At 72.6% G+C, this 41748-nt stretch carries 43 protein-coding genes; 23 read left to right on the top strand and 20 right to left on the bottom strand.

Annotated features, from left to right (window positions below; genetic code table 11):
• Positions 1 to 86: 86 nt before the first annotated feature.
• From E1300_RS22860 to egtD, 4 genes are read left to right on the top strand one after another with little or no spacing between them, the layout of a single operon-like run.
• On the top strand, positions 87 to 281 hold the full coding sequence (locus E1300_RS22860) for a hypothetical protein (RefSeq protein ID WP_306440670.1): 195 nt from the start codon (positions 87 to 89) through the stop codon (positions 279 to 281).
• Complete coding sequence (egtB, locus tag E1300_RS22855) at positions 278 to 1642, top strand: ergothioneine biosynthesis protein EgtB (RefSeq protein WP_131759091.1); 1365 nt, start codon at positions 278 to 280, stop codon at positions 1640 to 1642. Before E1300_RS22860 ends, egtB begins: the two co-directional genes overlap by 4 nt.
• Positions 1643 to 2398: an ergothioneine biosynthesis protein EgtC gene (gene egtC, locus E1300_RS22850; RefSeq protein ID WP_131759082.1), complete on the top strand. Its 756-nt coding sequence runs from the start codon at positions 1643 to 1645 to the stop codon at positions 2396 to 2398.
• 16 nt (positions 2399 to 2414) lie between these two features.
• Positions 2415 to 3380: an L-histidine N(alpha)-methyltransferase gene (gene egtD / locus E1300_RS22845; RefSeq protein ID WP_131759081.1), complete on the top strand. Its 966-nt coding sequence runs from the start codon at positions 2415 to 2417 to the stop codon at positions 3378 to 3380.
• A gap of 6 nt (positions 3381 to 3386) precedes the next feature.
• Here egtD and E1300_RS22840 read toward each other — a convergent pair whose 3' ends face one another.
• Positions 3387 to 4157: an SGNH/GDSL hydrolase family protein gene (locus tag E1300_RS22840; RefSeq protein ID WP_131759080.1), complete on the bottom strand. Its 771-nt coding sequence runs from the start codon at positions 4155 to 4157 to the stop codon at positions 3387 to 3389.
• A gap of 189 nt (positions 4158 to 4346) precedes the next feature.
• On the opposite strand from E1300_RS22840, the gene E1300_RS22835 reads away from it, so the two are divergent.
• Both E1300_RS22835 and E1300_RS22830 read left to right on the top strand, forming a co-directional pair.
• On the top strand, positions 4347 to 5534 hold the full coding sequence (locus E1300_RS22835; protein ID WP_207399905.1) for an acyltransferase family protein: 1188 nt from the start codon (positions 4347 to 4349) through the stop codon (positions 5532 to 5534).
• 101 nt (positions 5535 to 5635) lie between these two features.
• The gene (locus E1300_RS22830) at positions 5636 to 6574 is read left to right on the top strand and encodes a tetratricopeptide repeat protein (RefSeq protein ID WP_131759079.1); all 939 of its coding nucleotides are present in this window, start codon (positions 5636 to 5638) and stop codon (positions 6572 to 6574) included.
• 215 nt (positions 6575 to 6789) lie between these two features.
• Here the strand turns inward: E1300_RS22830 and E1300_RS22825 are convergent, their stop codons facing one another.
• On the bottom strand, positions 6790 to 7305 hold the full coding sequence (locus E1300_RS22825; protein ID WP_131759078.1) for a cysteine dioxygenase: 516 nt from the start codon (positions 7303 to 7305) through the stop codon (positions 6790 to 6792).
• Positions 7295 to 8374, bottom strand: a complete 1080-nt coding sequence (locus E1300_RS22820) for an amidohydrolase family protein (RefSeq protein WP_207399904.1) — start codon at positions 8372 to 8374, stop codon at positions 7295 to 7297. The genes E1300_RS22825 and E1300_RS22820 overlap by 11 nt, the downstream gene beginning before the upstream one ends.
• Positions 8375 to 8541: 167 nt before the next feature.
• On the opposite strand from E1300_RS22820, the gene E1300_RS22815 reads away from it, so the two are divergent.
• Positions 8542 to 9507 (top strand): LacI family DNA-binding transcriptional regulator, encoded by a 966-nt coding sequence (locus E1300_RS22815; protein WP_242619330.1) that lies wholly within the window; start codon positions 8542 to 8544, stop codon positions 9505 to 9507.
• Between the two features lie 47 nt (positions 9508 to 9554).
• Here the strand turns inward: E1300_RS22815 and E1300_RS22810 are convergent, their stop codons facing one another.
• The gene (locus E1300_RS22810) at positions 9555 to 11018 is read right to left on the bottom strand and encodes an aromatic amino acid ammonia-lyase (protein ID WP_131759075.1); all 1464 of its coding nucleotides are present in this window, start codon (positions 11016 to 11018) and stop codon (positions 9555 to 9557) included.
• A 156-nt stretch (positions 11019 to 11174) separates the two neighbouring features.
• Between E1300_RS22810 and E1300_RS22805 the strand changes: the two genes are divergently transcribed.
• The 4 genes from E1300_RS22805 to E1300_RS22790 are packed head-to-tail and all read left to right on the top strand — an operon-like array spanning position 11175 to position 14719.
• Positions 11175 to 12350, top strand: coding sequence for an ABC transporter ATP-binding protein (locus E1300_RS22805; RefSeq protein ID WP_131759074.1), 1176 nt, complete (start codon positions 11175 to 11177; stop codon positions 12348 to 12350).
• A complete protein-coding gene (locus E1300_RS22800; protein ID WP_131759073.1) occupies positions 12350 to 13090 on the top strand; it encodes an ABC transporter permease in 741 nt (246 codons plus the stop codon). Before E1300_RS22805 ends, E1300_RS22800 begins: the two co-directional genes overlap by 1 nt.
• Entirely contained in the window at positions 13087 to 13770 is a 684-nt protein-coding gene (locus tag E1300_RS22795) for an ABC transporter permease (protein WP_131759072.1), read from the top strand. The genes E1300_RS22800 and E1300_RS22795 overlap by 4 nt, the downstream gene beginning before the upstream one ends.
• Positions 13771 to 13792: 22 nt before the next feature.
• Positions 13793 to 14719, top strand: a complete 927-nt coding sequence (locus E1300_RS22790; RefSeq protein ID WP_207399903.1) for an ABC transporter substrate-binding protein — start codon at positions 13793 to 13795, stop codon at positions 14717 to 14719.
• Between the two features lie 55 nt (positions 14720 to 14774).
• Here the strand turns inward: E1300_RS22790 and E1300_RS22785 are convergent, their stop codons facing one another.
• Genes E1300_RS22785 through E1300_RS22765 form a run of 5 tightly spaced genes read right to left on the bottom strand, consistent with a single transcriptional unit; the run spans position 14775 to position 17085 of the window.
• Positions 14775 to 15554: a class I SAM-dependent methyltransferase gene (locus E1300_RS22785; protein ID WP_131759071.1), complete on the bottom strand. Its 780-nt coding sequence runs from the start codon at positions 15552 to 15554 to the stop codon at positions 14775 to 14777.
• A gap of 48 nt (positions 15555 to 15602) precedes the next feature.
• Positions 15603 to 15794, bottom strand: a complete 192-nt coding sequence (locus tag E1300_RS22780; RefSeq protein ID WP_165502945.1) for a DUF397 domain-containing protein — start codon at positions 15792 to 15794, stop codon at positions 15603 to 15605.
• A 10-nt stretch (positions 15795 to 15804) separates the two neighbouring features.
• A complete protein-coding gene (locus E1300_RS22775) occupies positions 15805 to 16002 on the bottom strand; it encodes a DUF397 domain-containing protein (RefSeq protein ID WP_131759070.1) in 198 nt (65 codons plus the stop codon).
• 10 nt (positions 16003 to 16012) lie between these two features.
• Positions 16013 to 16207, bottom strand: coding sequence for a DUF397 domain-containing protein (locus tag E1300_RS22770; RefSeq protein WP_131759069.1), 195 nt, complete (start codon positions 16205 to 16207; stop codon positions 16013 to 16015).
• A 2-nt stretch (positions 16208 to 16209) separates the two neighbouring features.
• Entirely contained in the window at positions 16210 to 17085 is an 876-nt protein-coding gene (locus E1300_RS22765; protein WP_131759068.1) for a helix-turn-helix domain-containing protein, read from the bottom strand.
• Between the two features lie 274 nt (positions 17086 to 17359).
• Here E1300_RS22765 and E1300_RS22760 point away from each other — a divergent pair, with 274 nt between their 5' ends.
• The 4 genes from E1300_RS22760 (at position 17360) to E1300_RS22745 (ending at position 20525) form a co-directional block, all read left to right on the top strand.
• On the top strand, positions 17360 to 17791 hold the full coding sequence (locus tag E1300_RS22760; RefSeq protein WP_131759067.1) for an ATP-binding protein: 432 nt from the start codon (positions 17360 to 17362) through the stop codon (positions 17789 to 17791).
• 281 nt (positions 17792 to 18072) lie between these two features.
• Positions 18073 to 19221: a methyltransferase domain-containing protein gene (locus E1300_RS22755; protein WP_242619329.1), complete on the top strand. Its 1149-nt coding sequence runs from the start codon at positions 18073 to 18075 to the stop codon at positions 19219 to 19221.
• 167 nt (positions 19222 to 19388) lie between these two features.
• Entirely contained in the window at positions 19389 to 19736 is a 348-nt protein-coding gene (locus tag E1300_RS22750) for a hypothetical protein (RefSeq protein ID WP_131759066.1), read from the top strand.
• A gap of 174 nt (positions 19737 to 19910) precedes the next feature.
• Positions 19911 to 20525, top strand: a complete 615-nt coding sequence (locus tag E1300_RS22745) for a hypothetical protein (protein ID WP_131759065.1) — start codon at positions 19911 to 19913, stop codon at positions 20523 to 20525.
• A 4-nt stretch (positions 20526 to 20529) separates the two neighbouring features.
• Here E1300_RS22745 and E1300_RS22740 read toward each other — a convergent pair whose 3' ends face one another.
• Positions 20530 to 21093, bottom strand: coding sequence for a hypothetical protein (locus tag E1300_RS22740; RefSeq protein WP_131759064.1), 564 nt, complete (start codon positions 21091 to 21093; stop codon positions 20530 to 20532).
• Between the two features lie 40 nt (positions 21094 to 21133).
• Positions 21134 to 21895, bottom strand: coding sequence for an IclR family transcriptional regulator (locus tag E1300_RS22735; RefSeq protein ID WP_207399902.1), 762 nt, complete (start codon positions 21893 to 21895; stop codon positions 21134 to 21136).
• A 92-nt stretch (positions 21896 to 21987) separates the two neighbouring features.
• Here E1300_RS22735 and hutH point away from each other — a divergent pair, with 92 nt between their 5' ends.
• Genes hutH through E1300_RS22705 form a run of 6 tightly spaced genes read left to right on the top strand, consistent with a single transcriptional unit; the run spans position 21988 to position 29629 of the window.
• The gene (gene hutH / locus E1300_RS22730; RefSeq protein WP_131759062.1) at positions 21988 to 23532 is read left to right on the top strand and encodes a histidine ammonia-lyase; all 1545 of its coding nucleotides are present in this window, start codon (positions 21988 to 21990) and stop codon (positions 23530 to 23532) included.
• Between the two features lie 21 nt (positions 23533 to 23553).
• Positions 23554 to 25215 carry a urocanate hydratase gene (gene hutU, locus E1300_RS22725; protein ID WP_131759061.1) on the top strand — a complete coding sequence of 554 codons (1662 nt, stop codon included), beginning with the start codon at positions 23554 to 23556 and terminating at the stop codon, positions 25213 to 25215.
• On the top strand, positions 25212 to 26456 hold the full coding sequence (locus E1300_RS22720) for an allantoate amidohydrolase (protein WP_242619328.1): 1245 nt from the start codon (positions 25212 to 25214) through the stop codon (positions 26454 to 26456). The genes hutU and E1300_RS22720 overlap by 4 nt, the downstream gene beginning before the upstream one ends.
• A gap of 10 nt (positions 26457 to 26466) precedes the next feature.
• Positions 26467 to 27822 (top strand): formimidoylglutamate deiminase, encoded by a 1356-nt coding sequence (locus E1300_RS22715; protein ID WP_131759060.1) that lies wholly within the window; start codon positions 26467 to 26469, stop codon positions 27820 to 27822.
• A gap of 47 nt (positions 27823 to 27869) precedes the next feature.
• Positions 27870 to 29081 (top strand): imidazolonepropionase, encoded by a 1212-nt coding sequence (gene hutI / locus E1300_RS22710; protein ID WP_131759059.1) that lies wholly within the window; start codon positions 27870 to 27872, stop codon positions 29079 to 29081.
• Entirely contained in the window at positions 29066 to 29629 is a 564-nt protein-coding gene (locus E1300_RS22705; protein ID WP_131759058.1) for a ferritin-like domain-containing protein, read from the top strand. The genes hutI and E1300_RS22705 overlap by 16 nt, the downstream gene beginning before the upstream one ends.
• Positions 29630 to 29651: 22 nt before the next feature.
• On the opposite strand, the gene E1300_RS22700 is transcribed toward E1300_RS22705, so the two are convergent.
• The 4 genes from E1300_RS22700 to E1300_RS22685 all read right to left on the bottom strand — a co-directional run bounded on the left by E1300_RS22700 (position 29652) and on the right by E1300_RS22685 (position 34136).
• A complete protein-coding gene (locus tag E1300_RS22700) occupies positions 29652 to 30170 on the bottom strand; it encodes a flavin reductase family protein (protein WP_131759057.1) in 519 nt (172 codons plus the stop codon).
• Between the two features lie 38 nt (positions 30171 to 30208).
• Positions 30209 to 31912, bottom strand: coding sequence for a signal peptide peptidase SppA (gene sppA, locus E1300_RS22695; RefSeq protein ID WP_131759056.1), 1704 nt, complete (start codon positions 31910 to 31912; stop codon positions 30209 to 30211).
• A 223-nt stretch (positions 31913 to 32135) separates the two neighbouring features.
• Complete coding sequence (locus E1300_RS22690; RefSeq protein WP_242619327.1) at positions 32136 to 32639, bottom strand: PaaI family thioesterase; 504 nt, start codon at positions 32637 to 32639, stop codon at positions 32136 to 32138.
• Positions 32640 to 32720: 81 nt separating this feature from the next.
• A complete protein-coding gene (locus E1300_RS22685) occupies positions 32721 to 34136 on the bottom strand; it encodes a serine/threonine-protein kinase (RefSeq protein ID WP_131759055.1) in 1416 nt (471 codons plus the stop codon).
• Between the two features lie 88 nt (positions 34137 to 34224).
• Between E1300_RS22685 and E1300_RS22680 the strand changes: the two genes are divergently transcribed.
• A complete protein-coding gene (locus E1300_RS22680) occupies positions 34225 to 35112 on the top strand; it encodes an NUDIX domain-containing protein (RefSeq protein WP_131759054.1) in 888 nt (295 codons plus the stop codon).
• Here E1300_RS22680 and E1300_RS22675 read toward each other — a convergent pair.
• The 3 genes from E1300_RS22675 to E1300_RS22665 form a co-directional block, all read right to left on the bottom strand.
• Positions 35048 to 35443 carry an ACT domain-containing protein gene (locus tag E1300_RS22675; RefSeq protein WP_131759053.1) on the bottom strand — a complete coding sequence of 132 codons (396 nt, stop codon included), beginning with the start codon at positions 35441 to 35443 and terminating at the stop codon, positions 35048 to 35050. The genes E1300_RS22680 and E1300_RS22675 overlap by 65 nt on opposite strands.
• A gap of 9 nt (positions 35444 to 35452) precedes the next feature.
• Positions 35453 to 37696, bottom strand: coding sequence for a 1,4-alpha-glucan branching protein GlgB (glgB, locus tag E1300_RS22670; protein ID WP_131759052.1), 2244 nt, complete (start codon positions 37694 to 37696; stop codon positions 35453 to 35455).
• 385 nt (positions 37697 to 38081) lie between these two features.
• A complete protein-coding gene (locus E1300_RS22665; RefSeq protein ID WP_131759051.1) occupies positions 38082 to 38285 on the bottom strand; it encodes a hypothetical protein in 204 nt (67 codons plus the stop codon).
• Positions 38286 to 38491: 206 nt separating this feature from the next.
• Between E1300_RS22665 and E1300_RS22660 the strand changes: the two genes are divergently transcribed.
• Positions 38492 to 39259: a GntR family transcriptional regulator gene (locus E1300_RS22660; RefSeq protein WP_242619326.1), complete on the top strand. Its 768-nt coding sequence runs from the start codon at positions 38492 to 38494 to the stop codon at positions 39257 to 39259.
• 233 nt (positions 39260 to 39492) lie between these two features.
• On the opposite strand, the gene E1300_RS22655 is transcribed toward E1300_RS22660, so the two are convergent.
• Positions 39493 to 40947: a maltokinase N-terminal cap-like domain-containing protein gene (locus E1300_RS22655; protein WP_306440669.1), complete on the bottom strand. Its 1455-nt coding sequence runs from the start codon at positions 40945 to 40947 to the stop codon at positions 39493 to 39495.
• Positions 40944 to 41748: alpha-glucosidase C-terminal domain-containing protein (locus tag E1300_RS22650; RefSeq protein WP_207399901.1), on the bottom strand; the 805-nt coding region annotated here is incomplete at its 5' end. The genes E1300_RS22650 and E1300_RS22655, both read right to left, overlap by 4 nt.

Genomic DNA, 41748 nt, shown 5'->3' with positions numbered 1-41748 from the left:
CCTTGAATCCGACACCCGTCTTGGTTTGACGTGTATCCCGACGACCGCGACGCTCGGAGGACCCCTTCTCCGGCGGGAGGGCACCGATGAGGAGTGCGGCCCTCGCCGCCGCCGCGCGCACCTGCGTCCGCGCGGCCCTGGACGCGCTGCCCCGGCTGGGCGCGTCCGCCCTCGTCCCGCTCGTGGACGAGTACGCCCGCCGGTACGTCGAGAGCGGCCGATCCCCGGCCGACGACGAATCCCGAACACCGTCCGAGGAGGATCTGGCATGGCAAGGATGAGCTCCCCGGGCTCGATCGACCCCGACGTCCGCGACGAGGAGGCGTTGAAGGAGCTGATCGCGGACGAGCTCGGCGCGGTCCGCGACCGGAGCCTCGGGCTGACCACCGGAGCGCTGGCGGACGACGACCTCGTCGCGCAGGTCTCGCCGCTGATGTCGCCGCTCGTCTGGGACCTGGCGCACGTCGGCAACTACGAGGAGCTGTGGCTGCTGCGCGGCGCCGCGGGCATCGAGCCGATGCGCCCGGAGATCGACACGCTGTACGACGCGTTCGAGCATCCGCGCGCCGAGCGCCCGTCGCTGCCGCTCCTGCCGCCGGACGAGGCGCGGTCCTACATCGGGACCGTCCGCGCCAAGGTCCTCGACTCGCTGCCGTCGGTGCGGTTCGACACCGCCGACCCGCTCACCGCGGGCGGGTTCGTGTACCTGATGGTCGTGCAGCACGAGCACATGCACGACGAGACGATGCTGGCCACCCACCAGCTCCGCAAGGGCGCCCCGGCGCTCCTCGACCCGCCCTCGGAGATCGTCGAGCGGACGCCCGCCCCCGCGGAGGAGGTGCTCATCGAGGCGGGACCGTTCCAGATGGGCACCTCGGACGACCCGTGGGCGTACGACAACGAGCGTCCGGTGCACATCGTGGACCTGCCCGCCTACTACATCGACGCCGAACCCGTCACCAACGCCGCCTACCTCGCCTTCATGGAGGCGGGCGGGTACGACGACCCCCGCTGGTGGGACCCGGCGGGCTGGGAGTGGCGCACCAAGGGCGGCAGGGACGGCAGGGGCAAGCAGGCCCCCGCCTTCTGGACGCGCGAGGGCGGCCAGTGGCTGCGGCGCCGGTTCGGCCGGACGGAGCCCATCCCGCCCGGCGAGCCCGTCCAGCACGTGTGCTGGTACGAGGCGGACGCCTACGCCCGGTGGGCGGGCAAGCGCCTGCCGACGGAGGCCGAGTGGGAGAAGGCCGCCCGCTGGGATCCCGCGGCAGAACGGTCCCGCCGCTACCCGTGGGGCGACGTGTACGAGGAGGGCCGCGCCAACCTGGGCCAGCGGCTGCTCCGTCCGGCCGAAGCGGGCTCGTACGCGTCGGGTGCGTCGGCGTACGGGGTGAGGCGGCTCCTCGGTGACGTGTGGGAGTGGACGTCGTCTGACTTCCACGGCTACCCGGGATTCCGTTCTTTCCCGTACAGGGAGTACTCGGAGGTGTTCTTCGGACCCGAATACAAGGTGCTGCGAGGGGGTTCCTGGGCGACGCATCCGCTCGCCGTGCGCGGCTCCTTCCGGAACTGGGACTACCCCATCAGGCGGCAGATCTTCTCCGGGTTCCGCTGCGCCCGCTCCGCTTCAAGGGAGGGAGCCTAGATGTGCCGCCATCTCGGATACCTCGGGCCTGAGCGGACGCTGCACTCCCTCATCTACGACGGCGACCACTCCCTGGAGCACCAGACGTACGCGCCCCGCATGACGCAGGGCAACCTCCTGAACGCCGACGGGTTCGGTGTCGGCTGGTACCCCGAGGGGCCGGGACCGGGCGGGGCGCCGGAGGCCGTGCGGTTCCGGCGCGCCCAGCCGCTGTGGACGGACCAGTCGTTCCGCGAGATCGCGGGCGCCGTCCGGGCGTCGTGCGCGGTCGCGGCGATCCGGTCGGCGACCGCGGGGTTCCCCGTGGACGAGTCGTGCGCCCAGCCGTTCCGCGCCGGGACCTGGCTGTTCAGCCACAACGGCAAGATCGAGGGCTACGCGGGCGTCGAGGGCAAGCTGCGCGAGCTGGCCGGGGACCTCGCGGGAGTCCCGGACGCGCGCGCCCCGCTCGACTCGGCGCCGCTGTTCGCCCTCGCCGTCCGGCTGTGGCGCGAGGGCCGCCCGCTCGGCGAGGGCCTCGCCGCGGTCGTCGCCGCCGTGACCGGCCTGGCCTCCGGCCGCTACAACCTGCTGGCCTCGGACGGGACGGCCCTCGCCGCCACCACCTGGGGCGACTCCCTCTTCGTCCGCACGGACGAAGGCGAGATCCGGATCGCTTCCGAGCCGCTCGACGGCGAGTCCGGGTGGCGTCCCGTCCCGGACCGCTCGCTCGTCACCGCCGACCTGGCGTCCGGTGTCCGGATCGACCCGCTTTGACCCGAACGCGCTACGCATGGAGGACCACGTGGACCGGTTCCTGACCGCCGACGACCTCGCCAAGACGCTCCGCCAGGACGTCAGGGAGGGGCTCGCCGGCACGCCGAAGACGCTCCCGCCCAAGTGGTTCTACGACGAGCGCGGCAGCGCGCTCTTCGAGGAGATCACGCGGCTGGACGAGTACTACCCGACCCGCAGGGAGCGCGAGATCCTCACCGCGCGGGCGTCCGAGATCGCCGCGCTCACGGGCGCCCGGACGCTGCTGGAGCTCGGCGCCGGGTCGGGGGAGAAGACGCGCCTGCTGCTCGGCGCGCTTAAGGGCACGCTCCGCTCGTACGTCCCGGTGGACGTGAGCGGCGACTTCCTGGAGGAGGCGGCCGCGGCCATCGCCGCCGACTTCCCGGACCTCGCCGTCCGGACCGTCGTCGCCGACTACGAGCAGCACCTGCACCTGCTGCCGGGCGGCGAGCGGCGGCTGATCGCCTTCCTCGGCGGGACGATCGGCAACATGCCGCCCGCCGCCCGCGTCGGCTTCCTCGGCGGCCTGCGCGCGACCATGGGCGAGGGCGACTTCCTGCTGCTCGGCGCCGATCTCGTCAAGGATCCCGGGCGGCTCGTCCGCGCCTACGACGACGCGGCGGGCGTGACCGCGGAGTTCAACCGCAACGTCCTGCACGTGATCAACCGGGAGCTGGACGCCGACTTCGACGTGACCGCGTTCGAGCACGTCGCCGTCTGGGACGAGGCGGAGGAGTGGATCGAGATGCGGCTGCGCTCCACCCGCGCGCAGGACGTCCGCGTCGGGGGGCTCGACCTGGAGGTGTCGTTCGCGGAGGGGGAGGAGATGCGCACCGAGATCTCCGCCAAGTTCCGCAGGGAGCGGATGGAGGCGGAGCTGGGCGCGTCCGGGCTGGAGCTCGCCGAGTTCTGGACGGACGCGGTCGGCGACTTCTCCCTCACCCTCGCCCGCCCCAGAACTTGAGGCGCCTCAGGGCTTTCGGGTCGGGCGGGCGAGGCCGAGGCGCCTGATGTCGTCGGCCAGGCGGGTCGCCAGATAGCGGTGGCCCGCCTGGTTCGGGTGCGTGCCGTCCTTGCGGATGTAGACGGGCGCGTTGCCCTGGCCGGTCAGCCGGTTCCCGGTGATCCACTGCTCGCCGATCGGGTCGACGAACGGGATGCCGAGCTGCTTCGCCAGCGCCCCCAGCGCGTCCCGGACGGCGAGCGCCCGCTGCGGCGGCGTGCCGCTGCCCCACAGCGGACCCATCAGCACGATCCCGGTGCCGGGCCAGCGCTGCCGGACGCGCTCCAGCAGCGTGTGCGCGGCCGCGGCGACCTCCGGGCCCGGGACGCGCCAGTCGTTGTGCCCGCCGGACACGATCAGCAGGTCGGGCGCGGGCCGCCAGCCGAGCTGGCTCTCGAACAGCTTCAGGTACGGCTCGCGCCCGGCGCCGCCGTTCACGAAGCCCGTGCCCGCGCGCCCGCCGACGACGACCTGCCAGCCGAGCAGCCGCGCGGTCGCGGGGGCGTAGGTGGTCTCGGGAAGCGCGCCCCGCTCCCCGACGGTGTAGCTGTCGCCGAGGAACATGACCACGGGCGCGGGCCGCGCGGTCCCGGCGGGCCTGCCCGCGGGCCCGTCCGCCGCCGCCGACCGGTGGACGGAGCCGCCGAGGTCGGTGCAGCCCGTGGCCGCGAGCACGGCCGCCAGGCTCAGGCACAGCAGCAGGAGCGCCGCGCCGCGACGGGCACGGCGAGATGTCATGGAGGACCACCAATTGTTCCGGGGATGCCCCCCGCATCCTACTGAAGCCCGCCGCCCGGCCGGTGCGGTCTCGGACGACCCGGACGGCACGGTTCGGCGTCCGTTGCGTCTCGCTTCCTACACCCCGCGTTCACCGGGGGCTCACGTCCTGGCTCAGATGGGGCAACCCGGCGCCGAGAGGGTGCCGCGGTGACCCGACGCCCCCGCCTCCGCGAACTCGACCTGCTGCGCTTCCTCGCGGCCCTCGCGGTCATGCTGTACCACTTCACCGGCTTCGGCGGCCCCGGTGCGTGGCCCGACCCGTCCAGGGAGGTCTTCCCTGAACTCGCCGGGGTGACGAGGTACGGCTACCTCGGCGTCGACCTCTTCTTCATGATCAGCGGTTTCGTGATCCTGATGAGCGCGTGGGGGCGCGGTCCCGGCGAGTTCGCGATCTCCCGGGTGGTCCGGCTGATGCCCGCCTACTGGGCGAGCGTGCTGCTCGGAGCGGTCGTGTACGCGGCGTTCCGGCAGGGGAACGGCGTCCCCGGCCTGGTGGTGCCGAACCTGACCATGATGCAGGGCGGGCTCGGGATCCGGAACGTCGACGCCGTCTACTGGACGCTCTGGGTCGAGATGCACTTCTACGTGCTGGCCGCCGTCCTCGCGGGCATCGGGATCACCTACCGGTCCTGCCTGATCTTCATGGCGGCGTGGCTGTTCGGCGGCGTCTTCGCGGACGAGGCGGGCAGCAAGATCCTCCAGGTCATGCTGGTGCCCACCTGGAGCCCCTACTTCATCGCCGGCATGGCGCTCTTCATGATCCACCGGTTCGGGCCGACGCTGCTGCTCTGGGGATACGTGGCCATCTCGTACCTGCTCGCGCTGCACTGGGGCGCCTGGCGCGCGGACACCGCCTTCAAGGGCTCGGACGAGCTCGTCGTCTCGGCGGCCGTCACGGTGATCTTCGCCGTGATGATCCTCGTCGCGACCGGCCGGCTCAGCCGGATCCGCTGGAGCGGGCTGACCGTCCTCGGAGCGCTCACCTACCCGCTCTACCTCGTCCACTCGCAGCTCGCGCTGCCCGTGCTGGACGCGGTGTACCCGGGCCTGAACCGGTGGGCCGCGCTCGCGGTCGTGACCGCGGCGTCGCTGCTCGGCGCCTACGCCCTGCACCGCCTCATCGAGCGTCCGGCCGCGAAACGGCTGAAGGCGGGGCTCGTGGCCTCGCTGGAGCCGATGCGGGCGGCGATGCGCACGTCCGGAACGCCGAGCACGTCCTCTGCGCCCGACACGCCCGGTTCTGAGCGGGACAGGGATGTCGCGGACGGCCCCGGCGCGGCCGTCACGACCGTGCCCGTCCCGCGCCCGCCGGACGCGGAGCTGATCCGCAACTGAGCCGTCCGGCCGGAGACGGTAACGCTTTCGATCGCCGGTTCGCTGACCTGTGTACCCGGGGCGGTGCCCGAGCCCCCGGAGAGGCGTCCACGGAGTGGCAGATGCGGTCGTTCAACCGGCACGGATCCGATCTGATCCTGCCGTCGTCACCCGACGCGGACCCGTGCATGGGCGACCCGGTGGCGGAAGCCCTGTGGCAGGCCATGCGACGCCACGACTGGACGAGGATCCGGGAGCTCTTCGACCCGGTGGCCGACCCCGACGACCGGAGCTTCTACCTCGGCGTCTGCGCGGCGGCACCCGGGGTCGGGGACTGGATCGCCGAATGGTGCAGGGCCGAGCCCGGCGCGCCGCTGCCGCTGGTCATCCGCGCCGCCCACCTGCTGCTGCCCGAGCGCGTCCCGGCCGAGGGCCTCCCTCCGGAGAACGTCGGCCTGGCCGAGGAGTGCCTCACCGACGTGCTCTCGCGCGACCCGGACAACGCGGACGCGTGGGCGCTGCTCGTCACCGCGGCCCGCGCGGGGCGGGTCGACCGGAAAGAGGCCCTCTGGCGGTTCGAGCGGGTCGTCGACCTGCATCCCACCCACCTGGACGCCCACACGGAGATGCTCGCCTGGCTCGGCCTGCACGACGGCCCGGACGAGGCTTACGGGTTCGCGCGCGACGTCGTCACGAAGGCCCCGGCCGGGAGCCCGCTGGGGAAGCTCATCCCGCTCGCCCACATCGACCGGTGGCGGTCGCTGCCGCACGCCGAGCGCGGCCCCTTCATGGCCCAGGACTGGGTGCGCGGCGGCCTCCGCGCCGCCGCCGACCACTCGATCCGGCATCCGTCCTACCGGCCGCGGCCCGGATGGCCCGCGACCCACAACGCGTTCGCGTTCGCCCTCGTGATGGCGGGCGAGGTCGCCGCCGCGGCCGAACAGTTCCGGTTCATCGGGGACCAGGTGACCCGGCGGCCCTGGGACGCCTACCACGCCGACCCCGTCCGCGCGTTCACCGAACTCCGCGGCTGGGCGCGGGAATGGGCGGACTTCCGGTGATGCCGGTCGCCGCGCCGCCGGTGTGACGTTCCCGTTCCCGACCGCGCTGAGGGAAATGTGGGCGGTCGTCCGGTGTGAGCGGGCATCGGAGGGCCGCCCACCTCTGACGGGTCCGCCTCCCCCGGACGGGCCCGTCAGAGGCCGCCCGGCCGCGGGGGCCCGCCGGGGCACGCCAGGTCGTCCGGCCGCCGATGCCGCCCAGCCGCCGGCGTGGGTCAGGCGGGCGGACGGAGCTCGTCCGCGTAGCTGACCGAGAGGCGCCGCATCAGGCCGGTCTCGTCGATCGAGTACTGGCCGAGCCGCCACAGCGGCGGCGAGTACGCGTGGATGGAGACGCTCGTCGCGGCGGCCCCCACGAGCCGGTGGATGTGGTCGGGACCGAAGCAGAACGACGCCCCCTCCTCCACCACCGTCCGCACGTGCGCGCCACCGATGCGCGGGTTGCACTCCTCCAGCGCCCCGGCGACGACCCGGACCGCCCCGGACGACACGTCGTGGTCGTGCCAGCCGGTGTCGTTCTCCGGCGTCCAGCAGAGCAGCCACACGTCCACGTACTCGTCGCGGTGCAGCGAGGCGTAGTGGCGGCGGCCCTCAGGGAAGGCGACGTGCGGCCGCCACAGTTCCGGCCGTTCGGCCAGCGCGTCGACCAGCGCGCGCAACTCGCGCTGGTCGAGCGGACGGGCGGGCAGGTCCGCGAGGACGGGGGCGGGGATCAGGACCTCAGGCGACACGGGTCGGCTCCTTTCCGAACAGCAGGAGATGGGGGTTGCGCACGCGGAAGGCGTGCTCGGCGGCCTCACCCAAGTGGAGGTCGCGGGGACGGGCGTAGGGCCGGTCGCTGCCGTGCACGATCGCGTCGACGCCGAGCGCGCGGACGACGGCGTCCGCCGCGCGGGGCCCGTACGACGACGTCTCGACGAAGACCAGGGGGTCCACGGTGCCGCGCCCGCCGCCCCTCGCCGCGACCCGCTCGCCGTGCAGCGGCGCGAGGCCCGCGAGCATCGTGAAGCACACCCGCAGCCGCGGATGCCGCGCCCGCCCGAACGCCCGGAACGCGAACCACGCCGCATGCATCTCCTGGACGTAGGGCACGACAGCCGCCCACCACCCCGGCATCCCGTCAGCTACGCCGCCCGACACGCCCTGGCTGAACGCTCCTTGGCTGGGTGCTCCTTGGCCGGGTGCTCCGTGGGCGGGCGCTTCCTGGCCGGGCGTGCCTTGGCCGGACGTGTCCTGACGGGGTGGGCCGGGTGGGCTGGGTGGGGCGTTGAGCGGGGCGGGGGTGGGTGTGCGGGCTGGGCCTGGGTGGATCAGCAGGGGCAGGTCGCGGGCCTCTACGACGTCCAGGAGGGGGCTGGAGCGTTCCAGCGCGGCGGGGTCCGCGAGCGCCGCGGCGGGCAGTTGCACCCCGGCGAACCGGCTTCCGGACGCGTCGAGCGTGTGGGCGAGCGCGGCCGGGTCGATCTCGGAGACGGTCGCGGCGGCCCAGGCGCCGAACGCGCCGGGCAGCGCGGCGGCGCCCTCGTGGTAGGCGTCGAGAAGCGGGCGCGCCTCGGCGGGCGGCAGCATCTCGATCCCGAGCGGCGACGACAGGGAGACCAGCGCGCGGTCGAGCCCGTCCTCGCGGACGAGGGCCGCCCGCGAATCCACGTCGTGGTCGGCCGGATCGACGTCGAAGGGCGGCTCCCCGGTGAGGTGCAGGCGCCAGCCGTCCAGGCGGGGAGGCGTGCGGCGCCGGCGGAGCGCCTCGACGAGCGGGGGGCTCCACAGGTGCTGGTGGACGTCCACGCGAAGGGACAAGCCGGTCCTCCTCCCGGGCCGCGGGCTCGAACTGAACCGCATCAGTGAACCGCTTCAGTGAACCGTTTAAGCGATGTCCGCGTCAAGCCGGGTCATCCGCTTTTGTCACTGGGGGCGTCTAGGGTTGAGGGGTGCCAGCGAGGCGCAAGCGCGCGACCATACGGGAGGTGGCGCAGGCGACGGGGTTGTCGCCTGCGGCCGTGTCGTACGCCCTGCGCGGCGTCCAGACCTCCGAGGAGACGCAGGAACGGGTCCGCGCGGCGGCCCGGGAGCTCGGCTACGAGGCGCATCCGATCGCCCGCGCCCTCGCCAGCGGCCGCACCGGCCAGGTCGGGCTGCTCTGCGGCTCGCTGGAGGACTACTGGCAGCAGTCGCTCGCCGTCGGCATCGGCCGCGCGCTGCTCGCCCGCGACCGCTACGCTCTGATCGTGGACGCGGGCGGCGACCCGGAGCGGGAGCTCGCCCTCGCCCGCCGGCTGCGCGACCAGCGCGTCGACGGCCTCATCGTGCAGCCGCTCGACCCGTCCGCGCCGCTGTGGTCGGAGCTGGCCGGCACGGTCCCGGTCGTGTCCATCGGCGACGCCCTGCACGGCGGGCAGGCGCAGGGCGAGGTCGTCTTCGACAACCGCCGGGGCGTCACGCTGGCGCTGGAGCACCTGCGCTCGCTCGGCCACGAGCGCGTCACGGTGTTCACCCCGACGCTGGACAGCACCCCCGACCGCCCCGCCGACGTGTACGTGAACGCCGAGGCGGAGCGGCTCGGCCTGCGGGTCGACGTGGTGGTCGTGCCGCAGTCGCTGGCCGAGTCCACCGAGGTGGCCGTGCGGGTGCTCGGCGGGCCCGACCGCCCGTCCGCCGTGTTCTGCTTCGCCGACTCGATCGCCTACGGCGTCTACGCGGCCACGCGGGAGCTGGGCCTCGACGTCCCCGGCGACGTCGCGGTCTGCGGCTACGACGACCATCCGATGTCGGCCCTGCTCACCCCGCCCCTCACCAGCGTCGACTGGGACATCGAGGGCATCGTGCACGCCGCCGTCCGCCTGATCGTGGACGTCATCGACGGCAAGCCCCGCAAGCGCCGCGTCGTCCGCGAGCCGTCCCTGCGCGCCCGCGCGTCCACCGGCACTCCATGATCGGCGCTCGGGCACGGAGGCGGGCCGACCCGCCGCGACCGGAGGGATCAGGGATGCAGGGCGGCCAGGTGGGGGAGGAGGTCGGCGGCGGCGGCGATGTCGGTGTCCAGGGGCCGGTCCTCGATGCGCGGGTCGAGGACCCCGGCGGCCAGGTCGTAGGCCGACCTGAGCGGGCCGCCCGACGGGGCGCGCCCCTGCATCCGCAGCGCCCGCACGGCGGCGACCAGCTCGCAGCCGAGGCCGAGCCGGTAGGCGGCGACCGCGTCGGTGGTCGCGCGCGCCGACTGCGTCGAGAAACCCGCGTGCTCCTCGACGCCGCGCGACAGCACCGCGCTGCCGAGCGCCGCCGGGGTCGCGAGGCGGCGAACGTCGGCGAGGCACGAGTGCGCCACGTACTCCAGGATCATGATCCCCGAGGACGCCTCGGTGGCGCCCTGGAACGGGTACAGCCCGGTGAACGCCGGTTCGGCGAGCGTGCCGAGCCGGGCTGCGGCCAGCGCCATTGTCTGGAACAGCGCCGCCCGCGCCGCGTCCAGCGCGAGCCCGACGTAGGCGGTGTGGAAGTTGCCGTTGTGCCAGACGGTCCGTCCCGGGACGTCCACGAGGGGGTTCTCGGCCGCCGCGTTGATCTCGCGGGTGACGACCTCCTCCGCGTAGGCGGCGGCCTCCAGCGCGGGGCCGTGCACCTGCGGGAAGGCGCGGTAGCCGTAGGGGTCCTGGATGCGCGCGGCGGCCGGCGGCTCGAAGGCCAGCAGGATCCGCATCGCGGCGGCGGCGTCCCGCTGGCCGGGATGCGGGCACGCGTCGTGGACGGGCGGCGCGTACGGCTCCTCCGAGCCGCGGACGGCGAGGTGCGACAGCGCGGCGACCACCGTGGACGCGGCGAGGGTCTCCCGCAGGTCGGCGACGGCGATCGCCGCCTCCCCGAGCGTGGCGGCGTTGGAGCTGATGAACGCGAGCGCGTCGGCGGAGCGAAGGGTGTAGCCGGGGCCGCGCTCGGGCGCCCCGTCCGCCCCGGGGAGCCAGGCGCGCTCGCCCAGCAGGCACAGGGCGGTGGACGCGAGCGCCGTCAGGTCGCCCGTGCCGATCGCCCCGTACACCGGCACGGGCGGCAGCAGCCCCAGGTTGAGGACGTCCGCGAGGGCTTGGAGCGCTCCAGCCTCGACGCCGGAGCCGCCCGCAGCGATCTGGTTCAGCCGGACGGTCAGCATCGCCCGGACGATCTCCGGCGCCACCAGCGGCCCCGCGCCCGCCGCGTGGCTGCGCAGCAGCCGCAGCCCGTGCGCGTCGGCGTCCTCCCACTCGACGTCCACCACGCGGTTGGCGCCGACGCCCGTGGTGCGGCCGTACACCGGCTGGTGCTCGGCCGTCTCGCGGGCCACCCGCCAGGCCGCGCGGGCCCGCTCGACCCCCGCGTCGGCTATGGCGATCATCACGTCGTCGCGGGCGGCGCGCACCACCTGCGCACACGTGAGAGCGGTGCCGTCGATAACGATTCGGCTGTTTCCCAAGGCGGTAGGCTACTTTCCCGGCTTTTCAAGTAGTTATGTTCTGGTTGTGCCCGGCGAGCCGGGGGACCGAGACGACGGTACCCATTGGCTACGGTTGGGCAGAAGGTCGAGATGGATCATCGGCGTTGCGGCGCCCCGGCGAGGACGTGAAACCGCTTGATCACCTTTGAGGGCGTGAGCAAAACCTACCCCGACGGGACCGTCGCGCTCGACGACGTGAGCCTCGAATGCCGCACGGGCGAGATCACGGTGTTCGTCGGCACGTCCGGCGGCGGCAAGACCACGGCGCTGCGCACCATCAACCGCATGGTGGAGCCCACCGGCGGCCGGGTCCTCATCGACGGCGCGGACGTGCGCGACAGCAGGCCCGCCGAGCTGCGGCGCGGCATCGGCTACGTCATCCAGCACGCCGGGCTGTTCCCGCACCGCACGATCGAGGACAACATCGCGACCGTCCCGTACCTGCTGCGCTGGAACAAGAAGAAGGCCCGCGACACCGCCCGCGAGCTGATGGAGCGCGTCGGCCTGGACGCCTCGATGGCCAAGCGCTACCCGTTCCAGCTCTCCGGCGGCCAGCAGCAGCGCGTCGGCGTCGCCCGCGCGCTCGCCGCCGACCCGCCGGTCATGCTCATGGACGAGCCGTTCAGCGCCGTCGACCCCGTCGTCCGCGCCGAGCTCCAGGACGAGTTCCTCCGCCTCCAGGCCGAGCTGCACAAGACCATCGTCTTCGTCACCCACGACATCGACGAGGCGATCAAGCTCGGCGACCGCGTCGCGGTGTTCAAGACCGGCGGCAAGCTCGTCCAGTTCGACACGCCCGAGAACGTCCTCGCCCGCCCCGCGGACGACTTCGTCGCGGAGTTCATCGGCTACGACCGCGGCATCCGGCGGCTGTGGTTCATCCCCGCGTCCGAGGCGCCGCTGTCCGACCGCGGCGTCCTGCCCGCGGACACGCCCGCCGACCGGATCCGCGCCGACGACGACGGCTGGACCCTCGCCGTCGACGGCTCCCGCCGCCCGCTGGGCTGGGCCGCCCCCGGCGCCGTCCCGTCCGGCGGCACCCTCGCCGACGCGCCGCTGAAGCCCGTCGGCCCCACCTTCACCGTCGCGCGCGACTCGATCCGCGCCGCGCTCAACGCCGCGATCCTCTCGCCGTCCGGCCGCGCCGTCGGCGTGGACGACGACGGCCGCCTCGTCGGCGTCGCCGACCAGCACGACCTCAGCGCCGCCATCACCCGCGCCGGCGCCGACGCGGAACCGGCCCCGGCCGTCGACGCGAAACCGGCGTCCGACGACGTCGAACCGGCCCCGAAGGGCGGTGCCGCGGGCTGATGGACCTCGACTGGGGCTGGATCGGCGAGCACACCGACTCGCTCACCGAGCACTCCCTCACCCACCTGAAGCTGGCCCTGCTGCCGGTGCTGTTCGGGCTGATCATCTCGCTGCCGCTCGGCGTCGCCTGCCGGCGCTGGGGCTGGCTCTACCCGCCCGTCCTCACCGCCGCGAACGCGCTGTACGCGATCCCGTCGCTCGCCCTCTTCATGATCTTCATCCAGTACACCGGGCTGGAACCGTCCACGGTGATGATCCCGCTGACGCTGTACACGCTGTCGGTGCTCGTCCCGAACGTGGTGGACGGCCTGGCCTCGGTGTCCGAACCGGTCCGGCAGGCGGCCACCGCGATGGGCTTCGGGACGCTGCGGCGGCTGCTGCGGGTCGAGCTGCCGATCGCGGTCCCCATCGTGATCGCGGGCGTGCGGGTCGCGGCCGTGTCGTCCATCAGCCTCGTCGCCATCGGCCAGCTCATCGGCCAGGGCGGGCTCGGCTACGACATCATCCGCGGCTACCAGCTCCGCTTCCAGACCCAGATCGTCGCCGCGTCCGTCCTGATCATCCTGCTCGCCCTGGTCACCGACGCGATTCTCGTCCTGATCCAGCGCCTGCTGACCCCGTGGACGCGGGCGCGGAAGCGCTCCGGCGGCTCGTCCCGCCGACGCCATCCCATCACCGGCGCGGCGCCTCCCCACGCGGTGGACGCGGGCGTGAGCAGCATCGCAGGAGGCGGCGGATGAACGACCTCTGGAACCAGATCACTCTCTCCTGGGAGTGGCTGACGGCGTCGGCGCAGTGGCACGGCGAGGAGGGAATCCCGCACCGGCTGCTCCAGCACGTCATCTACAGCGGGATATCGCTGCTCTGCGCGGCGGTCATCGGGCTGGCCCTCGGCCTGCTCGTCGGCCACACCGGACGCGGCGGCTTCCTCGCCGTCAGCGTCGCGAACATCGCGCGCGCGGTCCCGACCTTCGGCCTCGTGCTGATCATCGTGCTGATCGACTACAGCATCACCCCCGTCCTCGTCGCGCTCGTCGCGCTGGCGGTGCCGCCGATCCTCGTCAACACCTTCGAGGGCGTCCGCGCGGTCGACCCCGACGCCAAGGACGCGGCCAGGGGCATGGGCATGACCGGCTGGGGCGTGCTGTGGCGCGCCGAGGTGCCGATGGCGCTGCCGCTGATCCTGCTGGGCTTGCGCACGTCCGCGGTCCAGGTCGTGGCCACCGCGACCATCGCCGCCTACCCGGGCTTCGGCGGGCTCGGCCGCTACATCATCGACGGCCTCGCCCGCAACGACTACCAGCTCGTCGTCGGCGGGACGGTCCTGGTCGTCCTGCTCGCGATCATCGTCCAGACGGCGTTCGCGGGCCTGCGCCGCCTCCTCGTCTCGCCGGGCCTGCTCGGCTCCGCCCGTTCCTGATCAGTTCAACGAAGGACACGAAATGAAGCACATGTTCCGCGGCGCGGTCATCGGACTCGTGGCGGCCCTGACCCTGTCCGCCTGCGGGGGCGGCGACGACGACGGCGGCGACAACCCGCTCTCGGGCGGTGGCGGCGGCAAGGGCACGATCACCGTCGGCGGCGCCAACTTCCCCGAGAGCGGCCTGATCGGCGAGCTGTACGCGCAGGCGCTGGAGGCCAAGGGCCTCAAGGTCAACCGCAAGTTCAACATCGGCGCCCGCGAGATCTACTACGAGCAGGTCGTCAAGGGCGGCATCAGCGTCATGCCGGAGTACAACGGCGCGCTGCTGACCACGTCCGTCGACAAGACCAGCACCGCGGCCACCACCGACGAGATCAACGCGGCGCTCAAGGCGAAGCTGCCCGCGAGCGTGGAGATCCTCGACTCGGCCAAGGCCGAGGACAAGGACTCCGTCACGGTGAACCCGCAGACCGCGACCAAGTACAACCTGAAGTCGATCGCCGACCTCAAGCCCGTCGCGAACCAGCTGACCATCGCGGGCCCGTCCGAGTTCAAGACCCGCCAGCAGGGCCTCGTCGGCCTGAAGGACAAGTACGGCCTGGAGTTCAAGAAGTTCCAGCCGTTCGACGCGGGCGCGCAGGCCACCCTCGTCCAGCTGCTCACCGAGAACAAGATCCAGGCCGCCGACCTCTTCACCACGGACCCGACGATCGCGCAGAAGAAGCTGGTCGTCCTGGCGGACCCGCAGAACGTCTTCTCCGCGCAGAACGTCACGCCGCTCGTCAACAAGTCCGCCGTGAACGACCAGGCCAAGGCCGCCCTGAACGCCGTGTCGGCCAAGCTCACCACGCAGGACCTGCTCGACATGATGAAGCGCATCGCCATCGACAAGGACGACCAGGAAGAGGTCGCCAAGGACTGGCTCAAGAAGTCCGGCCTCGCCTGACAACCCCACCCCGAGAGCCCGCCGCGACCCGCTTGCGGCGGGCTCTTCACCGTCCTCAGCCGGGCATAGCTCGCACGAGCACAAGCGACCCCTCGTAGGACGGCTGCCCGCGGAGATGGCCGTACCGGGCGTCCCAGGTGCCGTCGGCGAGGTCGCGAGCCAGATGCTCGGCATAGGCGCCGGCGGTCTCGGCGGGCACGAAGCTCCACGCCGAACAAGCCTGCCGGGCGCCGGGCTGGAGCAACATCTCGGGACGCGCGTAGTAGGCCTCGTTGAACCCGTCGGTGCAGTCGGCCGGGATCGCCACCGGCGTCACGGTGACCTCCCCGCCGAGCAGGGCGCCGATCTCGGCGATCGGCGGATAGCGGCGCGCCTCGGCGTCCAGCACCAGCGGCGCGTACGCGTACAGCCAGAAGTCGCGGACCAGCTCGGGATCACAGGTCAGCACGACCACGGGACCCCGGGTCACCCGCCGCATCTCCCGCAGCCCGGCCGCCAGGTCGCTCCACTGATGCACGCTGAACGTGGTCATCGACGCGTCGAACGAGCCGTCCGCGAACGGCAGATCCTCCGCGACCGCGTCGATCGCCTCCACGAGGTGCCCGGGCCGCTGCGCCCGCATCGACGCCGACGGCTCCACCGCCGTCACGGCGAACTCCTCGGCCTCGTAGGAACCGGCCCCGGCCCCGACGTTCAGGACGGTCCGCGCCCCTCCGAGCGCCTCGACGACGACCCGCCCGATCCGCGGATCCGGCCGCCGATACCCCGAATACCCGGCGCCGATCGCCCCGTAGTCCGCGTCCCCCGCACTACCGTCCCGAGCCCGCACCACCATGATCGCCATGCTAGCGACGCCGCCGCCCGGCTACCGGCCGCCGAGCAATCAGGACGTGCGGACCGCCTCCACGAAGGCCCCCCACTCCCGCACACTGAAACGCAGGACGGGACCGCCCCCACCCTGCTTACTGTCACGCACGCCGATAGTCCCCTCGCCCGACCGTCCGAACTCGACGCAGGCTCCATCGGCTTCACTCCGGCGTGACTTGCGCCAGTTCTCATAAGAGGGCAGTGTCACCGCGTCCCTCCTAGGAGGTCTGGGAGCGGACGGCTCGTAGAAAATCGCTCCACTCGCGCGTGCTGAAGTGAAGGACGGGGCCGTTGACGGCCTGCTTGGTGTCACGCACGCCGATCATCCCTTCGGCTGACCGTCCGACCTCGACACAGTCGCTGTTGGCGGCGCTGTAACTGGACTTCCGCCAGTTCTTGCACGAGGGCAGTGTCATTGCGTCCCTCCTAGGAGGTCTGGGAGCGGACGGCTCGTAGGAAATCGCTCCACTCGCGTGTACTGAAGTGAAGGACGGGGCCGTTGAGGTCTTGCTTGGTATCCCGCACGCCGATCACCCCTTCGAGCGAGCGTCCCACCTCGACGCATTCTGCGTCGGGCGCGCTGTGACTGGACTTGCGCCAAAGTTCGTAGCGGATCGTCATGCTTACGATCCTCTCAGGTCGCCGAGGCGGCGGGCAGCCTCATCTAGAAGCGTGAGGCTGCTAACCGTTGACAGAGATGCTGCTCGAAGCCGCTCGAACATCTCGACGTAGCGGGTCACGTGGTCGGCTTCGGTGTGCACGACATCGGCCCCCGCTGTGTCCGCGATGACCATCGGGGGATCATCCTGATCGGGGAAGGTATAGATCAAAAAGGAGGATCTTGCCAGAAATCCCCCCTTGACGCGGGCGTCGACCGGTAGCACGTAGACGCTCAGTCGAGGTTCCGCTGAGACCAGCGAGACCAGATGTGTGAGCTGAGTGCTCATGACGTTCGCGTCAACCGCCAGGCGGCGCATGACGAATTCGTCCAGAACGATGTCAAAGGCCGGTCCCCCAGCGCCGAGGGCGGTTTCCTGACGCTTCAGGCGAGCTTCAAGCACGCGGACGGGATCGTAGTCGAGTGGGCCGGCCGCCTCGTCCAGCTTGATAAGAGCCCTGATGAAGTCAGGAGTCTGCAGGATGCCTGGGAACCCGAATTGGTTGTAGCCGCGGATTGTGGCGGCGCCCGACTCGACGTCGGCGTACATGCGCTGGCGGTCGCCCATCGCGTCGCCGTAGGCGTCCCACCAGCCGCGTCGGGCGGCTCCGCGGGCTATCGCGAAGATGCGCTGCCACTCGTCGTCCTCGACGCCCAGGGCGCCCAAGATGTTCGAGATGTCGCCAAGGTCGGGGCGGCAGCGGGCGTTCTCCAGTTTGGAGACCGTCATGCGGGAGCGGTAGATGGCGCGGGCGAGATCATCGGCGGTCATGCCCCGCTGCTCGCGGAGGGCCCGCAGTTCGGCGGCGAGGCGGCGACGGCGGACGAACGGGCTGCTCACCGGTGGCCTCCAGGCTCGGTCCGGCGGACGGGGGACGAGGTGTCGCCACTCTGTGTTAGCAGATGCAGACCGTCCGCGTCCTCGAAAGGGCGTTCGGAAGGCGTCTGTCACGTGAGGGTGGCGTTCGATCCGTTTACGTAAACGAGCCGAACGTTCGCGGCGGCGGTGTGTCAGGTGCGGACCGGGGCCTCCTGGTCTGCGCTTTCGCGTACGGGCGGGTTCGCGGCGGTGACGATGGAACGGCCCGAGAACGGATCGTTACACGAGGTGATCGATGTTGCTTGCCATTCCCGTCCCCGCTGAGGTCGGTCAGCCGATGTACTGGTGCCGGGAGTTCCCTGGCAGGACCGACCAGGCGCGGGCCGTCCGTGCCTTCGCGGCGCACCTGCTCACCGACGTCCCTGGGCTGGACGACATCCTGCTCGTCCTGAACGAGTTGGTCGTCAACGCGCTCCGACACAGCCGCTCGGGTGAGCAGGGCGGGCACTTCACCGTGGAGGTGCGCAGCGACGTGGCCGGGGTCATCGTCTCCGTCCGCGATGAGGGCGGGGCGGGACGACCGCGCCTCCGGGACGCGGACCCGCTGGCAGAGGGCGGACGCGGCCTCCTGACCGTCGAGGCGCTGGCCGCCACCTGGTCATGGAAGGGCGACGCGCACGGCCGCACCGTCCGCGCGACCTTCCCCGCACACCGCCCCGCCCCATGATCCGAGGCGGGATCTCACGCTGAGAGCCATTTGCTGACTCCGAAGCCACACCTTCGGCGGAGTTCGGGCCAACGCAACGGCAACTACATAGAGTGCCGAGAGATGCATTCTAAGTGATCGCGATAGACGAGTGCCTCCATAGGTCGCGCTCGCATAGAAGGGAACTGGAGATGGGCAAACACGATGAGAAGAAGCAAGGTGACGGCAAGTGGGATAAGCCGGTCCCTCCGAAGGATCCGAAGAACCCGCCCGGTGGAGGCAAGCATGAGAAGGGCGCGTAGGTGATCGACGCTGCGGGGCTGCTGGGGCGGATGGTTGAGGAGTTGGTGGAGGGGGGTGATCTGGTGTCGGAGTGGCGGGACGTCTTCCTGCGTGTGCCTCGGCATCGGTTCATTCCTGAGACGGTGTGGACGCAGGAGGGCGGCCGGCTGGTGCCGGTGCGTCGTGTTGATGATGAGGCCGCCTGGTTGAGCCTTTGCTATGCCAGCGATTTCGTGATCACTCAGGTGGACGACGGCGTTCCGGCCGGGCCGGGGCTGATCGGCGATGAGATCACCAGTTCGGCCAGCCGTCCCGATGTGGTGGCGTTGATGCTGGCGGCGCTGGACGTGGAGCCGGGGATGGCGGTCCTCGAAGTCGGCACCGGAACCGGATGGAACGCCGCCCTGCTGGCCGAACGGCTTGGTGCTGCGGCCGTCACGACCGTGGAGGTGGACGCCCGGGTCGCTGAACACGCCAAGAGAGCGCTCGGCGATAACGGCTACGGCGTCACGGTGGTCGTCGGTGATGGTGCGCTTGGTCATCGGCCCGGCGCGCCGTATGACCGGGTGATCGCCACCGTTGCGGCGGGGCGGGTGCCTTATGCGTGGGCGGAACAGGTGCGTCCTGGCGGGCGGGTTCTGGTTCCTTGGGCCACCGATCTCCACAATGGCGCGCTCGTGTCGTTCACGGTTTCGCGGGACGGTGCCATGCGCGGCCGCGTGGTGGGGGACGTCGCGTTCATGCCACTGCGGAGTCAGCGCGGCAGGCGGGCTTCCCTGGCGCGTGACGTCTGGGATTGGGACGGGGCACGGCGGTCGGTGACCTCGCTGCATCCGTACGAGGTCTTCGGGGAGTATGACGCTTCGCTGGCAGTGGGGCTGAGGGTTCGCCGGTGTCGGCTCGTCGTCGAGAACGGGGAGGACGGCGCCTACACGGTCTGGCTGATCGATCCGTGGTCGCGTTCGTGGGCCGGCCTCGTCCATGAGCGGGACGTCGAGGCGTTCACGGTCCGTCAGCAGGGCGTCCGGAGTCTGTGGGACGAGGTCGAGGCGGCCTACCGCTGGTGGGACGGGCTCGGCCGTCCTGCCGCTGCTCGGTGGGGCATCACCGTGAACGCCGAGGGGCAACGCCTGTGGCTCGACTCCGAGGATCATCCGCTTGATCAGTGACCGCTGCGGTGTGGGGGTCGTGGGGATGTTGTGAGGTTTTTGTTTGGTCGCTCGGTATGTGGGTGTCCGCCCGCGAGCATGTCTCCATGGAACAAGGTCCTTTACGTGACGAGTCCCAGGCGAGGCCGCCGTTGCCGCGGAACGAGCTGTGGACGAGGTTGTTCAAGGTGTCCCCGCTGGTCGGAGTGGGCTGCGCCTTCGTCAGCTACTTCGCGACCGCCGCTTCCTGGGGTGACTGCGGAAACGGTCCGGATGCGGGCGGGGCCTTCTCGGTCAACGTCCTGGGCATCGCCGGGCTCATCGTGATGCCGTCGGTCGCCGTGGTGTGCGGCGCGCTGGCCTTCTGGGCGCATGGCGTGCTCTGCCGGTCCACGGATTCGGACATCCGCAGCGATCTCGGACCCACCTTGATCGTGATGGTGGGCGCGTTCGCCCTGATCGCTCTCGTCCTCCTCTGGATCTCCTGGGGGAGTCCTCCGGACGGCTACTGCGAGGGCATGTCGCTCTCGGGATGACGCGGGTGTCCCTGGTGGGGTGCCCGGTGGAACGGGACAACGGTCCCTGGGCTGGGCGGTGGTCCGTCCGGCAGCCTGCTCTGGACGCCGGTCCGGGCAAACGGGTCGGCGTGCTGTCCGTCGGGGGGCACGGGGAAAAGGTCCTCCGACGCTTGTCCACAGGGGGGACCGGTCTTGTTCAAGCGTCACGTCGCGCTGTCCGTCGCGCTCGCTCTGCTGCCGTTGTCGGCGTGCACCGTCCATGTCGGGACGAACTCCACGACGCGGAGGCACACGTCCACGAAGAAGAGTTCGAGCTTCGAGAAGCGGCTGGAGTTCAACGGGATGGCCCTCCAGGTCCCGTACACCTGGCGCGGGGAGACGGACGGCTCCCGCATGCACGTGGTCACCGGGGGCGACTGCCAGAAGCAGGGATATCCCGAGGCGGACACGTGCCGGGGGTTCTGGCTGTTCGGCGCCGAGGACATCGCGCGGGGCGATGAGGGCGGGCCGTTCACGCCCGCGAAGCCGTTCTATCCGCAGTCGGACTCGGTGCCGTGCCCGAACGCGCCGGAGACGTTCCAGACCACGCCGCAGGCGCCGACCGCCGAGAGGCTGGCGCAGGTGGGCACCGGGCACCGGGGCGACTACCGCGAGTGGGACATCACGTGCATCAGTCCGGCCGGGGGAGCGAAGGAGGGCGGTTTCACCCAGCGGACGCTGCACCTGCCGCAGTCCCGCATCCTCGTCGTGGACAACTGGGAGACCGCCGGCCTCGTCACCCGTCTGGAGCAGGCGACCTGGTCTTGAGGTGTCAGAAGAGGCCGAAGCGTTTGCGCTTCTTCTGGCCTTGGGGCGGCGGACCGCTTTCCAGGAGTTCGCTGAGCCTGGTCATGAAGGCTTCGCGGTCGGGGGCCGTGAGGGCGCCGTAGTTGACGCGGCCCTTGTCAGGCCCTAGCCATTCGGCGACGACCGCGGTGGGTTCGCCGCTCTCGGTGGGGAAGCTGCGTTCCAGGGTGAAGTAGCGCATCTCGGGACGCGCGCCGTGGTGCGCGATGACGACGTAGTGCGCCTCGGACGCGCGTTCCGGGGGCGGCAGCGTGACGAGGGCGGCGTCGTGGCCGGCGAGCTGGAGGAACTCGGCCTCGATGCCGGTCGGCGGGATCCGCTCCTCATCGGGAGGAAGCTGGGTGCCCACCTGCGTCCACTCGTCGATGACGTGGGCTCGCAGCTTGCCTTTGAGGGCGAGGCCGACGAGGCCCATGGCGCCGTAGGTGGGGAGGCCGTCCTTGGAGAGGAAGGCGCTGTCCCTGAGGATGACGTGGGCGTACATGTAGTGGTGGGCGCGGGGCTTCACGTGCGGGGGGAGGGGGTCCATGGCCGTCGCCTTCGTGTCGTCCGCCCGACTTGATCGGATACTACTCCGGCGGGCGGCCGCCCAGGCGGGCGGTGAGGTCGGCGGCGGTGGCGCGGACGGGGGCGGCGAGGGCCGGCCAGGTGGCCTCGGGACGGTCCTCGCGGCGGAACGTGACGGTGATCGCGGCCGTGGGGTGGCCGGTGTGGTCGAAGCAGCAGGCCGCGATGCTCGCGAAGCCCTCGGTGATGTGGCCGTCCTCGGCCGACCAGCCGCGGCGGGCGTCCTCGGCGAGGACGCGGCGCAGCTCGCGGAGGGTGCGGGGGCCCCGTCCGGTGCGGTCCACGAACGAGCGGGGGAACAGCGCCCGGACCTGGGCCGGGGGCAGGAAGGCGAGCATCGACCGGCCGCTCGCGGTGAGCTGGGCGGGCATCCGGACGCCGACGTCGGTGACGAGGGTGGCGTGCCGGGGCGGCTGCTCCTTCAGCAGGTAGAGGGTCTCGGCGCCGTGCAGGACGCCGAGCTGGGCGATCTCGCCGACGCGGTCGACGAGGCGGCGCAGCAGGGGGCGGGCGAGGCGTTCGAGGGGCTCGTGCCGCAGGTAGGCGGAGCCGATCTCGAACGCGGCGACGCCGAGGCCCCAGCGGCGCTCCTCCGGGACGTAGGCGACGAAGCCGTCCTCGGCCATCGCGGTCAGGAGGTGGTAGGTGCTGGAGCGCGGCAGGCCGAGGGACCGGGCGATCGCGGAGGCGGGCAGCGGCCCGGCCGATCCGGCCAGCAGCCGCAGGACGGCGAGCGCGCGCCGCGCGGCCGGTACCTGGCTCACCCGGTCATTGTCTCGCATGCCAGACAGTTCCGGCGGGCGGGCCCTGCCGTGGCGGCGGTCCCGGGGCTGGGATGGTGGGTATGGATTTCGGCATGGGGGACACCAGCGTCCAGGTCGGCCCGGAACCGCTGACCTTCGACGAGATCACGGCCGTGGCCAGGGGCGGAGCGGCGGTCTCGCTGACGGACGAGGCGCTCAAGCTCATCGGCGAGTCGCGGGCGCACATCGAGGAGCTGGCGTCCCGGCCGACGCCTGTTTACGGGGTCTCCACGGGCTTCGGGGCGCTCGCCACCCGGCACATCGCCCCGGAGATGCGGGCGCAGTTGCAGCTCAACATCGTCCGGTCGCATGCGGCGGGGTCGGGGCCCGAGGTGGAGCGGGAGGTCGTCCGGGCGCTGATGCTGCTCCGGCTGCGGACGCTCGCCACGGGCCGCACCGGCGTCCAGCCCGTGACGGCGCGGACGCTGGCCAGGCTGCTCAACGCCGGGATCACGCCGCAGGTCTTCGAGCACGGCAGCCTCGGGTGCTCCGGTGATCTCGCTCCGCTGGCCCATGTCGCGCTCGCGCTGATCGGGGAGGGGTCGGTCAGGGATCGGAACGGCGAGCTCAAGCCCGCCGCGCAGGCCCTTGCCGAGGAGGGCATCGCGCCGGTGGAGCTGCGGGCCAAGGAGGGGCTGGCGCTGCTGAACGGCACGGACGGGATGCTCGGCATGCTCGTCCTCGCCATCGGCGACCTGCGCCGGCTGCTGATCGCCGCGGACGTGGCCGCCGCGATGACCGTGGAGGCGCTCCTCGGCACCGACCGGGTGTTCGCCGCCGACCTCCAGGAGCTCCGGCCGCATCCGGGGCAGGCCGCGTCCGCGGCGAACCTGCGGGTCCTGCTGGCCGCTTCGGAGATCATGGAGTCGCACCGCGGGCCCGACTGCACCCGCGTCCAGGACGCCTACTCGCTGCGCTGCGCCCCGCAGGTCCACGGCGCGGCGCGCGACACGCTCGCGCACGCCGAGCTGGTCGCCGGGCGGGAGCTGGCCTCCGCCGTCGACAACCCCGTCGTGCTGCCGGACGGGCGGGTCGAGTCCAACGGCAACTTCCACGGCGCGCCGGTCGCGTACGTGCTGGACTTCCTGGCCGTCCCGACCGCGGACGTCGCGTCGATGTCGGAGCGGCGCACCGACCGGATGCTCGACAAGGCCCGCTCGGGCGGGCTGCCCGCGTTCCTCGCCGAGGACCCGGGCGTCGACTCCGGCCACATGATCGCCCAGTACACGCAGGCCGCGATCGTCTCCGACCTGAAGCGGCTCGCGGCGCCGTCCAGCGCCGACTCGATCCCGAGCTCGGCGATGCAGGAGGACCACGTCTCGATGGGCTGGAACGCGGCCCGCAAGCTCCGCCGGGCGGTGGACGGGCTGACCCAGGTGGTCGCCATCGAGATCCTCACCGCCGCGCGGGCGCTCGACCTGCGCCGGCCGCTGCGCCCGGGGCCCGCCACGGCCGCCGTGGTGGCGCGGCTGCGCGAGCTCGTCCCGCCGCCCGGCCCCGACCGCTACCTCGCACCCGAGATCGCCGCCGCCGCCGGGCTCGTCCGGGACGGCTCGCTGGTCGCCGCCGCCGAGGCCGTCACCGGCCCCCTCGCCTGACCCTGAGAACAGGAGCCCGCCATGTCCGGTCCCCGTCCCGTCCGCGCGCCGCGCGGCACCGCGCTCACCGCGAAGGGGTGGCCGCAGGAGGCCGCCCTCCGCATGATCCAGAACAACCTCGACCCGGAGGTCGCCGAGCACCCCGACGAGCTCGTCGTCTACGGCGGCTCGGGGAAGGCGGCCCGGAGCTGGGACGCCTTCGACGGCATCGTCCGGTCCCTGGCGGACCTGGAGGGCGACGAGACGCTGCTCGTCCAGTCCGGCAAGCCCGTCGGGATCTTCCGGACGCACGAGTGGGCGCCGCGCGTCCTGATCGCCAACTCCAACCTGGTCCCGCAGTGGGCGACCTGGGAGGAGTTCCGCCGGCTGGAGTCGCTCGGCCTGACGATGTTCGGGCAGATGACCGCCGGGTCGTGGATCTACATCGGCACGCAGGGCATCCTCCAGGGCACCTACGAGACGTTCGCGGCGGTCGCGGCGAAGCGGTTCGGCGGCTCGCTCGCCGGGACGATCACGCTGACCGCCGGGCTCGGCGGGATGGGCGGCGCGCAGCCGCTCGCCGTCACGATGAACGGCGGCGTCGCGCTCTGCGTCGAGTGCGACCCGTCCCGCATCGAGCGCCGCGTCGCGCACCGCTACTGCGACGTCCGCGCCGATTCGCTGGACGAGGCGCTGCGGCTCGCGGAGGAGGCGAAGGCGGCCCGGCGGCCGCTGTCGATCGCGGTGCTCGGCAACGCCGCCGACGTGCTGCCCGAGCTGCTGCGGCGCGGGGCGCCGATCGACGTCGTCACCGACCAGACGAGCGCGCACGACCCGCTGATGTACCTGCCGAGCGGCGTCGCGTTCGCGGACATGGCCGCCGAGCGCGACAAGGACCGCGACGGCTTCATCGCCAGGGCCCGCGCGTCGATGGCCGCGCACGTCGAGGCGATGGTCGGGTTCCAGGACGCGGGCGCCGAGGTGTTCGACTACGGCAACTCGATCCGCGGGGAGGCGCAGCTCGCCGGGTACGCGCGGGCGTTCGACTTCCCGGGGTTCGTGCCCGCCTACATCCGGCCGCTGTTCTGCGAGGGGAAGGGCCCGTTCCGCTGGGCGGCGCTGTCCGGCGACCCGAAGGACATCGCCCGCACCGACCAGGCGATCCTGGACCTGTTCCCCGACAACGAGCCGCTGACCCGGTGGATCCGGATGGCGCGGGAGAAGGTCCACTTCCAGGGCCTGCCGTCCCGGATCTGCTGGCTCGGCTACGGCGAGCGCGACCGGGCCGGGGAGCTGTTCAACGACCTGGTGGCGCGCGGCGAGATCAGCGCGCCGATCGTCCTCGGCCGCGACCACCTCGACTGCGGGTCGGTCGCCAGCCCGTACCGGGAGACCGAGGGCATGGCGGACGGATCGGACGCCATCGCCGACTGGCCGCTGCTCAACGCCATGCTGAACACCGCGTCCGGCGCCACCTGGGTGTCGATCCACCACGGCGGCGGCGTCGGCATCGGCCGCTCGATCCACGCCGGGCAGGTCTGCGTCGCGGACGGGACGCCCCTCGCGGGCGAGAAGCTCCGCCGCGTCCTCACCAACGACCCCGGCACGGGCGTCATGCGGCACGTCGACGCCGGCTACGACCGCGCCGCCGAGGTCGCCGCCGAGCGCGGCGTCCGGATCCCCATGGCCGAGGGGACCGCGTGACGTTCGCGTCGATGTGGGCGGACCTCCTGCCCATCGGACGGGACGCGGCGACCGGCGGCTACCACCGCTTCGCGTGGACGCCGCCGGAGCTGGAGTGCCGCGCCTGGTTCCTGGACGAGGCCCGCCGCCGCGGCATGGACGTGGAGCGGGACGCCAACGGCAACCTGTTCGCCTGGTGGCACCCCGAGGGCGCCGCGTCACAGGGCGCCGGATCGCAGGACCCCGGGTCGCAGGACGCGGCGTCCGGCGGGGCCGTCCTGACCGGGAGCCATCTCGACTCGGTGCCGGGCGGCGGGGCGTTCGACGGGCCGCTGGGCGTGGTGTCGGCGTTCGCGGCCGTCGACGCGATGCGGGAGCGGGGCGTCCGGCTGCGGCGGCCGATCGTGGTCGGGGCGTTCGCCGAGGAGGAGGGCGCCCGGTTCGGCGTGGCGTGCCTCGGGTCGCGGCTGCTGACCGGGGCGATCGACCCGGCGCGGGCCCGCGCGCTCACCGACGGCGACGGGCGCACGTTCGCGGAGGTCGCGGCCGAGAACGGGCTCGACCCCGACGCCGTCGGCCCGGACGAGGGGCTGCTCGGCCGGATCGGCTGCCACGTCGAGCTCCACGTCGAGCAGGGACGGGCGCTGGCGGAGCCCGTCGGCGTCGCGAGCTCGATCATCCCGCACGGGCGGTGGCGGTTCGGCTTCACCGGCGCCGGCGACCACGCGGGAACGACCCGGCTCGCGGACCGGCGCGACCCCATGCTGCCGTTCGCCGGGATGGTGCTCGCCGCGCGGGAGGCCGCCGAGCGCAACGGGACGGTCGCGACCGTCGGGAAGGTCCGGGTCGTCCCGGGCGGGGTGAACGCGATCGCCTCGTCCGTCACGGCCTGGCTGGACGCGCGCGGACCCGAGGACGACGCCGTCCGGCGCACGGTGGCGGAGGTCGGCGAGGCCGCGCGGACGGCCGCGCGCCCGCACCGGGTGGCGGTGGACGTCGCCGAGGAGTCCTACACGGAGGTCGTCGACTTCAACCTGGCCCTGCGCGACCGGATCGGCGCGATCCTCGGCGGCGTGCCGGTGCTGCCGACGGGCGCGGGGCACGACGCGGGCGTGCTCGCGTCGCGGATGCCCGCGGCGATGCTGTTCGTCCGGAACCCGACGGGGATCTCGCACGCGCCGGCGGAGCACGCGGACACGGCCGACTGCCTGGCCGGAGTGGAGGCCCTTACCGCAGTGCTGACCGGCCTGGCGTGCGGGTAGGAATCCCACTATGCACTGGTATGCCCAGTTCGCCTGGCTTGGTGACGGGATCGCGTCCGACGTGCTCATCGAGGCCGACGGCGAGCGCATCACCCGGGTCACCCGCGACGTCCCGGCCGCGCCGCACGCGCAGCGCCTCCCCGGCCTGACCCTGCCCGGTCTCGCCGACGCCCACTCCCACGCGTTCCACCGGGCCCTCCGCGGCCGCGTCCAGGCCGACCGCGGGACGTTCTGGACCTGGCGCGAGCGGATGTACGAGGTCGCCGACCGCCTCGACCCCGACTCCTACCGCGCCCTCGCCGCCGCCGTGTTCGCCGAGATGGCCCTCGCCGGCGTCAGCTGCGTCGGCGAGTTCCACTACCTGCACCACCGGCCCGGCGGCGCCCCCTACGGCGACCCCAACGCGATGGGCGAGGCCCTCATCGCCGCCGCCGCGGACGCCGGCATCCGGATCACCCTGCTCGACACCTGCTACCTCACCGGCGGCATCGGCGAGCCGCTCAAGGGCCCGCAGCTCCGCTTCGGCGACGGCTCCGCGGGCAACTGGGTCCGCCGCGTCGACAGCCTCCACGAGCAGACCGGCAAGACGGGACGGCTGCACGCCCGCGTCGGCGCCGCGATCCACTCCGTCCGCGCCGTCCCCCGCGAGCAGCTGCGCGCCGTCGCGGCCTGGGCGAAGGAGCACCGCGCGCCCCTGCACGTCCACCTGTCGGAGCAGCCCGCCGAGAACCAGGCCTGCCTGGACGCCTACGGCATGACGCCCACGCGGCTCCTCGCCGAGGCCGGGGCCCTGGGCGCGCTCACCACCGCCGTCCACGCCACCCACCTCGACGAGGAGGACATCGGCCTGCTCGGCGCGACGATGACCGGCGTTTGCATGTGCCCGACCACCGAACGCGACCTCGCCGACGGCATCGGCCCCGCCCGCGACCTCGCGCGCGCCGGGTCGCCGATCTGCCTCGGCTCCGACCAGCACGCCGTCATCGACCTGTTCGAGGAGGCCCGCGCGGTCGAGCTGGACGAGCGGCTCCGCACCCGCGTCCGCGGCCACTGGACGGCGGGGGAACTGCTCGCCGCCGCCACGTCCAACGGCCACTACGGCCTCGGCTGGCCCGAGGCCGGGCGGCTGGAGCCCGGCGCGTACGCCGACCTCGTCACCGTCGCGCTCGACTCGCCCCGCACCGCCGGGATCGGCCCGGACTGCGCGGCCGAGGCCGCCGTGTTCGCCGCGACCGCCGCCGACGTCCGGCACGTGGTCGTGTCCGGCCGCCAGATCGTCCACGACGGCCGCCACCTGCTGATCGACGACGTCCCCGCCGCCCTGGAGGCCGCCATCACCGCCGTCACCGCACCCCAGGACGACTAGCGGCCCTCCCGGGCGCCGGGATGATCGTCGCGTGAGACGCTGGGCCGGTGAGCACCGTCATCACGAACATCGGGGAACTGGTCACCAACGAGCCCGGCGCCGGCGAGGGACCGCTCGGCCTCCGCCGCGACGCCGCGGTCGTCATCGACGGCGACCGGATCGCCTGGACCGGGCCCGCCGCGGACGCCCCGGCCGCCGACGAGGCGTTCGACGCCGGCGGCCGCGCCGTCCTGCCCGGCTTCGTGGACTCCCACGCCCACCTCGTCTTCGCGGGCGAGCGAGCCGAGGAGTTCGCCGCCCGCATGAGCGGCCGCCCCTACGCGGCGGGCGGCATCCGCACCACGGTCGAGCACACCCGCGCCGCGTCCGACGAAGCCCTGCGCGCCAACCTCCGCCGGCTCGTGGACGAGATGGCGCGCCAGGGCGTCACAACGGTCGAGTGCAAGTCCGGCTACGGCCTCACGGTCGAGCAGGAGGAGCGCGCCGTCCGCCTCGCCGCCGAGATCGCCGACGAGGTCACCTACCTCGGCGCCCACGTCGTCCCCGCCGAGTACGAGGACGACCCGTCCGGCTATGTGCGCCTCGCCGCCACGGACATGCTCGCCGCCTGCGCCCCGCACGCCCGCTGGGTGGACGTCTTCTGCGAGCGCGGCGCCTTCGACGCCGACCAGGCCCGCGAGGTCCTGGAGGCGGGGAAGAAGGCGGGGCTGACGCCGCGCGTCCACGCCAACCAGCTCACCGAGGGGCCCGGCGTCCGGCTGGCCGTCGAACTGGACGCCGCGTCCGCCGACCACTGCACGTTCCTCAGCGACGCCGACGTCGACGCCCTGGCCTCGTCCCAGACCGTCGCGACGCTCCTGCCCGGCGTCGAGTTCTCCACCCGCCAGCCGTACCCGGACGCGCGCCGCCTCCTCGACGCGGGCGCCACCGTCGCCCTCGCCACCGACTGCAACCCCGGATCCTGCTACAGCTCCAGCATCGCGTTCGGCATCGCCATCGCCGTCCGCGACATGCGCATGACCCCGGACGAGGCCGTCTGGGCCGCCACCGCCGGAGGTGCGCGCGCGCTCCGCCGAACCGACGTCGGCCACCTCGCGCCGGGAGCGCGCGCGGACGTGCAGGTCCTGGACGCCCCGTCCCGGCTCCACCTCGCCTACAGGCCCGGAGTTCCTCTCACCGCGGCCGTGTGGAAGGCGGGTTCTCGGGTAAAGGGCCCCCAAAACGAGACTCGGGAGGCTATGGGATGGCGGAGTTCCTGACGGACATCAAGACCCTGCGCGAGCGCGCCCGGCAGGAAATCGAGAAGGGGCCGATCACCGAGGCCTACGGCGCGGACGTCGAGCGGGTGATCCAGGTCTGCAACGAGGCCCTGGCCACCGAGATCGTCTGCGTGCTGCGCTACAAGCGGCACTACTACACCGCGACCGGCATCCACGCCGAGTCCGTGGCGGGCGAGTTCCGCGAGCACGCCGCCGAGGAGCAGGAGCACGCCGACATGCTCGCCGAGCGCATCGTCCAGCTCGGCGGCGATCCGGACTTCTCGCCCGACACCCTCAGCACCCGCGCGCACGCCGAGTACGACGCCAGCCTCGACCTCGTCGAGATGCTCAAGGAGGACCTGGTCGCCGAGCGCATCGCGATCGCGTCCTACACCGAGATCATCCAGTGGCTCGGCGACGGCGACCCCACCACGAAGCGCGTCTTCGAGCAGATTCTCGCCCAGGAGGAGGAGCACGCCGACGACCTCCGCGGCCTGCTCGAACGCCTCCCGCGGGAGATCGCCCAGGCCTCGCAGGCCGGCGTCTGAGGACACCGCTCGGGGCGGGCGCTCAGCCCGCCCCGAGATAGCGGCGGTTGACCCTGATCAAGGGCTTCTCCGTGCGGGAGATGTAGTCCGCGGAGAGCACCTCGGCGACGAACAACGTATGGTCGCCCGCCTCGATGACCTGGCGGTTCTCGCATTCGAGAGCCGCCAGACCCGTGTCCGGGACCAGCGCGCCCGACAGCGCGCCGCGGTGGTGCGGCTCGCTCGCGAGGAGCAGCCGGGCGCTCGGACGGCCCTCCGCCGCGAACCGCCCCGCGAGCGCGCGCTGCCCCGAACCGAGCACCGTCGCGGCCCAGCGGTCCCGGCGGCGCAGCACCTCGGCCAGATAGGACGACGACGTCACCCCCGCGAGGACCATCGGCGGCTCCAGCGACACCGACATGAACGAGGTCACGGTCGTGCCGAGGTCGTCGCGGCCGTCCCGGACGGTCAGGACGACCACGCCCGTCGCGAAGCCCGAAACGGCCTCGACGAAGTCCCCGGCCGCTCCCGAGCCCGTTGCGCCGCCCGCTCCCGCGCCCATCTCCGCGTCCTTCCCCGGGCCGGCCTCCGGCGTCCCGCTCAGCGGATGTCCCAGTTGCCCGGAAGGGTCAGCGGCCCCGTCGCCGGCAGCCCCAGCCGGACGGCCAGGCCGCTCAGCGACCCCCACCCGTCGAAACGGGCGCTCGCGGCGGCGCGGTCCTCGCTCGACTCCGGCGGACGCAGCCGCTCCAGCGGCGAACTGTGCGGATACGTCCGGACCGGCGCGTCGGCGGGCAGCCCCGCCTTCTTCCGGGCCAGCTCCAGCGCCAGGTCCAGGCCGCCGAGCTCGTCCACCAGACCCCCCTCCCGGGCGTCCGCGCCCGTCCACACGCGGCCCCGCGCCAGCTCGTGGACGCGCTCGCGGGACAGCCCGCGCCCCTCGGCGACCTTCGCCGTGAAGTCGTCGTAGATCCGGTCGAGCGAGGCGTTGATCCGCTCCCACTCCGACTCGCTGAACTCCTTCGTGGAACTGAACATCCGGGCGTGCTCGCCCGCCGCGACCGAACCGAGCCCGACACCGACCCGCTCCAGCAGCCCCGACAGCACCGCCTTCCCGACCACCACCCCGATCGAACCGGTGATCGTCCCGGGCTGCGCGACGATCGTGTCGGCCGCCATCGCGACGTAGTAGCCGCCGGACGCCGCGACATCGCCCATCGACACGACGACGGGCTTGCCCGCCCGCCGCGCCAGCACCACCTCGCGCCAGATCGCGTCCGAGGCCACCGCGGAACCCCCCGGGCTGTTGACCCGGAACACGATCGCCTTCACCCGGTCGTCCTTCACCGCCGCGCGGAACGCGGCGCCGACCGTGTCCGACCCCATCGCCGGACCCGAGTTCGGCAGCGGCCCGCCGCGCCCGCTCCGGCCCAGCCGGATCGGGCCGTGCCCGTTGACGAGCGCGACCACGTCCTGCCTGCCCGGCTGCGGCAGCCGCCGGGCCAGCCCGTGCGTGCGGTTGTACCGCGCCACATAGCGGAGCTGCGCCGACTCGCCGAACCGCTCCCGCAGCTCGGCGTACACCTCGTCGCGGTAGCCGAGCCGGTCGACGAGGCCCTCCCCGAGCGCCTCCTCCGCGAGCAGCGGCCCCCGGTCGATCAGCTCCCGGACCTTCTCCTCCGGCAGCCCCCGCGCGGCCGCGACGCCCGCCGCGATCTGCTCCCCGAACGACGCCACCAGCCGCTGCGACGACTCCTCGTGCTCCGGCGTGTACGCCTTCTCCATGAACGTGTTCGCCATGGTCTTGTACTCGTGCCGCTTCGCGAACTGCGGACGCACCCCCGCCTTCTCCAGCGCCCCCGCGAAGAACGGCTCCTCCAGCGCCACACCCGTCAGGCCGACGTCGCCCGTGGGCTGAAGGTAGATCTTCTCGAAACCGGTCGCCAGATAGAACGGCACCGTCCCCCGGCCGCCCTCACCGAACGTCTCCGCCCACGCGACCGTGAACTTGCCCGCCTCCCGGAACGCCTGCACGGCCTCCCGCAGCTCCTGCGCCAGCGCGAGCCCCACCCCGCCGGTGATCTTCACGACGAGGGCCCGGACCCGGCTGTCGGACCGGGCCCGGCGCAGCCCGTCCAGGACGTCCCGCAGGCTCGTCCGGCGCATGGACATGATCGCCGCGATCGGATCCGCCGGAGCGGCCTCCACGATCCCCTCGGTGAGGTCCAGCTCCAGGATCAGCGGCGCCGTCCGCCGGTCCCGGGCCTGCTTGATGACGTTGACGACTGTGCCGGGATCCACCATAGAAGCGAGTTTAGAGGTGGAGTGTTCATTGCAGTGCCCTTGGCGTCGGCCCTGGCGGGCCTCCTTCAACGGGCGCTGCGGCGATCGCTGCATCGCTTCGGCTCGCCTGGCGGCTCACTGCGCGATCAAGTTCTCGCTTCGCTCGAACTTGGCTTCGCACGCGATCGCAACGTTTTGCTCGGCGATCGCTGGGGTTCCCACCTGCGATCCTCTCCTGCCGCGCTTACCTCTTGAAGGCCTTGTTGGGGAGGACGCTGGCGGATGCCTGGGCCACCGGGCGGCCGCGCGTGTCGGTGATCGTCGCGTTGGCGACCATGCGGGTGCTGCCGGGGTGGACGCAGGTGCCGGTGACGGTGTGGGTCGCGCCCGCCTGGACGGCGCGCAGGTAGTCGATGTTGAGGTTCAGGGTCAGCATCGGCATGAAGTGGTCGAGGGTGCTGCTCGCCGCCAGGCACACCGCGTTGTCGAGGATCATGGCGATGTAGCCGCCGTGGACGATGCCGCCGGGGTTGCAGAGCCGCTCGTCCGGGGTCCAGGAGATCTCGACGCGGCCGGGCTCGGCGGACGTGATGATCTGGCCGATGTGGTCGTTGATGTCGGAGATCTGGGGGAATCGTCCCTCGCCCATGGCGGCGATCAGCTCGGCTCCGGACAGCGTGTCCCAGAGCTTCGCCGCCTCCTGGTGGAACGCGGCGTCCCGCTCCAGGTCGCCTGTCTCAACGCTCAACTCGTTCTCCCTGATCACGCGATATTCGTCCCGAATGGTATTCGGCGACCGGCGCGGGGGCACTGTGCCCTTCGTCACGGGTCAGCCCGCGCGGCTCACCGTGCCGGTCGTGGTGCCGACGCCGGGCGAGGTGTACTTCAGGCTGCCGGACGCCCGCTCCAGCGTCACCGTGCCGCCCTGGCAGAAGCCCGTCGACCCGTTGGTCTGGTTCACCGTCTCCTGGAAGTCGACTCTGGTCGGCGTCGAGGCGCTGACCGTCAGGGTGTTGTGGCAGTCCCAGGTCTCGTAGTCGGCGGTGCCCTTGGCGCTGCCCGCGGTGAGCCGGATCGTCACCGTCGTGGTCGAGTCGCCGAGCGTCAGGCCACCCGTCTGCTTCAGCGTGCCCTTCCACGTGCCCGCGAAGTCGGCCGGGACGGTGCCGTTGCCCGCGTTCGTCGTGGACGCTTGTGTGGGCGTCGAGGACTTCGCGGCTTCGGACGTCCGGCTGGTCTTCGTTGTCTCCGGGTCGCGCTTGTCGTCCTTCTGGCCGCTGAGGAGGACGTACGTCGTCGCGGCCAGTGCGATCACAGCGGCTGCGGCCACGGCGGCGGCGAGTGCGAGGTTCCGCGGGCGGCGGGAGGGGCTGCCGGTCACGGTGGTGGCGGCGTATGGGGGAGTTCCCGGCGCGGGGTGCGGGTGCGTGGGGGCCGGGGGGCCGGTTGTCGCGGACGGGTCTACCAGGCGCACCATCAGGTCGCGGGCCGTTGGGCGGTGGGACGGGTCCTTGGCAAGGCACTCGGCGAGCAGGGGGCGCAGGGCGGGTGGGACGCCGTTCAGGTCGGGGGCGCCGTTGGCGATGCGGTGCAGCGTGGCGGGGACGCTGGTGGGCGGGCCGAACGGCGGGTGGCCGGTGGCCGCGTAGACCATCGTGCCCGCCCAGGCGAAGACGTCGGAGCGGTCGGTGGGGGGATGCCCTTCGAGCCATTCCGGGGCGAAATAGGCGGGGGTGCCGACGAGCTGGGTGTGGGTCTCGGCGTCGATGGCGCGGGCGATGCCGAAGTCGACGACGCGGGGGCCGTCGGGGCCGAGGAGGACGTTGGCGGGTTTGAGGTCGCGGTGCACGATGCCGGCGCCGTGGACGGCGGCGAGCGCGCTCGCGGTGTTCACGGCGAGGCGGTGCAGCTCGCCGCCGCGCAGCGGGCCCCGCTCGGCGACGCGCTGCTGGAGGGACGGGCCGTCGATGAACTCGCTGACGACGTAGGGGACCTCGCCCTCGGCGGACGAGTCGAGGACGGCGGCCGTGCAGAACGCGGCGACCTGGCGGGCCGCGCGCATCTCCCGTGCGAAGCGGGCGCGGGCGGCGGCGTCGGTGGTCTTCAGGACCTTGACCGCGACGCGTTCCCCGGACGGCCCCTCGCCGAGGTACACGACGCCTTGGCCGCCCTCGCCGAGCCTTCCGGTCAGCCGGTAGCGGCCGATGGTGCGCGGGTCGTCGTGCTCCAGGGGCAGGGCGGGCATCGGGGGGCTCCTCGGCAGGGTCGACCGGCATCGTCCCCTAAGACGCACGCGGACGGTACCGGGATCACCCAGTGGATACTGTCGCACTATGGGAGACGGGGACGGTTGGGCGGCGTGCGACCAGGGGCACACGCACTGGGGGCGGTTCGGCGCGGCGGGCCTGCTGGCCTACTGCCGCGAGCCCGACGGCCAGGTGTGGGTGCTGCTCCAGCAGCGCGCGTGGTGGGGGCTCGGCGGCGGGACGTGGGGCATGTTCGGCGGGGCGATGCACAGCCACGAGGACCCGGTGGCGGGTGCCCTCCGCGAGACGTCCGAGGAGAGCACGCTCGACACGAATCTCGTGGACGTGCACGGCACGCTCGTCGAGGACCACGGCGGCTGGTCGTTTACGTCGGTGGTGGGCGCGCTGGCGGAACGCGTCGATGTGCGGCCCGCCTCCCGCGAGACGCGCAGGGCGCGGTGGGTGCGGGCCGAGGAGGTCGAGGAGCGCAAGCTCTTCGCGCCGTTCGAGCAGTCCTGGCCGCGTCTCCGCGACGCCATGAAGAGGCTCGTCCTCGTGGTGGACGCGGCGAACGTGGTCGGCGCGCGGGCGGACGGATGGTGGAAGGACCGCGCCGGTGCCAACGCCCGCCTGCGTGACGACCTCGCGGTGCTGAACAAGGGCGTCACGGGTGTGCCCGATGGGCTGGTTCCGTTCGACCTGTGCTTTCCGGAGATCGTCCTGGTCGTCGAGGGCGCGGCGCGGAAGGTGGCCGACGAGCCCGTGTCCGGGCTGCGGGTCGAGGCCGCGTCCGGCAGCGGCGACGACCACATCGTGGACCTGCTCGGCCGCCCCGACCCGGACGCCGTCCACCTCGTGGTGACGGCGGACCGGGAGCTGCGGTCGCGCTGCGCCGCGGCGGGGGCCGCCGTCACCGGGCCCCGGTGGCTCCTCGACCGGCTTGCGGACCGACGATCCGGTGGCCGGCGTCGGTGAGGACGCCGGCCGCCTCGTCGAGCCGGTGCTCCGGGACGAGCACCAGGTCGGCGTGGTAGGTCGAGGCGACGAACACCGACACGCCCGCCTCGCCGAGCGGCCCCACGATCGCCGCCAGCATGCCGGGGACGTCGAGGCCGTGCCCCGCCTCCCCGTAGAACCCCGCCCACCGCTCCGCCTCGGTGAACGGTGACGCCTCCCGGACGACGGTGAGGCCCTCGGGGGCGCGGACCAGGGCGATCCACTCGTCGTCCTCGGGGAACGTCGCGTTCGGCAGGTGCTCCACGAGGAACCGGGACGGGACGATGTGCAGGCGCTGGGCGGCGATCATGCCGCCACCCTAGGGCGTCGTGTCGCGCTCCGGGACGAGCCAGACGGCACCGAGGGGCGGGACGCGCAGCACGGAGGACGCGGGCAGGCCGTGGCAGGGCTCGTCCGTCGCCTCGACCCGGCCGAGGTTGCCGACGCCGCTGCCGCCGTACTCGTAGGCGTCGGTGTTGATGACCTCCCGCCATGCGCCCGCGTGCGGCAGCCCGATCCGGTAGTCCTCGTGGGGGGTGCCCGCGAAGTTGACCACGCAGGCCAGCACCGGCTGCTCGCCGCCGTCGGACGTCCCGTACCGCAGGTAGGACAGCGTGTTCCCGCCCGCATCGTTCCCGTCGATCCAGCGGAAGCCCTCGTGGTCGGCGTCGCGCGTCCACAGCGCGGGCTCGGCCTGGTAGGCGTGGTTCAGCTCGCGGACGAGCCGCTGGAGGCCCAGGTGGTGGGCGCCCTCGGCGGCGTTCTCCAGGAGCCACCAGTCCAGCGACCGCTGCTCCGCCCACTCGGCGCCCTGGCCGAACTCCTGCCCCATGAACAGCAGCTGCTTGCCCGGGTGCGACCACATGTAGGCGAGCAGCGCGCGGAGGCCCGCGAACTTCTGCCAGGTGTCGCCCGGCATCTTGCTCAGCAGCGAGCCCTTCCCGTGGACGACCTCGTCGTGGGACAGGGGCAGGACGTAGTTCTCCGCGAACGCGTACACCAGCGAGAACGTGATCTCGTTGTGGTGGTAGTTCCGGAAGACGGGCTCGTGGCTCAGGTACGACAGGGTGTCGTGCATCCAGCCCATGTTCCACTTGAACCCGAACCCGAGCCCGCCGAGGTGCGTGGGCCGGGAGACGCCGGGCCAGGCCGTGGACTCCTCGGCGATCGTCATGACGCCCGGGTTGCGCTTGTAGACGGTCGCGTTCATCTCCTGGAGGAAGGAGATCGCCTCCAGGTTCTCGCGGCCGCCGTAGATGTTCGGCGTCCACTCGCCCTCGTTGCGCGAGTAGTCGAGGTAGAGCATCGAGGCCACGGCGTCCACGCGCAGCCCGTCGATGTGGAACTCCTCCAGCCAGTACGACGCGTTGGCCACGAGGAAGTTGCGGACCTCGGCGCGCCCGAAGTTGAACACGAGCGTGCCCCAGTCGGGGTGCTCGCCGCGCGCCGGGTCCTCGTGCTCGTACAGCGCGGTGCCGTCGAAGCGCGCCAGCGCCCACTCGTCCTTGGGGAAGTGCGCGGGCACCCAGTCCATGATCACGCCGATGCCGGCCTGGTGGAGCCGGTCGACGAGGTACCGGAAGTCGTCGGGGTCCCCGAACCGCGAGGTCGGCGCGTAGTACGAGGTCACCTGGTAGCCCCAGGACGGCCCGTACGGGTGCTCGGCGACGGGCAGCAGCTCCACGTGCGTGAAGCCCATGTCGCGGACGTAGTCCGTCAGCTCCTCGGCCAGCTCCCGGTAGCCGAGGCCGGGCCGCCACGAACCGAGGTGCACCTCGTACACGCTCATCGGCTCGTGCAGCCAGTCGTGCCCCTTGCGGGCGCTCATCCACTCGCCGTCGGCCCACTCGTAGGACGAGGTGAACACGCGGGACGCCGTCGCCGGCGGGCGCTCGGTGAACTGCGCCATCGGGTCGGCCTTGGCGCGCCACACGCCGTCCGGGCCGAGGATCTCGAACTTGTAGCACATGCCGTCGCCGACCTCGGGGACGAACAGCTCCCAGACGCCGGTCGAGCCGAGCGACCGCATCGGGAACGCGCGCCCGTCCCAGTGGTTGAAGTCGCCGACCACGCGCACGCCGCGCGCCGTCGGCGCCCACACCGCGAACCCGGTGCCCGTCACGGGCCCGAACGCCGAGGAGTAGGTGCGGACGCGCGCGCCCAGCGCCCGCCACAGCTCCTCGTGCCGTCCCTCGCTGATCAAATGGAGGTCGAGCTCACCGAGCGTCGGCAGATGCCGGTAAGGGTCGTCCTGGATCGTCTCGGTCCCGTCACCGTAAGTGACGGCGAGCCGGTAGTCGGGTACGGCAAGGGGCGCACTGTCCTCGTCGGCGCCGGCGAGCGACGTGCCGGAGGGCAGGGTCCCGGCGAACACCCCCTCGTGGAAGTGGCGGAGCGCGTGGCGGTCACCGCTCGGCAGCACCACCTCGACCTTCTCCGCCATCGGGCGGAGCGCCCGGATGGTGATGCCCGACCGGTCGGGGTGCGCCCCGAGGATGCCGTGGGGGTCATGGTGGTCGCCTCCGACGAGCCGTTCGATCTCGGCGCGCGTCACCCGTGCCATGGCGTCATGGCCTCCTCGTCCGCTGATGCTGTTACCCAGTAGGAGTGCCCGTAGATCCGCTCCTCTCACTCGTGGAGGCGACCCGTTTCCAGGAGATTGTGGTTTGTTCAGAGCCGCGCCATCTGACCGCTCTGTCCGTCTCGTCCTTGCATGACCGCACGGGCGGCGCGACACCGAGCGTGTGGGGGTCGCGCCGAAATGCGCCGCCCGTGCGGTCACGTCTACCTGGCCCCAGGGGTGACATCGACCCCGCCGCCCTGGGATCCACTCCTCTGTCACCTGAGCGCCACAGGTACCTTCCGTCCCGGTTCGTCCCGGCCCGGTCCGCCCCCGTGCGCGGACCGGGCCGTGCATCCCCCCTGCCCGGCCGGTCCCACCTGCGGTCTCATCCGCTCTCCTGCTCGCGGAGGAGCTCCCGCAACCCGTCGGAGTCGTCGGCGGCGACCGTCATCGCATATCCGGCCCGGAGTTCGGCGTCGGTGAGGTCGGTGCTGCGGGTGGCGTACCAGCGCCCGGCGTCGCTGCGCCACACCAGCCAGCCGGGGAACTCGCTCTCGATGGCCGCCTTCAGATCCTCGAAGTCGCCCATCAAGGTCGTCCTTTCCCCGAGGCGCTCTTCTGTATACAAAAGTCTTACTCAGCCCGAGAGGTGTCAAGCTGTCCGTAAGCGGACCGTCCCCCCGGGGATAGCGCGCGGGAGGTATGGATGGCAGGGGAGCCGGCCAGCATCGAACGCGGCGTCGAACGGCGCGTCGGACGGCGCGCCGCATGCCGGGGGCGCGCCGAGGAGGGGAGGTGACGCCCGTGCCGGACCGTCCCGCCTACCTGCGCATCGCCGACACGCTGCGCGAGGGGATCCGGGACGGCAGCCTTCCGCAGGGAACGCGGCTGCCGACCATGGCGGAGCTGTGCGCGGCCCACGGCGTCTCGGAGATCGTGGTCCGCCAGGCCGTCGCCCTGCTGCGCGGCGAGGGGCTCGTGGAGACCCGGCGCGGCGGCGGCACCGTCGTCCGCGTCGTCCCGCCGGCGCGCCGCGTGGCGATGGAACGCTACCGGGGCGTGACGGTGCCGATGGCCGTGCCCGAGACGACCTTCACCCGCGACCAGCGCATCAGCTGGGACGAGTACCGTCTCGACCGGGAGTACGCCCGCGTCCGCGCCGACGCCGACCTCGGCGCGCTGTTCGAGCTGCCCACCGGAACCGAGCTGCTGCGCCGCCGGTTCGTCTTCTACTCCCGCGGCGAGCCGCAGCAGATCTCCGTCAACTTCCTGCCGTGGGACCTCGTCGGCGGCACGCCCGTGTCCGACCCCGCGCGCGAGCCCTGGCCCGGCGGCACCCTCGCCCAGCTGGCCTACCTCGGCCACCCGCCGATCCGCGTCGAGGAGTCGGTCCGCTCCCGCATGCCGACCCCGGAGGAGGCCGAGACGCTCCGCATGACCGGCGGCGTGCCCGTCCTCGCCATCACCCGCCGCATGCTCGCGCACGCGGGCGTCATGGAGGTCTGCCGCGACATCGTCCTGCCCGCCGACCGAGTCATCCTCGACTACTCGATCGACCTCTAGTTTGATTCACTCACGGCCCACGGCGCTCGCCTGGCGGCTCGCCCCGTGACCGCTCCTGGGCGAACGCTGCATCGCTTCGCGATCTCCGCGGGGAGGCTCGCCTCCGGCGTCGCCTCCCCGCGTCGTCAACGCGTTCGCGTGCGTGGCTGAGGTCGTCGCGGTCGTCGCGGTCGTCGCGGTCGTCGCGGTCGTCGCGGTCGCTGAGGTCGCCGCGGTCGCTGAGGTCGTCGCTGTCAGTTCGCCAGGCGGGCTAGGGACTTCAGCGGGACCGGGAGCCAGGACGGCCGGTTCCGCGCCTCGTAGCGGACCTCGTACACGGCCTTGTCGAACTCGAACGCCCGCACCAGCGCCCGGTGCGCGTCCGGGTCGGGGCCGCCGGCCGCCGCGTAGCCGCGGCAGAACGCGGCTCGGTTCCGCTCCGCCCACGCCTGGGCGCGCCACTCCAGCGCGTCCGGCGTCTCGTCGGCCGCCGCCCCCGTGCCGACCGGCCCGAGGCCCGCGGCCTCCCCGCCCGCCAGGAGGAAGCGGGCCGCGTACTCGAAGGAGCGGAGCATGCCGGCGACGTCGCGGAGCGGGTGGGCGAGGGCGCGGCGCTCGCCGGGGGTGCGGGCGGGCTCGCCCTCGAAGTCGAGCAGCACCCACCCCGACCCGGCCCGCAGGACCTGGCCGAGGTGGTAGTCGCCGTGGACGCGCTGGAACGGCAGCGGCCCCGCGTCCGCCACCTCGGCGAAGACCGCGCGGATCGCCGGGACGTGCGGGCGCAGCTCGGGCACGTCCGCCGCGACCTCGTCGAGCTGCGCGGCCATCCCGTCGGCCATCGCCCGCAGCTCCGCCTCGGACGCCTGCACCACCCCGAACGCCTCGGCGAGGTCCCGGTGGACCTCGGCGGTCGCGGCACCGAGCCGTTCCGCCTCGGCCGCGAAGTCGCCGCCGGCGTCCGCCACCGCGTCCGCGGCGGGCTGGTCCTGCGGCGCCGGCTGGGCGTACCAGTCGCGGACGCTGGTCAGGGCGAGCTGCCAGCCGTCGGTCGCGCCGCGCAGGAACTCCGACAGCAGGGCGAGCGTGACGGGCTCGGCCCCGGCGCCGTCGCCGCCGGCCTCCAGCTCGATCCAGCCGTGCACGGCGGGCACGTGCGTGCAGCCCACCCGCGACAGCGCGAGGTTGACCTCCAGGTCGGGGTTCACGCCGGGCGACAGCCGGCGGAACAGCTTGCAGATGTACGCGTCGCCGTAGATCAGCGAGGTGTTGCTCTGCTCCGCGGACCCGGGCACGCCGTCCAGGTCCGTCCGGACGGCGTCGCCGGGCGCGTGCCGGAACCGCAGCGGGCCGACGGTCGTCTCCCCGGCCATGTGCGCGAGGAGCGGCCGGGTGAGGTCCGGGTCGTGGACGGCGTCGTAGACGTGCCCGGCGATCCCGTCCTCCCCGGCCAGCCGCCCGATCTCGTGGCCCCGCAGCCGCTCGGGCAGCGTGCGCCGCACCCCCAGCAGCACCTGGTAGTGGTCGACGCGGTCGCCCTGCCGGACGTCCAGGACGAGGTGGTGCAGCGCGGGGTCGCCGGTGAGCAGCGCGGTCGCCGTCCCGATCGACAGCTCGTCGATCGGGGTGCCCTTGCCGCCGAACCACCGCTGCCGGGGCAGCCAACCGTCCAGGAGCCGTACGAGCGAGTGGTCGGGCGGCCGCACGGTCACATCACCTCTTCATCCTGCGATTCGGGCGGAGGGGGCAAGAGGAACCAGTAGAAGCCGTGTCCGGGGAGGGTGAGCAGGTAGGGCAGCTCGCCGATGGCCGGGAACTGCACGCCGCCCATGCACTCGATCGGGGTCGACCCCTGGAAGCGCCGCAGGTCCAGCTCCACGGGCTGCGGGAAGCGGGACAGGTTGTTCACGCAGAGGACGGTGTCCATGCCGCCCCACTGGTTGTTGTCCCCGCCGTTCAGTTCGCGGGTGAAGGCGAGGACGGAGGGGTTGGAGGCCGACAGCTCGACGTAGGAGCCGACGCCGAAGACGGGGTGGCGCTGGCGGATCTCGATCATCTTGCGGGTCCAGTGCAGCAGGGACCCGGGGTTGTTGGTCTGGGCCTCGACGTTGACGGCCTGGTAGCCGTAGATGGGGTCCATGATGACCGGCAGGTACAGCCGGGCCGGGTCGCACTGGGAGAACCCGGCGTTGCGGTCGGGGGTCCACTGCATCGGTGTGCGGACGGCGTCGCGGTCACCCAGCCAGATGTTGTCGCCCATGCCGATCTCGTCGCCGTAGTACAGCACCGGTGAGCCGGGCAGGCTCATCAGCAGGGCGGTGAACAGCTCCAGCTGGTTGCGGTCGTTGTCCAGCAGTGGGGCCAGCCGGCGGCGGATGCCGATGTTGGCCTTCATGCGGGGGTCTTTGGCGTATTCGGTGTACATGTAGTCGCGTTCTTCGTCGGTGACCATCTCCAGGGTGAGTTCGTCGTGGTTGCGCAGGAAGATGCCCCATTGGCAGGACTCGGGGATC

This window comes from Actinomadura fibrosa (genome assembly GCF_900659615.1).
Lineage (GTDB): Bacteria > Actinomycetota > Actinomycetes > Streptosporangiales > Streptosporangiaceae > Spirillospora > Spirillospora fibrosa.
This window is presented reverse-complemented; position numbering and strand designations above follow the sequence as displayed.

What these genes read in the sequence shown, in the direction of transcription:
- E1300_RS22860 (WP_306440670.1), top strand. Translation starts at nt 87, where the DNA reads ATGAGGAGTGCGGCCCTCGCCGCCGCCGCGCGCACCTGCGTCCGCGCG.
- egtB (WP_131759091.1), top strand. Translation starts at nt 278, where the DNA reads ATGAGCTCCCCGGGCTCGATCGACCCCGACGTCCGCGACGAGGAGGCG.
- egtC (WP_131759082.1), top strand. Translation starts at nt 1,643, where the DNA reads ATGTGCCGCCATCTCGGATACCTCGGGCCTGAGCGGACGCTGCACTCC.
- egtD (WP_131759081.1), top strand. Translation starts at nt 2,415, where the DNA reads ATGGAGGACCACGTGGACCGGTTCCTGACCGCCGACGACCTCGCCAAG.
- E1300_RS22840 (WP_131759080.1), bottom strand. Translation starts at nt 4,157, where the DNA reads ATGACATCTCGCCGTGCCCGTCGCGGCGCGGCGCTCCTGCTGCTGTGC.
- E1300_RS22830 (WP_131759079.1), top strand. Translation starts at nt 5,636, where the DNA reads ATGCGGTCGTTCAACCGGCACGGATCCGATCTGATCCTGCCGTCGTCA.
- E1300_RS22800 (WP_131759073.1), top strand. Translation starts at nt 12,350, where the DNA reads ATGGACCTCGACTGGGGCTGGATCGGCGAGCACACCGACTCGCTCACC.
- E1300_RS22795 (WP_131759072.1), top strand. Translation starts at nt 13,087, where the DNA reads ATGAACGACCTCTGGAACCAGATCACTCTCTCCTGGGAGTGGCTGACG.
- E1300_RS22790 (WP_207399903.1), top strand. Translation starts at nt 13,793, where the DNA reads ATGAAGCACATGTTCCGCGGCGCGGTCATCGGACTCGTGGCGGCCCTG.
- E1300_RS22785 (WP_131759071.1), bottom strand. Translation starts at nt 15,554, where the DNA reads ATGGTGGTGCGGGCTCGGGACGGTAGTGCGGGGGACGCGGACTACGGG.
- E1300_RS22775 (WP_131759070.1), bottom strand. Translation starts at nt 16,002, where the DNA reads ATGACACTGCCCTCGTGCAAGAACTGGCGGAAGTCCAGTTACAGCGCC.
- E1300_RS22770 (WP_131759069.1), bottom strand. Translation starts at nt 16,207, where the DNA reads ATGACGATCCGCTACGAACTTTGGCGCAAGTCCAGTCACAGCGCGCCC.
- E1300_RS22760 (WP_131759067.1), top strand. Translation starts at nt 17,360, where the DNA reads ATGTTGCTTGCCATTCCCGTCCCCGCTGAGGTCGGTCAGCCGATGTAC.
- E1300_RS22740 (WP_131759064.1), bottom strand. Translation starts at nt 21,093, where the DNA reads ATGGACCCCCTCCCCCCGCACGTGAAGCCCCGCGCCCACCACTACATG.
- hutH (WP_131759062.1), top strand. Translation starts at nt 21,988, where the DNA reads ATGGGGGACACCAGCGTCCAGGTCGGCCCGGAACCGCTGACCTTCGAC.
- hutU (WP_131759061.1), top strand. Translation starts at nt 23,554, where the DNA reads ATGTCCGGTCCCCGTCCCGTCCGCGCGCCGCGCGGCACCGCGCTCACC.
- E1300_RS22715 (WP_131759060.1), top strand. Translation starts at nt 26,467, where the DNA reads ATGCACTGGTATGCCCAGTTCGCCTGGCTTGGTGACGGGATCGCGTCC.
- E1300_RS22705 (WP_131759058.1), top strand. Translation starts at nt 29,066, where the DNA reads ATGGCGGAGTTCCTGACGGACATCAAGACCCTGCGCGAGCGCGCCCGG.
- E1300_RS22700 (WP_131759057.1), bottom strand. Translation starts at nt 30,170, where the DNA reads ATGGGCGCGGGAGCGGGCGGCGCAACGGGCTCGGGAGCGGCCGGGGAC.
- sppA (WP_131759056.1), bottom strand. Translation starts at nt 31,912, where the DNA reads ATGGTGGATCCCGGCACAGTCGTCAACGTCATCAAGCAGGCCCGGGAC.
- E1300_RS22685 (WP_131759055.1), bottom strand. Translation starts at nt 34,136, where the DNA reads ATGCCCGCCCTGCCCCTGGAGCACGACGACCCGCGCACCATCGGCCGC.
- E1300_RS22680 (WP_131759054.1), top strand. Translation starts at nt 34,225, where the DNA reads ATGGGAGACGGGGACGGTTGGGCGGCGTGCGACCAGGGGCACACGCAC.
- E1300_RS22675 (WP_131759053.1), bottom strand. Translation starts at nt 35,443, where the DNA reads ATGATCGCCGCCCAGCGCCTGCACATCGTCCCGTCCCGGTTCCTCGTG.
- glgB (WP_131759052.1), bottom strand. Translation starts at nt 37,696, where the DNA reads ATGGCACGGGTGACGCGCGCCGAGATCGAACGGCTCGTCGGAGGCGAC.
- E1300_RS22665 (WP_131759051.1), bottom strand. Translation starts at nt 38,285, where the DNA reads ATGGGCGACTTCGAGGATCTGAAGGCGGCCATCGAGAGCGAGTTCCCC.